The organism is Halomonas sp. SpR1, from assembly GCF_031010175.1.
Taxonomy (GTDB): domain Bacteria; phylum Pseudomonadota; class Gammaproteobacteria; order Pseudomonadales; family Halomonadaceae; genus Vreelandella.
Genome location: NZ_JAUAMB010000004.1, coordinates 1 through 57,671, shown reverse-complemented (window position 1 = coordinate 57,671; position 57,671 = coordinate 1). Strand labels below are relative to the sequence as shown.

Sequence of the window (57,671 nt, the reverse complement as noted above, 5' to 3'; positions counted from 1 at the left end):
GCGCTTTTCAACCAGCGTGTGCCCAGCGCTGGTCAAGCGCTCGACTAATGCTTGGCCACTGCGATCCGTCTCTTCAGTGCGGGTATCGGAGACCGTGAGGACAGCTATGTTGAGGGGCACCATTGGCTCACTCATCGATATCACCCCTTTTTGGCCGCTTTCTTTTTAGCGTGGTGAGCTTCCCAAGCGGCCATCTGCTCCGGCGTGGCGGGGGGCTGATAAAGCTCCTTCCATTCGCTGTACGGCATACCGTAAACGTACTCTCGGGCCTCTTCGTAGTTGAGGCTTTCATCCCGCGCTTCCGCGGCACTGACCAGCCATTTGGATAAGCAGTTGCGGCAAAAGTCCGCCAGAATCATCAGGTCGATATTCTGGACATCTTTGTTGTCGTCCAGATGCTGTAGCAGGCGCCGAAACGCGGCGGCTTCAAGCTCGGTGCGCGTAGCTGGGTCTAAATCATCAAACGCTGACATAACCTTCCTCTCATAAATGACGTTTGGTTATTGAGTAATTTAAGGTGAAGCATAACAAAAGACACCGCCAAAAGGCGGTGTCTTCGCGACCATTACGAACGTATCAACTGGTTCGCGTCGCGGACGGATCAGCACTGCCGCCCGATGATTTGCGAGCCGCCACTTCTTGTTCCGATAGCGTTTGGTCTTTGACCTCTTCGTACCACAAATTGTGATGCTCTTTGGCCCAGGTCTCGTCCACGTAGCCCGTGGTCATACCCTCTAGCGCGCCTTCGGTGCCCAGCGTGCCGATATAGATATGCCCTAAGGAAACCGCGGTAAGGCCCAGTGCACCCACTGCGTGGATAATATTCGCCCACTGCATGGTGTCACGGCTCTGGTCGAAGTTGGGGAAGTCGAGTACAAAGCCACTGGCAACCACGAGAATACCGACCGTCGCCAGTATCCAGTACCAGGCTTTCTCACCACCGTTGGCAAAACCCGCGTCGACATGCTTTTTACCAATCATGCCGCCGCCCTTCTTAAACCACACCCAGTCGTGCTTTTTGGGAATATTTTCTTTGATCAAACTCACTAGCAGTATGACCAGCAAGACACCAAAGATCGGCCCCAGGTAGTTATGCAGCACTTTTGTGGCCGCAATCATCCAAGCCCAAACCCCATCGCCAAACAGTGGGCGGAACACAAACTTGCCAAATAGCAGTGTCATCCCGGTCAGCGCCAGAACGATAAATAGCGTCGCTACCGTCCAGTGCAGCGCACGTTTCATTAGCGTCCAACGCAAGAGCAGGCGACCGGTACGCGGCGCCTCAAGCTCCTTACGCCCAACGATGAAGTAGAACAGCGCGATCAGCGCCGCCATGCCAAATACCGCAATCAAACCAAACGGCGACACCCAGCGGTTGCGAATCTGCCGCCAGGTTTCACCGCTTGCATTGATCAGGCTGTAGTTACTATCAGCACGTGAATCACGGTAGTTAGGCCCGGTCTCTCCACTGCGTACCTGGCGCCACTGGTCAGCGGTAATGCCGGGGGCAGCAGTGGTCATTTCGCGATCAGGATCCGCCTGCGCAACAGCCACTTGTGTGAAGCCGAGGCTTAGCACTAGAGCAAGCGCCACCAGCATAAAGCGCCAAATCAGGGCGAGCCCTTTACCTGAATACGGCGCCCCACCGGGCGCCTGTGCAGTCAACAGGTTCATGACACGCCTCCTTACCCTTTATGGGCAGCATCATAGGCTAGGTTGTCGGCACTGGCCTGTGGGTTATTCGACCAGGCGCCATCTTTGTGGCCACGATGGACGACGCGCTGGCGGAAGATGTCCGCAACGTCTTGGGCATCACCGGCGAGCAGCGCTTTGGTGGAGCACATCTCGGCACATAGCGGCAGCTTACCTTCGGCGATACGGTTGGAGCCGTACTTCTGGTACTCCTCTTCTTTGCTTTCGGCCGGGCCGCCCGCGCAGAAGGTGCATTTGTCCATCTTGCCGCGCTCACCGAACGCATCCTGCTGGGGAAACTGCGGAGCGCCAAACGGGCAGGCGTAGAGGCAGTAGCCGCAGCCGATGCAGAGGTCTTTGTCGTGCAGCACGATGCCGTCATCGGTTTTGTAGAAGCAGTCGGTCGGGCAAACGGCCATACACGGCGCGTCGTCGCAGTGCATACAGGCGACGGAAATGGACATTTCACTCGCTTCACCGTCGTTGAGCGTGACCACGCGGCGGCGCTGAATGCCCCACTCAACATCGTTGGCATTCTTACACGCGGTGACGCAGCCGTTGCATTCGATGCAGCGTTCGGCGTCACACATAAATTTCATTTGAGCCATGGTGTTCTCCTCATGCCGGTGCGGGATGGCTCCCGCACCGTCGTGCTGTCAGGTCGGTCGGGGCTTTCTTATTAAACTTAAGCCCGCTCAATGCGGCAGATGGTGCACTTGGTCTCTTGCATCAGTGTCACCGGGTCGTAACCGTAGGTGGTCGCGGTGTTGGCCGCTTCACCGATGATGTACGGATCCGATCCATCTGGATAACGATCACGCAGGCTTTCGCCCTGGAACATGCCGCCAAAGTGGAACGGCATAAACGCCACGTTGCGGTCGACCCGAGGTGTAACCAACGCTTTGACTTTCACGCGGCCACCCTCTGCCCCTTCAACCCAGACATCGTCGCCATCCTTGATACTCAGATCGTTGGCGTTCGCCGGGTTAATTTCGACAAACATCTCCTGCTGTAACTCGGCCAGCCACGACATGGAGCGCGTCTCCTCCCCGCCACCTTCGTACTCAACCAGACGCCCAGAGGTGAGAATGATTGGGTAATCGCCGCTGTTATCGCGATCCTGGATGGTTTTGTACATGGTTGGCAGGCGCATGATGGAGTCGAAATCGTCCCAAGTTGGGAAGCGTTCAACCAAATCACGGCGCGTGGTGTAGAGCGGCTCGCGGTGCTTCGGCACCTGGTCGGGGAACGTCCAGACCACGGCGCGTGCCTTGGCGTTGCCGTAGGGCGCACAACCATGCTCAATGGTGACCCGCTGGATACCGCCAGAGAGGTCGGTTTTCCAGTTTTTGCCTTCCGCCGCCTGCTTTTCTTCCGCGGTAAGGTCGTCCCACCAGCCTAAATCTTTAAGCAGTTGGTCGTTGAACTCTGGATAGCCGTCATCGATATCGCCGCCTACCGGCGCTGAACCTTCCGCCAGAAGGTTAACGCCATCGCGTTCGATACCGAAACGGGCACGGAAGCCCATGCCACCTTCCATCACCGGCACGCTGGTATCGTAAAGATTGGGCGAGCCCGGGTGGTTAAACTCAGGCGTACCCCAGCAGGGCCACGGCAAGCCGTAGTAATCACCGTCCGCCGGGCCACCCTCTGCGCGCAGATTCTCGAAGCTGAAGGTGTGCCAGTTTTGCTGGTGCTCTTTGAGACGCTCTGGGCTTTGTCCGGTGTAGCCTACCGTCCACATACCGCTGTTGATTTCGCGCAGAATATCTTCGATCAGCGGCTCATCGCCGTTCATCTGATAGTTCTTGACCAGCTCATTACCAAAGCCCAGTTTACGGGCAAACAGGTACATGATTTCGTGGTCAGGCTTGGACTCAAATAGTGGCTCAATGACGCGATCACGCCACTGAATCGAACGGTTAGTCGCCGTGACACTTCCAGTGGTTTCGAACTGGGTCGCCGCTGGCAGCAGGTAAACGCCGTCGCTACGGTCATGCATAACAGCAGCTACGGTGGGATAAGGGTCAACGATGACCATCATCTCCAGCTTCTGCATGGCTTTTTGCATCTCGACGCCGCGAGTCTGGGAGTTAACCGCGTGGCCCCAGTAGAACATCGCTTTCAGCGCGGTACGCTGGGAGATGTTTTCGTCCTCTTCGAGCACGCCATCGACCCAGCGCGATACGGTAATACCGGCGGTGTACATCGGCTTGCCGTCGGCGTACTCGGTATCGTCATAGCGGCCTTTTAGCCACTCGTAGTCGAGATCCCACACCTGCGCCCAGTGCTGCCAGGCACCTTCCGCCAAACCGTAGTAACCCGGCAGTGAGTCGCAGCCAAGGCCAAGGTCGGTCGCCCCCTGCACGTTATCGTGGCCACGCAGGATATTAGCGCCGCCGCCTGCCACACCGATATTCCCCAGCGCCAGTTCAAGAATGCAGTAAGCGCGGGTATTGTTGTTACCGGTGGTGTGCTGGGTGCCGCCCATACACCAGACCACACAGCCAGGCCGATTGTCGGAGAGGCGTTTGGCGACATCGTACATCTCGGCTTCGGGGACGCCGGTGACTTCTTCTACAACGTTGGGCGGGAAGTTGGCGACTTCAGCGCGCACTTCATCCATACCGTAAACGCGTTGATTGATGTACTCGTTGTCTTCCCAGCCGTTATCAAAGATGTGCCACAGCAAGCCCCAAATATAGGCGACGTCCGAACCGGGACGTAGACGCACGTATTTGTTGGCCTTGGCGGCGGTGCGGGTAAAGCGCGGGTCGGCCACGATAATGTCGCAATTATTGCGCTCTTTGGCGATCAGAATGTGCTGCATCGCCACCGGATGCGCTTCACTGGGGTTAGAGCCAATGAACAGAATCGCCTTGCTGTTATGCATATCGTTGAGCGAGTTAGTCATCGCTCCATAACCCCAGGTATTCGCCACGCCCGCCACGGTGGTGGAGTGGCAAATACGCGCCTGGTGGTCGGTATTGTTGGTGCCCCACAGCGAGGCAAGCTTGCGCATTAAATACGCCTGCTCGTTGCTGAACTTCGCCGAACCCAGCCAGTAAACGCTGTCCGGGCCGTGCTCTTCGCGCAGTTCAAGCAGCTTGTCGCCAATCTCGTTAATGGCGTCATCCCAGCTCATGCGTTCCCACTCACCCGCGACCAGCTTCATCGGGTACTTGAGGCGCCGCGTGGAGTGACCGTGCTGGCGCAGCGAAGCGCCCTTCGCGCAGTGCGCACCACGGTTGATGGGGTGATCGAACGCCGGCTCCTGCTTCGTCCAAATGCCCTCTTGAACTTCGGCATACACGCCACAACCCACTGAACAGTGGGAGCAGATGGTGCGTTTGGTCTCGACCGGCGAGTCCAGCACGGGTGTTTTGTCAGCGGCTTCTGAGCGCCGCATCATGGGCGCACCCATAAAACCAACGGCAGCCACACCGCCGGTGGCAGCACCGCTGCGTTTGAGGAACTGGCGACGGGAAATACCCAGCCCGGAGGCCTTGGGGGTGTCTGTTTTGCGAGTTAAGCGCATGGCAAATCTCCTGGTATTCCGCCGTCAGTCACGCAGCGAGGCGTAATAAGCACGGACGTGATCAGTCTCACGGTAGTTAACCGATGGTTTTTCGTTTTTCACCGGGGCAGTCTCGGCCTGGGCCAGAGTGACATGGCCGACCGCCGCTGCAGCGCCAGCAGCGGCGGTTCCCAACCCGATGGTTTTCATAAACCGGCGGCGCTCAGGGTTATGTAATGGTTGCTGTGACGGCTGCATGGGTTTCTCCTCTTGCATGCTTTTTATACGGGTCTTTTTATGCTTTTTTTGCTTTTGCTGATTTTTGCTTTTACTAATTTTTTTATGGAGCCTCCGCTAAGGTTCAACGATCCGCACCGGTGTGTGGCCCACATCAACGCTTAAGCGAGCCTGCTCACTCTGCATAAAAGCGCTACCTAACTGCCCCAGCGCTGCATAGAAAGCGGTGTCTACCTGTCCCAGATCGGCAAAACAGTCGGCCGCCCAGGGCGCTAAATGTTGGCTAAAGAAATAGCCCTGCTCTGCGCTTTCGGCGTCAATCAACATCGCCATGACTTCACACAGAGCCGCCAAGTGATCTTCAGGGTCACGGGTGTGCTCACTGCGTTCAAAGCCGAGTACTTTCAGGTCTTTACGTAACGCGACCAGCGCAGCTTCCATTAATTCGCCATTGCGGTACCAGGAGGCGTAGGGCACCACTTCACCTTGAATCACGCCCACCAGGAGGCGAAAGTGGGCTCTCTGCAGTTGCTCTACGTTGGCATTCTGGGCGGCGATGGCCAGCGCTTGCCAGCATTCCGCCAAACGGCTGCCATCTTGCTCGATAGCCAACTCAGCCAGCCAATCCAGCAATTCCGTGTCCGGCGCTTGGCGCAATAGCGTGGCTAATAGCCGGTAGATATCGGCGCGTAGCGCATCCGCTTCTTTAAGCGTGGGCAGTGCATCCGTCATCGGCTTATACCTTCAGTTGCGCGTCAGGGTCGCGAATCATGGTTTTCCACACATCTTTTACCCGGCAGTCTTCACACATTTCCAGACGGATCATTGCCTCACCGGCAAAGTAAGGGTGGTTAGCAAGTTTCTGTTTAATCGTCGCTACCGTGCTGACAGTGGCAAACGGCTTACCACAGCTGATGCACTCAAACGCCGCCTCTTCATGGCAAATCTGGCGCGTCTCGCGGGCATTGGAGGCGAGGAAGCCGGGCATCAGAGTGATCGCATTCTCTGGGCAAGCCTGTTCACACAGGCCGCACTGCACGCAGTCCGCTTCAAGGAAGCTCAGCGCGGGCGTTTTCCCACCCGACTTCAGCGCCGGGGTTGGGCAGTTACTGACACAGGCGTGGCACAGCGTGCAGGCATCGCTATCGACCTGAATCGCACCGTAGGCAGCGCCAACCGGCACTTCAGCCCGTTCGCCGCTGGGGTTTCCCAGCTCGGCCAGCCGCGCCAAAACGTGGTTCAAACGCGCACGCTTTTCTGGCTCGGGTAGGCTCAACGGCGCTTCTGTCAACGGCGTTAGCGTCGGTAACGCATCACGGGCGGCGCCATCGGCTATCTCGATCAGTTTTACGCGCGCGCTGTCATGGCCCAAGGCGTCCAGCAATGCATGAGCTTGGGCAACCTGATCGAGCAAAAAAGCGCTCAAGCGGGCGGGCATATTGGGGTGAAGCTGGATACGCACTTCGGCGGCACCGGCGGCCAGGGCGGTTAGCCATTGGTCGTGACCCGCTGCTCCCAGCTCTTCTAACGGGGCGTCAATCACATGGCCTGCGGGCACGATACCAGCAGCCCGTTCGGCGTCCTGCGAATCATGGGTAATAAAACGCAGCACCGGCACCTGGCCGCCTGCTTCACGGTAGGCGCTCAACCAAGCGGAGAGCGTATCCTGCTGGCGGCGCGTTTCCGGAAGGCGGAATTCGATAGCACCGGTGGGGCAGGCGCTGGTGCAACTGCCGACGCCTTGGCAAAGAAAGGGATCAATCTCAATGTGAGACTCAATCCGCCCCTTAATGCTGGAAATAGCATCCGCCGGGCAGACGTCCAAACAGCGGGTGCAGCCAATATTGCCGCTGGTGGAGTGGGCGCATAAGTCGCTATTGACCTGGAAGTAGCGCGGCTTGTCGAATTCGCCCACCAGCCCTACAAAATCGTCGAGAGTGTCGCTGCGCTGCTCAACATTCTGCCACTGCATCACCACATAGCCAGGTGGCGGCAACTCCCAGCGCTGGGTGTGGGTAGTCGCAGCAAGGTCAAGGATTAGGTCAAAGCCGTCGCGCTGAATCAATGCACGGGCAAGATTCAGCGGTGAATCGCCGTCGTCAAGCTGGACGCTAAAAGCCCCCAGATAACCGTTGATACGCAGGTGGCTGAGCTGTTCCTGGGTCAATGTCTGGGTGATCAGCGGCTCGCTAGCTCCGAGAGTGTCATCTCCCGGACTGTTCGACTCAGTAACTAACAGCGTCAGCGATGCTAGGCCGCGCCCTTGAAGCGCGCGAGCGGCTGGATAAACGTCATCGGCCGACCCTATTAACAGCGCATGACCGCGGCTGTGATAGGTCACATTGGCAGGCGTCAGGTTAGCGGGCCAAGAGATACGCTGGCGTACCGTCTCCCGAGCCTCGGCATTGCGCTGGTCGTCTACCGACGCCAGTTGGATTCGTTGGTTCATGCGTTCTCACGGTCAGGTGAATAATTCTTATTATAATTTTGAGTTATATTATTTAACTATTGTGGCATAACAATGCGTTGACGCTAAGTTCAGCCTATGGCGAAATCCATAATTTGCCAACCTGATTACCGTCAACGCTGCCAACGCTAGGGATCTATTGCATTGCTAAGCTTTTGAATTTCATCGACTTATTGTCAATCTCATGTTTTCGTCTTAGTACCTGATAAATAATCAGACTGGTCGTCTAGCGGCGCTTTTTTTACAGTGTTGTCACTGTCAGCGCAAGACTTTGAGGACTCTTCCTCTAACGTCACCGCTTGCTCATTTGTCTGCTCGTCAGCTGTCAGCTCTTTGTGAGGCTCGGGTTCGGCGTCCTCTAGCGACTTATCAACGACCTCTTCCACTTTATGTGTCCAGCGGCGTAGTTGGCTGGCGAGCTCGGAGCCCATGGGCTTCAACAGTTTATTATAGTCGGCGTCATAGTCATCCAGACCGTCGCGGACGTTGTAGTTGCCGGTCGCCCATAGCCGTTTCAATGCTTGCCTGCGTAAAGGGCCGCTTACTCCCGGTGCCATAAAAGCGCTGAAGTCGCTGCCCGCTGCCAATGTATTTGGATCAGGCAATGTATGGTCGAGACTGCCGGGTTCTGGTTCTCGTTCTGGGTCTGGCGGTGTTTCAGGTGCCTGTTGCGGCTGCTCGGTCTCGTTATAAGCCGCAGCATTCGGCTCCTCGGACGTTTCATCACTGGGTGCGCCCGCGGGTGGCTCGTCATTTTGCGTTGGCAGATTACGCTTAAGCCGCGACCAGCGTTCCAAACGACTCATTTTGGTTGCTCCTTGGTGGGCGTCTCTTTCGCCCGCCCTGCCCCTTTGCGTTTCTTCTTACGCATTTCCAGCGGTGCTTCGCCGTGGCGCGCGAGGTAGCTCTCAATCCAGATCTGAATAGCCATGGGCATGGGCGCTTCGAGCACCTGCTGTTCGCCATCCATCCAACCCGCCGCCACATCCTGGCTGGCGGTGATAGCGTCAGGTTTGGGGGGTTGGCCAGTGAATCCAGCCCGCACAAATAAACGCGAGGTAGCGGAGGTTAAGTTAAAACGGTAGGCAGCACGCTCGGTCATCGACAGTTGTAGGTTAAGCACATGCTCACCCTGATCAGACAGCGCAAGCTCAGCAATGCGCCACTGGGTTAGGCTAAAGCGCCCCACCTGCTTGGCTTCGGCAATCAAGGTAATACTGACTGGGCGTAGGTTATCACTCATTACATCAGACCTTTTGCCATAAACGGATAGCGCTTGAATAGGTAGACAAGTAAGCCTCCCCGGCGCCATCATCGTCAACCCTGTCGTTTTGCGAGAACCGTTTTGCGAGGATTCGCCATGCCCGCCCTTCAGCCCGCTCTTCAGATAAGCCGAGCCCGCTTGCCAGCCACCACCGAGATCAGCATCGTCGATGAGTATGGCGATGCCCGCCAGCAGGCGATTGCCGCTGAAAGAGCGTTGACGGTCTACCTCAATAAACGTGAAATTGTCACGCTGATGACACTGGGCGACGATCCGGAAGCCTTAGTCGTTGGCTATCTGCGCAATCAGGGGCTGCTGCGCGCTGCAGACGATTTGCAGGCAGTCCAGGTCGACTGGGAGGTCGAAGCGGCGGTGGTGGTTACCCGGCATCTGCCCGAAGATCTGGAAGCACGGTTGAGTACCCGCACGGTGACCACCGGCTGCGGCCAAGGCACGGTATTTGGTAAACTGCTTGATCAAACCGCGCTCACGAAGCTGCCTGCTACCCAGTTGGCCCAATCCACGCTCTATCAACTACTACAAAATCTTAACGCCTATAATGAGACGTATCGCAGCGCGGGCGCCGTTCACGGCTGTGCGTTGTGCCAGCAAACCGAGGTGCTTGATTTTGTAGAGGATGTGGGGCGGCATAACGCAGTGGATACCCTGGCGGGGCGCCAATGGTTGCAGCAGGCAGATAGTGCCAATGCGGATATCTTCTACACCACCGGGCGGCTAACGTCTGAGATGGTACTTAAAGTGGCCCAAATGGGCATAAGCGTGCTGGTATCGCGCTCGGGCGTCACCCAAAAAGGCGTCGAACTGGCCGAACGCTTTGGAGTGATGCTGATCGCCCGCGCCAAAGGCCGCCACTTTCAGGCGATCAATACCCAAAACCGTTTAGCGCTGGACGCGATCCCGTCGCGACCATCCCATGCCCGTTCTTCACAAGAATATCGCTCATCAACAAAGGCAAGCTCATGATCCCCTCTCACGACCTCACTGGCATGATTCTCGCTGGCGGCGAAGGGCGCCGAATGGGCGGCCGAGACAAAGGGCTTGAACCTTTTGCAGGCCTGCCGCTAGTCGGCCATGTGGTCAAGCGCCTTGAAGGCCAGGTGGCCGAGCTAGTGATTAACGCCAACCGCAATGCCGACGCTTACCGCTTTTTCGCTGATCGGGTAATTGCAGATGCTGAAGGCGGCTTTAAAGGTCCGCTGATGGGCATCTATAGCGGTCTGCGCGCGGCAAACACCCCCTGGTTACTGGTAGTCCCCTGCGACTCCCCTGCGCTGCCCGACGATTTAGTAGCGCGGATGGTGGCCGGCATCGCCTCAGAGAACGGCGAGCATGACATCGCCGTGGCCTTTGACGGTGAACGGCTGCACCCGGTGGTTGCGCTATTGCGCACTTCGCTTGCCGATGATTTGGCCGCTACCTTGGCCGAAGGGGAGCGTAAGATCGACCGCTGGTACGCCCGCCACGACTGGTGCAAAGTCGATATGTCGGACTGCCCCGACGCTTTTGCCAATCTCAATACCGAAGAGGAGAAGCTGCGTCTGGAAAAGGTACTCATGGGATCTTCCAGCAAGGAGGTAAAATGACCCTCTCCTGCTTTGACCTGGGCGAACAGATGCTTAGCGTTGACGAAGCGCGTCAGTCGCTTGCCACTCTTATTGAGCGCCCGCTGGGAATTGAGCAGATCCCATTGGCGCAGGCCCACGGCCGCCGCTTGGCGGCAACTGTTCATGCTCCCATTAACGTGCCGCAAAACACCAATGCAGCCATGGACGGCGTGGCGTTAGCCTTGCCGAGAGAAGGGGTCGGGGCCAAGCAAACCCATTGGCCGCTGGCAGGTGAGGTGTTGGCCGGGCAGTATCGCCGCGAGCTGGTGCCTGCCGGGCACTGTGTACGCATCACCACCGGCGCCCCATTGCCGCCCGGCACCGATACAGTGGTGATGAGTGAACAGCTGCGTGCCCCCCATGAAGAGCAGCCAGCGCATGTCATCATTGAGTCGCCGGAGCTCCTCAAACACGGCCAACACGTTCGCCAGGCCGGTGAAGATATTGCCATTGGTGATACCGCTATGCCTGAGGGGGCACGGCTTGATGCGGCCTCCCTCGGGCTTTTAGCCTCCTTGGGCTATGCCGAAATAACGGTTTACCGACGCCCGAAGGTCGCAATCTTCTCCACCGGCAATGAAGTCACTGCGCCTGGCGAGCCGCTACCCAAGGCAGGCATTTACGACGCCAACCGATTTACGCTGATGGGCCTGCTGACCGAACAGGGCGCCGAGGTGATTGACCTGGGCATTCTGCCGGATGATTTAACAGCGACTAAAACAGCCCTTGAAAACGCCGCCAAGCAGAGCGACCTGGTGATTACCAGCGGCGGCGTATCGGTGGGCCAAGCTGACTTTACCCGCGATGCCCTTGAACAACTGGGTCGTTTGGCCTTCTGGCGGGTAGCGCTGCGCCCTGGGCGCCCTATGGTCTGCGGTTGGCTAGGTGCTGCGCGCACACCGTTTGTTGGCTTACCCGGCAATCCGGTGGCGGTCATGGTAACCTTTCTACAGTTTGTAAAGCCGCTCTTGGATCGGCTTTATGGACTGCCACTGTCGTCACCTCATCGTCTTACTGCGATTGCCGATAACGCTTTAAAAAGCCGCTTCAAACGCACTGACTTTATTCGCGGCATTTACCATACTGATGAGCAAGGGCAGCTACACGTGCGTAGTACCGGCGCCCAGGGTTCGGGCATTTTAACCTCGATGGTGGCAGCTAACTGTTTGATTGAGCTTGCCGATGACCAAGACGGCGCCCAACCAGGCGAGGTAGTCAGCATACAACCACTAACGGGATGGCTATGAGCGAGCAACGAACCGCACATCAACAGTCTCAGCCGCTGGCTAACCAGCAACTGATCGACGACTTTGGTCGGCGCATTAGTTACGTGCGCATCTCGGTCACCGATCGCTGCGATTTTCGCTGCGTGTACTGCATGAGCGAGGAGATGACCTTTCTGCCCCGCGCCCAGGTACTGACGCTGGAAGAGATCGCCATGGTAGCGCGCGCCTTCACCGAGCTTGGGGTTGAGAAGATTCGCCTTACCGGGGGCGAGCCACTGGTACGTCGCGGCATTGAGCAACTTGTCGATGAGATTGGCGCCATGCCAGGCCTTAATGACTTCACCATGACCACCAACGGCGCCAGCCTGCGCAAGCACGCCAAGCAGCTTTACGCCAGCGGCCTACGGCGGCTGAATATCAGCCTGGATTCACTGGATGCGGAGCGCTTTAGGCAACTCACCCGTACCGGTGATCTAGCCAAGGTGATCGACGGCATTCACGCCGCCCAGGAAGCGGGCTTTAAGCGTATCAAGCTTAATGCGGTGATTTTGAAAGGCCGCAACGACGACGAAGTCATCGACCTGGTCACCTTCGCCCGTCAGGAAAATCTCGATATTAGCTTTATCGAAGAGATGCCGCTGGGCGACGTTTCCGACCACTCTCGGGCGGAAACCTTTTACTCCAGCGATGACGTACAGACGCTGATTGAGTCCCGCTACCCGTTGATTCCCACGACCGAAACCACTCCTGGGCCGTCTCGCTACTTCAAAATGGCGGATAGCGACAGTCGGGTAGGCTTTATCTCCCCCCATAGCCACAATTTTTGTGATACCTGCAACCGGGTACGGGTGACCGTGGAAGGCCGTTTGCTGCTCTGTCTAGGCAACGAACACTCGGTGGATTTGCGCGCTGTGCTGCGCCGCCAACCCGGTAATATGCAGGCGCTGAAAGAGGCTATTATCAACGCCCTGCCGCTTAAGCCGGAGCGCCACCACTTCACTACCGATGGCGATGTGCAGGTAGTACGCTTTATGAATATGACAGGGGGCTAGGCGTTGGCTGGGTCAGAAAGAAAGACCACGCGAAAAGTGCCGGTGCATATCATTACCGGTTTTCTTGGTAGCGGTAAAACCACGCTTATCCACAGCCTGATTGAGCAGAAGCCTGTGGATGAAAAGTGGGCCATCCTGGTCAACGAATTTGGTCAAATCGGTATTGACCAAGCTATGTTTGACGCCCGTGACGATGTGGTGGTGAAAGGCCTGCCAGGCGGCTGTCTGTGCTGCCAGCTCGCTTTTGTGCTGCAAGCGGCGCTGGTCAATCTACTCGCCCGCAGCAAACCCGACCGGGTAATTATCGAGCCCTCTGGCCTTGGCCACCCGGCCGGCCTGCTGGATCTCCTGCGCGGCGAAGCCTTTCATGAGGTGGTGGAAGTGCGCGATATTATTGCTACCCTCGACCCACGACGAATGGACGACACCCGCGCCCTGCAGCACGACACCTTCCGCGACCAGCTCGATATGGCAGACGCCGTAGCGCTCACCATGCTCGACCAGAGCACGCCCGAACAGCGCAGCGCTGCCCACGCTTTCGTGGCTGAGCGCTGGCCGCCGCGCAAATGGGTGCAGGAGGCGACTCAAGGCGAACTGCCACTGGCACTATTGATGCACAGTGGAAGCGCTGAAGCGAGGGATATCAGCGTCCCCGTCAGCCATCAACAGTTGGCGGCAACACCCAGCCTGGAGGGCACGTTTTTTGACTTCCCTCCCCCTCCCGGCAAGCCTCAGCGCGAAACCGGCACCTCGCTGGGTTACACCAGTACGGGGTTGCGTTGGCACCCAAGCGAGCGCTTTGACCTGGATCGCCTAGCCAACTGTTTGGGAGAACTGCCCCAGCAAGCGCGCATTAAAGGCGTGTTTCATACTGATAGCGGCTGGAAACGACTTAACCGCGCTGATGGCGCCTTAAGCATCGAAACCAGCGCCTGGCGGCAAGACTCCCGGCTGGAAGTTATCCTTCCCGATACCGCCCCCGCTATCGATATAGAAGGTCGGCTCTGCTCGCTAACACTGGGTTAATCGCCAATAACCAACCTCTCAATGGCCGCTGCGGCGACCGGACGCCCAAACAGATAGCCTTGGTAGGCGTGGCAGTCGTGGGCCAGTAGCCATGCTTGCTGCGCCTTGGTCTCTACTCCTTCCGCTATGACCTCTAGATTGAGGCTCTCTGCCAGGGCAATAGTACTCTCCACAATCGCCGCGTTAGCCTGACTATCAAGCACCTGCTGGACAAAGGATTGGTCGATTTTAAGCTGATCCAGCGGCAGTTGGGCTAAATAAGCCAGTGACGAGTAACCGGTGCCGAAATCATCCAGCGAGAAGCGTACACCCCGCGCTTTAAGGGTGAGCATTTTATCCCGCGCGTCATCCCGCGCTTCCACAAACAGTGACTCGGTCACTTCCAGCTTTAGCTGCTGCAGGGGCGGCTGGGTACGCGCAAAAACCCCCTCGACTCGGGACAGAAATTGCTCATCGCGAAACTGGAGCGGACTGATATTCACCGATATGGTCAATTGACTTAGTCGAGGGTGCTGCGCCCAACGTGCTAATTGATAGCAGGCGTCCTCCAATACCCATTCGCCCACATCGTTTATTAGCCCAGTGTTTTCTAACAACGGAATGAAATCACCCGGCGAGACCATACCGCGTTCGGGATGATGCCAGCGCAGTAGCGCTTCCACGCCGGTAATTCTGCCGTGGTGATCCACCTGGGGCTGATAATAAAGCTGCCACTGCTGGTAAACCTGGGCTTGGCGTAGATCCGCCTCTAATTTTACATGGGCCAGTAGCGCAGCCTGCATTGAGGGATCAAAAAAGCACACGCCATGGCGTCCGTTACTCTTGGCCTGAAAAAGCGCCATATCCACCTGCTGCAGATAATCATCAACGCTGTACTCATTGCTCGCCATAATCGCGATGCCGATACTCCCCGTCACCGTAACACCCTCTTCGGCAAGGGTGATTGGCGTATTTAGGGTTGCCAGCAATTTATGCGCGATACGCTCTGCAAGCCGGGTAGTTTGGGCGTAATTACTATCAACACCTTCAATTAATACCGCAAACTCATCGCTCCCCAGGCGCGCCAAGGTGTCGGTATCGCGCAACATTTGGCCCATCCGTCTTGCAACGCTCTGTAACACCTGGTCTCCCGCATAGTGACCCAGAGTGTCATTGATTTGCTTAAAGTTATCGATATCGATAAACAGTAGAGCGCCACACCGCTGATGGCGTTGGAGCTCCTTGAGAGCAGAGCCCATACGATCCATGAACAGCCGCCGGTTCGCCAACCCGGTTAGGGTGTCATAAAACGCCAACTGATGAATCTCCTGCTCAGCGGCTTTACGCTCGCTGATATCACTCATGGTGGCCACGTAGTGAGTTAAGGTGCCCTCATCACTGTAGACAGCGCTTATGGTTAGCCACTCGGGAAACAGTTCACCATTCTTACGCTGGTTCCATATCTCGCCTTCCCAGTTACCGGTTTTGATAACACGCTTCCATAAACGGCGATAAAAGGCTGAGTTTTGTAAGCCAGAATTGAACATGCGTGGGTTGCTTCCCACTATCTCGGCTTCGCTATAGCCGGTAATACGGCTAAAGGTCTCGTTAACCTTGAGAATGGTGCCCTGTGGATCGGTAATCAGAATACCTAAGTGTGTTTGGAAAGCGGCAGCGGCGATTTGCGCCTCGGCACGTGCCTGTTCCCGCTCCTCGATACGCTGGCGCAGTTGATGTGCTAACGCTAAACGGTTCAGGTAGTGGCGTGCCCCCCAAGCGCCCAGCAGGGCAATCACTGCCGTCACCAGTATTAAAATAAAAGCGCGCTGTCGCCACGCGGAAAGCAACTCATGGAGGTCAACTCCGACCACGGCCAGCATCGGATACTCGCCGACCCTGAGCATACGAAACAGCCGCTTACGGCCATCGATAGGTGAGTCAAAATTGATTGACCAAGTAGTCTCGCCACGGGCGAGCCACGCAGTCGTTTCTGGGCTCTCAATTTGACTGCCGGTGGTAAATTGCGCTTCTGGTATCGGGTAGCGGGCAATCAATTTTAAGCTGGGGTCGACCAGAGCAATACTTTCACCATCGTAGACACTCATCTGCTCAAGCGCGTCGGCAAATACTTCAGGCACAATGCTGGAGATCACCACGCCGGCAAACTCGCCGGTGGAGGTCTCCAATCGTCGGCCATGGTACAAATAGTAGCGTTGGTCGCTGGTAGACCAGTAAAGCGGGGTAATCAATTCCGTCTCCCCCGCGTGCTTAAAGGCATTAAAAAACACGGTATCGCTGATGTCAGTATCTGCTTTCCGGTTACCGCGGCCACTCGCCAGCACGCGTCCATCAGGGCCCAGAACAGCGATCTCATCCACCATGGGAACATAACGGGTCAAATTTTCTAATGAACGCTGAAGCGCCTCGGCGTTGTCCTTATCGGGCATCCCTTGCAGAGCTAGTAGTTCCGCAAGCCCAAACAGCGCTTGGCCGCTTTGTGCGAACACGCCTTTTGCCCACTCAGTGACCACGTTGGCACGGGCGGTAATACGCACCTCGGCGGCCTCAATTTCCTGCTTATGCTGTTCGCTAAGCAGCCAACTAAACAGCACCACCATAACGCACAGTGCTAACAGATATAACGCAATCACATGACGGCGCTGCTGACGGTAGGTCTTCGTCGCCTTCAGCACACCCTCATTGATATTAACGGAAGTAACAGACATCGCGCAGAAGCCTTATTCAGGTAACCCATCGGGACACCTGATACAGTGTAAAAAGTAACCACAAACCATACATAGCGCGCGCTGACACGTCGCTTTGTCCGATAGTGCCGCGGCGCTTTTAGGATGTATATCAGTTTTTATCACCGTTAATACACTGAAAAGCGTGACGTTATGCGTCGATAGACAACTACCAGGGAATTGTTATGGCATCGCTGGGCCAGATGAGTGACTACGAGATACGTCTCATCCGTATTTTTAAGACAGTCGTTGAGTGCGGCGGCTTTACCGCAGCGGAAACCACGCTGGGCATTAGTCGCTCGGCCATTAGTCAGCACATGAACGACCTGGAGGGGCGGCTGGGCTTCTCGCTCTGCCAACGGGGGCGTGGCGGGTTTAGTTTAACCGAGGAGGGTAAAGAGATTTACCAGGCGGGATTAACGCTACTTACCGCGCTGGAAACCTTCAAAAGTGACGTTAACGCCCTGCATCAAACCATCAAGGGCGAGCTGAATATAGGCATTACCGATAACCTGGTGACACTGCCCGCCATGCATGTCACCAATGCATTGACGGAGCTTAGCGCGCCGGAACATGAGGTAACGCTACACATTCATATGGAGCCGTCTGACGCGGTCATCAGGGGTGTTATGGATGGCCACTTGCACGTCGGCGTCGTGCCTGCGGTGAACCTGCCCACCAGTTTAGAAGCGCGGCACCTGTATGATGAGCCATCCTACCTTTACTGCGCGGCAGGCCATCCGCTGTTTAATCAGCATGATGATATGCTCAGTTATGAGGAAATCGCCCAGCACGCAGCTATTTCGCCACGCTATCCGCTACCGGTTGAGGCGCGTCAGGCGCATGATGCGTTAAGCCTGCGCGCTTCGGCATCCGACCGCGAAGGCGCCGCCTTTTTGATTCTGACCGGGCGTTTTATCGGCTTTCTGCCTGAGCACGTCGCAGCACAGTGGGTGGCCGCAGGCAAGATGCGGGCGCTGCATACCAACACGCAACACTACCGCATCCCCTTTGTACTGATTACCCGTCATGACCGCCGCCCCAACCGCGTTGTTGATGCGTTCTTACGTTTCATCAAGAGCAGCTAATCCCAGGAAAATGAAGTCAGGCTGAACATTTAACGCTGCTTCATAGCCTCGCTGGCTATGACCGGTGCAGGCCCCACCTGTGACGAAGAAGACAGCACTTGGCTTGCGACAAAATAAATGATGGCCCCCAGCGCCGATCCGGTAAACCACCCGTAGTCGTAGAACCAGTTCATAGTGCCGGTTAACAGTGATAGCAAGGTAAGCGCCACAGGCACACCGAAGGCGATGAAACCGGCGATATTTACAGCAGGATAGGCATGGCTATCCATGTACAGGCTGGGTATATCCAAACGCTGCTTTTTAATCAGGAAGTAATCCACCGCCATAATGCCCGCAATGGGGCCCAACAGGCTGGAGTAACCCAGTAACCAGTTAGAGTACATCTGCTCAAGAGAAACCCCTGAAGGGATAACACCCGATTTTTGCAACAGGTCGTAGGCCATCAACAGCACACCCACAGCCCCCGTTAAAAGCACGCCGCGGGTCTGATTAATAAATTTGGGGGCTATATTTTGGAAATCGTTGGTGGGAGAGACGATATTAGCGGCCGTATTCGTAGAGAGGGTTGCGATAATAATCAACAGCATCGCTAGCACTACCCAGAAAGGGCTATTAATCATCCCAATCAGATTCACAGGATCAGCGATCGTTTGACCGACCAACGATTCAGAAGCAGCGGTTAGCACCACACCAAGCGCGGCAAAGAAAAACATCGTTAGCGGCAATCCAATCACCTGGCCAACAATCTGATCCTTTTGGCTTTTGGCAAAACGACTAAAATCGGGAATATTCAGCGATAGCGTGGCCCAAAAACCCACCATGGCGGTTAGGCCGGCGAAGAAATAACCGTAAACAGACGCCCCTTCAGGCCGTGATGGCGGCTGCGCCAGCAGCTCGGTCATCGACATATGCGGCCATGCCCACACCATCAGACCAAGCCCCACGGCAAGCAGCAGCGGCGCCGCCAGCGTCTCTAGCCATTTAATCGACTCTGCCCCACGAATCACCACGTAGAGATTCATCGCGCCGAAGACAAAAAAGCCGATCACTTCGCCGACGCCGCCCAGCGTTGCCCAGGCGGGTATCAATTCCAAGAGCAGCAGATGAATCGCCAACCCGCCAAACATGGTTTGAATACCAAACCAGCCGCAGCCCACCAAAGCGCGCACCAGACAGGGTACGTTAGAGCCTAAAATACCGAACGATGAGCGCAGCACGACCGGGAAGGGGATGCCAAACTTGGTTCCAGGAAAGGCGTTTAACGTAAGAGGAATCAACACGATCACATTGGCCAAGAGAATGGCGAATAGAGCCTCCCCCACGCTCAAGCCAAAGTAGGCAGTTAATACCCCACCTAGTGTGTAGGTGGGTACACAGATCGACATGCCTACCCACAGCGCCGCGATATTCCACTTGCTCCAAGTGCGCTCGCTGGCCTGGGTAGGCGCAATATCCTCATTAAAGCGCGCGCTATTGCGTACATCGTCCCCCACATCAAGCTCTATCAGTCCGCCTCGATCCACCATCTGAGAGGTTGTTTCGGTCATTTTATATCTCCTCAGCATTGCGTTGCCCATCACTCCCACGGTCAGTGGAGCTGTTCAAAAAGACGCTTAGAAATCATGGCTCTTAGAAATCATCGCTTTTAAAAACAAAGCAATAAGTGTGCCTGTCTACAAAAGCAGAACCACTAACTCTTTGATTAAAAAGCTGTCTTTATAGACAACAATCTTATTGTTAGCTTGTTACCTTTTCAGCCTATCCACCTCAAACAAAACCCGATTAAACAAAGCTAGATCAAAAAAAATATTTGCACCAATTTTAAACAAAAAAACACGTCACACATCCATTATAAACAAAATAACTATATGATTTTAAAATTAAAAACAGAAAATTCAAAACGGTGCAAGGGTTCACCAAAAAAGTGAATACCACTACCCAAAATAATAAAAACAAACAAACTCAAAGAGTTAAACACGATTTAACAAATCGCTATTAAAGACTTGCTAAAACCACCCTCCCAGCGCTACTTTCAACAAAAGCTGTCTATTTCGTCAGCTTTATAAAACTAGTTAAAAGCACACTACAAACATAGGCCACACACCCACAATAAGAGGGAGCGTCTCATGCAGAAGATGAAAATTGGGCTGATTCAGATGGGCCTGAAAACTAGCACTGATCTTGAACCTGAGGCTATTCGCGACGCCATGAACGAGGCCCACCTGCCGATGATTGAGCAAGCGGCTAAGCAAGGAGTGCAGGTGCTGTGCTTCCAGGAAGTGTTTAATCAGCCCTACTTTTGTCCTAGCCAGGACGGCAAGTGGTACGCCGCCGCTGAACGAGTACCGGAAGGCCCTACCTGTCAGATGATGCAGAAACTCGCCGCCGAGCACCGCATGGTCATTATCGTGCCGGTGTATGAAGAGACCGAAACCGGCGTTTACTACAACACCGCGGCCGTATTCGACGCCGACGGCAGCTACCTGGGTAAGTACCATAAAACCCATATCCCTCAAGTAGCCGGTTTTTGGGAGAAATTTTTCTTCAAGCCGGGCCAATCCAACTGGCCAGTGTTCGACACTGCCTACGGCAAAATAGGTGTATACATCTGCTATGACCGCCACTTCCCCGAAGGTTGGCGGGCGCTGGCACTCAACGGCGCCGAGGTGATCTTTAACCCCTCCGCCACCGTGGCCGGCCTTTCCCAATACCTGTGGGAGCTAGAACAGCCCGCTTCTGCCGCCGCCAACGGCTGCTTTATCGCTGCGATCAACCGCGTAGGCACTGAGGCACCCTGGAATATCGGCGACTTCTACGGCTCCAGCTACATAGTCAACCCCCGCGGCAAAATCGAAGCTCAGGCCAGCGAAACCGAAGACGAGCTGCTGGTTCACGAGATCGATTTGGACATGGTGCGGGAGGTACGCAACAACTGGCAGTTCTTCCGTGACCGCCGCCCGGAAACCTATACCCGCTTAACCGACGGCGAATGATTCTGCTGGCAACATACAGGAGCTAACGATGAGCTTATTAATCAAGGGCGGCACCGTCGTCACCCACGCTGATACCTATCGCGCAGACATACTGTGTGTCGACGGTAAAATCCACGCCATTGGCACCGATTTAGACCTCCCCGAAGGCTGCGAGATTGTTGATGCCAGCGAGCAACTGGTCATGCCCGGCGGTATTGATCCCCATACCCATATGCAGTTGCCGTTCATGGGCACCGTGGCCAGCGAGGATTTCTATACTGGCACCGCCGCAGCCCTGGCCGGGGGCACCACATCAATTATCGACTTCGTGATTCCCCAGCCGGGTCAGTCGCTGCTGGAAGCGTTTGAGACCTGGCAAGGTTGGGCGGAAAAAGCCGCCACCGATTTCGCCTTTCACGTGGCGATCACCTGGTGGGACGAGAGCGTCAGGGAGGAGATGGGCACCCTGGTGCGCGAACACGGCGTTAACAGCTTCAAACATTTTATGGCCTATAAAGGCGCCATCATGGCCACCGACGACATTTTAGTGGAGAGCTTTTCGCGCTGTCTGGAGCTGGGTGCGATCCCCACCGTTCACGCGGAAAATGGCGAGCTTGTGTACCACATGCAGCAGAAACTGCTCGCCCAGGGCATGACAGGGCCGGAAGCGCACCCTCTTTCCCGTCCGCCCCAGGTCGAAGGCGAGGCTGCCAGCCGGGCTATCCGCATTGCCAGCACCTTAGGCGCGCCGATCTACCTGGTACATGTCTCCACCAAGGACGCAGTGGATGAAATCGCCTACGCCCGCCAGCAGGGTCACCCGGTTTACGGCGAATGTTTAGCCGGGCACCTGCTCATCGATGATAGCGTCTACCAAGATACTGACTGGGGCCGTGCCGCCGCCCACGTGATGAGCCCCCCCTTCCGCCCCAAAGGGCATCAAGAAGCCCTCTGGCACGGCCTGCAATCAGGCAATCTGCAAACCACCGCCACCGACCACTGCTGTTTCTGCGCCGATCAGAAAGCCGCAGGCAAAGACGACTTCACCAAAATTCCCAACGGCACCGCCGGGGTCGAGGATCGACTGGCCGTGCTATGGGATGAAGGCGTTAACACCGGCAAACTCTCGCCCCAGGAATTCGTCGCACTGACATCGACCAACACAGCCAAGATTTTCAACCTCTACCCCCGCAAGGGGGCGATTCAGGTGGGATCTGATGCGGATATCGTGGTGTGGGATCCCAACGGCACCCGGACTATTTCTGCCGAAACCCATCACCAGAACGTTGACTTCAATATTTTCGAGGGCAAAACAGTACGCGGCATCGCCCGCCACACCATCAGCCACGGTAAGTGGGTATGGCGGGACGGAGACCTCCGCGCCGAGCGCGGTGCGGGCCGCTATATAGAGCGCCCCGCCTATCCCGGCGTTTTCGAGTTACTGGCTAAGCGCGCCGAGCTGAATGCGCCTGTTGCAGTAACGCGCTAACCCAAAGCCTGCGCCCTAAAAGAATAACAGGAGAAACGACCGTGACTCATTCACTTGATCATCTACTCAGCGCAAAAGAGGTCGGCACCTACGACCCGCAGACGCTGGAAAGCAATTTTAGCGACCTACATCCGCCGCTTACCCCGCGCCAGGCGATGATTGAAAGCCAGCGCTGCCTTTACTGCTTTGATGCGCCCTGTGTCGAGGCGTGCCCCTCGGATATCGACATCCCGAGCTTTATCCGTCAGATCAGCGAAAACAATATCAACGGCGCGGCGGAAACCATTCTGGAAGCCAACATTCTAGGCGGCAGCTGCGCCCGGGTATGCCCCACTGAAATCCTCTGTGAGCGCAGCTGCGTGCGCAACCACGACGCCGAGTGCCAGCCGGTGTTGATTGGTTTGCTACAACGCTACGCCACGGATCATATGCAGTTCGCTAGCCACCCCTTTAAGCGTTCCGCCAGCACAGGCCGTCATATTGCCGTGGTAGGTGCCGGGCCGGCGGGGCTCTCCTGCGCTCACCGCCTCGCGATGTTGGGCCACCAGGTGACGATTTTTGAAGCTGAACAGAAGCCTGGGGGGCTAAACGAATACGGCATCGCCCGCTACAAAATGACCGATGACTTCGCCCGCAAGGAGGTGGAGTTTTTATTAGAGATCGGCGGCATCGACATCCAGTATGGCCAGCGCCTAGGCGATAACCTGGCACTTGCCACGTTGCACCAGCAGTACGACAGCGTGTTTCTTGGTTTAGGCCTGGGCACCAGCCGCGCCTTGGGGCTAACCGGGGAAGCAGCTCCCGGTTTGATGCCTGCCGTGGACTACATCAAGGCCCTGCGCCAAGCCGACGACCTGAGCAGCCTTGCGGTAGCCAAACGCTGCCTTGTAATCGGCGCGGGCAATACCGCTATCGATATGGCCACCCAAATGGCTCGACTGGGGGCCAACGAAGTAACGCTGGTCTACCGTCGCGGCGTTGATGCGATGTCCGCCACCGACCATGAGCAGGAGATCGCCAAGGCCAACGGTGTGCGTATGGTCACCTGGGCGCAGCCCGACGAGATTCTGCTGGATGACCAGGGCCGTGTAGCGGGCATGCGCTTTGCCAAGACCCACGAGCAAGCGGGCGGCTTAACTACCACTGGGGAAACTTTCGAGGTTGCCGCTGACGCCATCTTTAAAGCCATCGGCCAGGGCTTCGATGGTGAAAGCCTTAGCGATGCCACCGCCGCCGAGCTCGCTCGCGACGGCGAACGCATTTACGTGGATGACATGTTACGTACCTCGTTGCCCAATGTGTATGCCGGTGGCGACTGCATAAAACCCGGCCAAGATCTTACCGTTCAGGCCGTGCAGCACGGCAAGCTGGCCGCCCACGCCATTCATCAAGCGCTTGCCGCCAAACAGGAGGCCGCATGAACACAACATCTTTCCCCCCGCTCTCTTTTCCAGGCAAGAAAAATAGCGGCGACAGTGTGGTTAATGGCGTTGATCTATCAGTAAATTTCGCCGGTATCCGAGCCCCCAATCCGTTCTGGTTGGCCTCCGCCCCGCCCACCGATAAAGCCTATAACGTGGTGCGCGCCTATGAAGCGGGCTGGGGCGGCGTAGTATGGAAAACCCTCGGCGAAGAGCCGCCGGCGGTGAACGTCTCTTCGCGGTATTCAGCCCACTACGGCAAAAACCGCGAGGTGATTGGCTTTAATAATATCGAGCTAATTACCGACCGTTCGCTGGAGATCAATCTTAAAGAGATCACCCAGGTGAAGAAGGATTGGCCCGACCGGGCGCTGATCGTCTCCATTATGGTGCCCTGCAACGAGGAGGCCTGGGCGTATATTCTGCCACTGGTGGAAGCCACCGGCGCGGATGGCATCGAGCTCAACCTGGGCTGCCCCCACGGCATGCCGGAACGCGGTATGGGGGCGGCGGTAGGCCAAAACCCTAATCTGATCGAGAAAGTCACCTACTGGTGTAAGAAGCACTACTCCAAGCCGGTGATTGTAAAACTCACCCCTAACATTACCGATATTCGCGTGGGAGCACAGGCAGCGCTGCGCGGCGGTGCCGATGCGGTCTCGCTGATCAACACCATCAACTCAATCACCAGTATCGACCTGGACAATATGGTCGCCAAACCCACCGTGGGCCACCAGAGCACCCACGGCGGCTACTGCGGCAGCGCCGTCAAACCCATTGCCATGAACATGGTGGCGGAAATTGCCCGCGACCCAGCAACGCCAACGCTGCCTATTTCCGGCATCGGAGGTATCTCCACTTGGCGGGATGCGGCGGAATTTATCGCTCTCGGCGCGGGTAGCGTACAGGTGTGCACGGCGGCGATGCTCAACGGCTTCCGCATTGTAGAAGAGATGAAGGACGGCCTTTCCCGTTGGATGGCGGAAAAGGGCTACGACTCCATTGAGGCGTTTTCCCGCAAGGCGATACCGCAAACCACCGATTGGAAACACCTGGATATCAACTTCAAGACCATTGCCAAGATCGATCAGGATCTGTGCATCGAGTGTGGCCGCTGCTATATCGCCTGCGAGGATACCTCGCACCAGTCGATTGCCAAGCTCACTGAACAAGGCGGCGCACGGCGTTATGAGGTGATCGAAGAGGAGTGCGTGGGTTGTAACCTATGCCAGATCACTTGCCCGGTTGAAAACTGCATCACCATGGTGCCCCAGGAAACAGGGCAACCCTTCCTGGCCTGGGATAACGACCCGCGTAATCCTTTCCGCGTAGCCTCATAAACGCATAACGCTTTACCCACCGCCCTCATTGCTTGAGGGCGGTCGCATTTTCCGCAACGTACTGTTCCTTCTATACAGTGGCAACACACCACTCTTTCCTTGAGAATATGAGAAAATATCGCATATAGAATATTTTCTCATGAAAGGAAACCCCATGAAGCTGACTACCCTCCCTAAAACTGCACTTATCTCAGCAACGGTACTTTTGGCAACAGCCAGCGCCGCTAGCGCCGACCACCGTATCGCCACTTTCGACCTGGGCAGTCTGGATACCCTCGATGCACTAGGTTTAAACGAACATGTGGTTGGTGTGCCAAAAGCCAGCCTGCCCACCTATCTAGAGCACTACGCAAGCGATGAGTACACTGATATCGGCGGCCTACGCTCGCCAGATATGGAGGCCATCAGTGCAAGCGAGCCGAGCCTGATTCTCTATACCGGTCGCCAGGGAGAGTGGGAAGCCGAGCTTGGAGACATTGCGCCACTGCTCAACACCAGCCTGCAGGGCGATGACTACTTAGCGGCTTTTGACACTAACGTACGCGAACTAGCTGGCCGCCTAGAAGTGGAAAGCGAGGCTGAAGAAGCGCTTGAAACATTGCACGCTAAGATTAATGCCCAGCGCAAAGCGCTAAGCGATGCCCCTCACACCCTGGTGGTGACCCACAACGGGGGCAACTTGATGTTGAACCAGCATCCAGTGGTACACGAGGTACTGGGAGTAAGCGCACTTGAGATGCCCGACAGCGTAAGTTCAGAAACCCGCGGTACCCGGACGTTTACGCCCCTTTCCGCTGAAGCGATTGGTGAGATTAATCCAGAGATCGTACTTGTGGTTGACCGCAGCGCCGCGATTGGCGATGAGCCTGCCGATGCCGATGCGTTGACGCAAGCGTTGTCAGTCGCCGGAGCTGAAAACGCGCGGGTTGTGATGCTGACACCCGCGCTGTGGTACCTATCCGGCGGTGGTCTGCAGAGCCTGGCGCTGCAGATCAAAGAAGTGTCAGCGGCATTAACATCGACCGCTGACTAAGCGCTGCCTGATAATACTCCTTCGCGCTACCCCCTCGTACAACGGCGTCTGAGGGGGTAACGCCGCCCAAGTAGCGAGAGCCGTCAGCTTAAAAAGCTTCCCAATCGTCTTCGACGCTACTCTTGGCCTGGCTGCTGGCTTGAGTACGCGACGCAGGCCTCAAAAGCGGCTGTTGAGATGAATGCTGTGAAGAGTGCTGTAGCGAATGTCTGGACGAGGTTAGTGGGGCCTGCTGCGTGCGGGTCTCGCCCTCCGCTAAACGGAAGGCCGAGACAACGCTTTCAAGCCGCGCCGCCTGCTCTTCCAGTGAGCTTGCTGCAGAAGAGGCTTCTTGAACCAACGCTGCGTTCTGCTGAGTCACCTCATCCATCTGGGCTACTGCCTGGTTGACCTGCTCAATGCCCGAGCTCTGCTCCTGAGATGCCGCCGAAATTTCATCCATGATATCGGTCACGCGGCGCACAGAGGCCACCACTTCGCGCATGGTTTCTCCTGCGCTTTCGACTAATGCCGACCCCTCTTTCACCTGGGTTGATGAGGCATCAATCAGTGCCTTGATCTCTTTTGCCGCATCGGCGCTGCGACTTGCCAGGTTACGCACTTCGCTGGCCACCACGGCAAAACCACGCCCTTGTTCACCTGCCCGCGCCGCTTCCACCGAGGCATTGAGCGCCAAAATATTGGTCTGAAAGGCGATAGAGTCGATAACGCTGATGATATCGGCCACTTTTTGTGAACTGCTGGAAATACCGTGCATGGTGGTAATGACTTTCTCAACGACTTCGCCACCATTGCTGGCAGTGCTTGAGGCATCATTTGCCAACTGGCTCGCCTGACGGGCGTTATCGGCATTCTGTTTAACAGTAGCGGTTAACTGCTCCATGCTGGCGGCGGTTTCCTGCAGCGAAGCAGCCTGTTGTTCGGTACGCGATGATAGATCCGCGTTGCCACTGGCAATTTCACGCGCGCCGATATGAATCGAGCCGCTGCTATCGCGCACTTCCGAAACCGTTTTGGCCAAGCCGCTCTGCATATGCTGCATAGCGCTAAACAGCTTACCTATCTCGTTACGACCCCGGTCACTGACTTTGCCTGAGAGATCATTTTTAGCGATACGCTCAAAGTGCAACACTGCTTCGTTCAGCGGTTTTACGATAGAGCCCACCATGGCGATGCGAACAAAAAGAACTATTAGCGCGGCAACCAAAAGCACAGCTATGTCGATATAACCAATCAACTGCATATCGCTTTCATACTCGGTAACCATTAAATGGTTTTGTTCAGCTGCGTAGTCATTGTAGGCAATAACTGCCCCTATTAACTGCTCATTTAGATCGCTAACCGTCGACCTAGCAGCACTAAATTGAGCTTCATTTCCAGTCTGGACTATTTCTGATAGCGGTATAATTCCCCGTTGCATCAAGGTCTCAAAATTTGCAATCACCGTTTCAGCGAGCGCTGAGCTTGGGCTGGTTGCTTCAAACTCTGCAAAATAATCTTGAGCAGCCTGTTGGTTAGTTTGCGCCCGCTCTACGTATGCACGAGCAGAACTGGTATCACCTTTCTGTGCCGCATCGAAGCTGTTGATATAAAAAAGCTGCGTATAGGCGGTAGATTGCTGACTGCGGCCCAGCGCCAAGGTGCGATCAGCTGAGACATCTAACTTTTCTAACGAAGCGCTTCCCTCTTCCCCCGCACGGTGACCGAGAAAAGCAATTATTAGTATTAATATTGAAAAAATAGCGAGCATGAGTGTCAAACTCATTTTCACTGAGACATTACTAAGTAGTCGGTTCATGGTAAGAGCCTCGCTTCCTGAGCATTTATGCTCCGGCTTCGTTTAAGTTAAGAGAGGGGACTCATCGACTCCTATGTCATTAGAAGTAATCAAGCCACCTTTTGGTTACTTGATATTACAACCCCCACTCAAACTAAAACATCGAGTTCATACTTTTTAACAATTCACCTATTTGCACGCTAACTACTGTCTAAAGAAATTAATGTCTTATAAAGATTCGCGCGGGAGATTTCTCACCCGCGCGCTAGGTTTTGCTTTCAGTCTATGCCGTTTTTATTTTGCATAACTGCAGCTAAGCTATTGAAAGCTAAATAAAGCCTGAGGCCTAGAAAGCTTCCCAATCCTGGTCAGCGCTATTGGCTTTTTGACTACGCGGTGCTGGCCGCACAAGCGCGGGCTGTCGTTGAGGAGATTGCTGAAGGAATTGCTGGGGCGAGGTGCGCGGAGCGTGTTGCGTAGGGCTCCCGTCTTCCGCTAAACGGAAGGCCGAGACAACGCTTTCAAGCCGCGCCGCCTGCTCTTCCAGTGAGCTTGCCGCAGAAGAGGCCTCTTGAACCAGGGCCGCGTTCTGCTGGGTCACTTCATCCATCTGGGCGACCGCCTGGTTGACCTGCTCAATGCCCGAGCTCTGCTCCTGAGATGCCGCCGAAATTTCATCCATGATATCGGTCACGCGGCGCACAGAGGCAACCACCTCGCGCATGGTTTCCCCGGCGCTCTCGACCAATACGGAGCCCTCTTTCACCTGGGTGGATGACGCTTCGATCAACGTCTTGATCTCCTTGGCCGCATCCGCACTACGGCTAGCCAAGTTACGCACTTCGCTGGCCACAACCGCAAAGCCACGACCCTGTTCGCCCGCCCGCGCTGCCTCTACCGAGGCATTGAGCGCCAAAATATTGGTTTGAAAGGCGATAGAGTCGATAACACTAATAATATCCGACACCTTTTGTGAACTGCCTGAGATGCCATGCATGGTACTAATCACTCGCTCAACCACGTCGCCGCCGTTACTGGCCGTGCTGGAGGCATCGTTAGCTAACTGGCTGGCCTGGCGGGCGTTATCGGCATTCTGTTTAACGGTAGCAGTTAACTGCTCCATGCTGGCGGCGGTTTCTTGCAGCGAGGCGGCCTGCTGCTCGGTGCGGGACGATAGATCCGCATTGCCGCTGGCAATTTCACGCGCGCCGATATGAATCGAGCCGCTGCTATTACGTACTTCCAACACCGTTTTGGCTAAGCCGCTCTGCATATCCTGCATAGCGCTAAACAGCTTGCCGATTTCGTTGCGGCCACGGTCATTTACCTGCCCAGAAAGGTCATTTTGAGCAATACGTTGAAAGTGTGCGACAGCTTCGTTGAGCGGTTTTACAATCGATCCCACCATAGCGATGCGAACAAATAGAACCATTAACGCTGCAAGTATCAACACGGCGATATCGATATAGCCGATCAGTTGCATATCACTTTCATAGTCAGCAATCATTAGCCTATTTTGCTGCGCCATGTAATCGTTGTAGGCCGTTCCCGCTTCTATGAACTGCTGGTTTAAATCACTGGCAGTCTCTCTTGCGCTGCGAAACTGATCTTCATCACCGGCTGCCAACGCCACTTCCTGGGGCAACAACCCCTGTTCCGTCAAGTTCTGGAAATCGGCCAGCAAGGTTTCCACAAGGGGCGTCTGAACAGCGATTGACTCAAATTGCGAAAAGTACTCCTGAGCTGCCCGGTACATTTCCTGTGCTTCAGTCAGGTAATCGCGCGCTGCGCGATTATCTCCCTCATAAGCCGCGACATAGCTGTTCACATAAAAAAGTTGAGCGTTCGCCACTGATAACTGCCCCCGATTAACTGACCGCATTTGGTCTGCTGCACGGTCGACCTCTCTAAGCGACAAGCTACCCTCTTCTCCGCCTCGATAACCGAGAAAAGCAATGATGATTATTAATAGTGAAAAAATGACCAAAACAAGCGTTAAGCTCATTTTAATTGAGATATTACTAAGCATGCGATTCATTATGCGGGACTGCTCCAGGGTTTAGATTAGTTATTGGTAATTTATGTAATCTAGCTAGAGACATTCCAGCGATGTTAGACTAAATTAAATCGACCGTTTTATTTCCATCAAATACCTTATCGGCCCACAGGCTAAAGACTTTAGTCTAATATGAAAAGCATTTTCATTAATGGAAATAGAAACTATTTGCAGGCAGTATTAAATGGCGGACGCATTGAATATCGGCAGATATAGCACCGAGATCATGCAAGACATATCGGTGAAAAGAATATCTTAGCCGTGGATTGTTAAGGCCACGGCTAAGATGAAGGGAGTCATCTCACGTTATTTATCAGGGTGTATGCGAACTTTGTAGAGCACGCAGTAAACCACTGGTAGTACCACAAGGGTTAACAGCGTGGCTACGCCCAGGCCACCAATCAGTGCGACCGCCATGCTGGCGAAGAAGGCGTCGCTGATCAGCGGGATCATCCCCAGCATGGTGGTCAGCGCAGCCATCGCTACCGGCCGAACACGACTAACCGCCGCCCGCACCACTGCATGGTAGCGATCTTGGTGCAGTGGCAACTGCACGTTGATCTCCTCCACCAGAACGATGGCATTTTTGATCACCATACCGATCAGGCTTAGCGTGCCCAGCAGCGCCATAAACGAGAAGGGCAACCCGGTAAGCAACAGCGCCCCCACTACGCCAATAATCGTCAGCGGAACCAGCGACCAAATGGCCAGTGGCTGGCGGAAGTTATTGAACAGCACCACGGTAAGAATAAACATCATCACGATGCCCAGCGGCAGTGAAGCGAATAACCCACTTTGCGCTTCGCCTGCGGTCTCGTATTCACCGCCCCACTCCAACCGATAACCTGAGGGTAGATCCAACGCTTCCACGTGCGGGCGGATCTCGGCCAGTACGCTGGCGGCGGTCACCCCACTTAGCGGATCCGGCTCGCCGTACACCGCCAGCATGCGTTCACGATTGCGGCGCATAATCAGCGGGTCGGCCACCTGGGTGGTGATATCGCTGATCACTTGATCGGCGGTGATATAGCGGCTTTGCTCGTTGCTCCACACGTTAAGTGAGCCAAGGTTATCCACATCGTGACGCTGCTCTGGAATTGCCCGCGCTACTATCGGTATCAGGTCGCTGCCATCGCGATATACACCCACTTGGCTGCCGCTGGTACTTAGGGCAAGGGTGCTGGCCAGGTCTTCACGGGAGACACCCAGCCTGCGTGCGGTATCCTCCAAAAACACCGGCTCGATCGCCTGCACGCGGTTGCGCCAACTGGTGCGCACACTGGTCATGTTCGGTGTCTCGCGGAACATGGCCTCAACCTGATCGCCCAACTGGCGTAGCACCGCTGGGTCGCTGCCATAGAAACGCGCTTCCAGTTTGGCTTTCGGCGCGGGGCCCACTTCCAATGGGGCGATTTTATAGTCGATATCGCTATGGTCGCGCTCAAGTACTTGCTCAACGTCGGCCATGCGGTCGTGCTGGGTCGCTTTTTCATCGGTTTCGACAATCAACTGCGCATAGCTTGCGTAGCGGTCTTCCGGCGAGTAAGTAAGGGTAAAGCGCTGCGCCCCACCGCCCACGGTGGTGGTCAGGTGACGAACGCCCTCCATTGCCATCACGCTCTCTTCCAACTCGCTAACGCGGCGCTGGGTTTCGAGGATATCCGTGCCTTCCGGCGTGCGGTAATCGACAAAAAAGATCGGCGTATTCGAGGCCGGGAAGAAGGCATTTTTAACCGAGCCAAAGCCCACCACCGCACCCGCTAATATCGCCACCATTAACGCCAAGGTTAACCAGCGCCAACGAATACCGGCGATAATCACGCGGCCTACAAACCGATAAACCACGCCTTTGTAGGGATCCTCCTGACCATCGCCGGGGGCCACATTGCGGAAAAACAGCTTGAAATAGAACGGCGTTAACGTCAGCGCCGTGATCCAGCTCAACAGTAGCGAGTAGAGCAGCACGAAAAATAGCGAACCGATAAACTCACCGGTGGTGTCGGGCGACAAACCAATGGGCGCAAAGGCGGCAATCGCGATCAGCGTGGCTGCCAGCAGAGGCCAGGCGTTTTGGCGAATCACCTGGTGCGCCGAATCGCGAATAGTATTACCGCGCTTTAACCCCACCAGCATGCCTTCGGTGACCACAATGGCGTTATCCACCAGCATACCAAGGGCAATGATCAGCGCACCCAGCGAGATTTTCTCCAGCTGCAGCCCGTGAAAGCGCATCAGCATAAAGGTGCCGATAATAGTGATCAGCAGAATAAAGCCCATTAACAGCCCGCTGCGCCACCCCATAAACAGCATCAGCACAACGATCACGATGGCCACCGCCTGGATCAAGCTGACCAGGAAACCGGATACCGCGTCATCGACCACCTGGGGCTGGTTGTAAACGACGTTCAGCTCCATGCCCAGCGGCGTGCGGTTTTGCAGTTCATCCAAACGCTGTTCTAGCCGTTCACCCACCTCGACAACGTTAACGCCGCTTTCAAAGGAGACGCCCAGCGAGATTGCCGGCCTGCCCATATCGCGATAAAGCTGCTGGGGCTGTTCCGCCAGCTCGCGGCTCACATTGGCAATATCGCTCAGCCGCACCAGTTCGCCGTCACCCTCGCTGACAATCAGCGCGCGCAGGTCTTCAATATTCGCGGCACTGCCTATTGGTGTAATACGAAAACGGCGGCCATCCTGTATAAGATGCCCGGCATCGGCCACCGCGTTCTGGGTCTCAAGCAACTGCTGTAGTCGAGAAAGGGGAATATTGAGTGCACGTAGGCGTTCGCGATCAACTTCGATATAGATGCGCTCTTCGTGCTCACCGCTTAGCGACACTTTCGCGACGCCCTCCACCAGAGCGAGCTCACGCTTGAGAAAATCAGCGTGGTCAGCCAAATCCGGCATGCTATAGCCGTCGCCGGTCAGGTTGACCATAAAGCCAAATACATCGCCAAAGTCGTCATTAACGCGGGATTGACTCGCCCCGGGCGGAAGTGCGGCCTGGGCGTCCTGTACTTTACGGCGCAGCGAATCCCACAGTTGCTGCAACTCTTCGTTTTGCACCGTGCTTTCAAGCTCGACGGTAATCTGCGAGAGGCCATCAGAGCTTACCGAACTAATACGCTTAATCGATGACATCTCTTGGATCGACTCTTCCAGGGTCGAGGTGACTTCCTGTTCGACCTCTTCAGGCGTCGCTCCAGGGTACTGCGTGGTGATAAGCGCATTGCGAATGGTAAATTCGGGGAATTCCAGCTGGCCCATGCCTAAAAACGATAGCGCGCCGCCGGCCAGCAGCACCACCGTCATTAAATAGCTGGCCGCGCGGTGGCGTAGAAAGTAGTCGACCATATTATAGCCCCTGCTCTTTTTCCCACGGTGTCACCTGGGTGTCCGCATTTAAACGGTGGGCGCCAGCGGCCACAATGCGATCCCCCGCCGCCAACTCTCCGCTGACTTCAAGGCCGTTTGAGGTTAATCGACCGACCTCCACCGGTACCGCTTCAACGTTTTCCGGCTCGACGAATCGCCATACCTGGGCCTGGTCGGGATCATCACCGGCATAGCTCACCGCCTCAGCGGGCAGGTGCCACAGCGGGGCGCTATTGTCGGTTTGCAGCGAGCTTAAATCCAACCGCACGTTGGCGCTCATGCCATCCAACAGGGTGATATCGTCCGGCTGGGGAAGCGTAAGGGTGACTTCATATGCCAAGCTCTGCGCGCTGGCTTGGGTGGTGTAAGAGGCAAGCTGGGCGAGATAGGGTTTGTCGCTATTGCCAAAGCGCACTTCGAATGCCAACGCATCACCGAAGGGCGTTTCATTGCTTCGTGGTATGCGCTGTACGATCTGCTCGGGCAGATGAAACACCACATCCAACTGTCCTGGCTGCTGGATCACCGCGACCGTTTCCTGTACCTGAACTATCTGGCGGTTATCCACCGGTACTTGGGCAATCACACCGTCGTAAGGGGCGCGTAGTTTTGTATGCTCGACCTGCTCCTGGGCCTGCTCAAAAGTGGCTCGGGCGGCCCGCCACTCACTCTCCGACTCATCAAACCGGGATTGGCTGATCGCCCCGCGCTGCAGGGTATAGCGCATGCGTTCCAGCGTTGCCTCGGCTAGCTCCAAGCGCGAGCGGGCGCTGTCAAGCTCACTTTGCGCATTGCGATCATCAATCCGCGCGATCACCTCCCCCTCGCTCACCCGCTGGCCGGGACTGACATTGAGCGCCAACAGTTCCCCGGCCATACGAAATGATAAATTGCTGCGCGTAGAGGCTTCCACCCGCGCCGGAAACTGCCGCAAGGCGGCGGTACTTGCCGACTGCAATGTCAGCAACTTGACTGGCCGTGTTGGATCAGTTGACTGCGCCTGGGGTTGCTCGCAACCCGTTAGCACGAGCAGGGCCAGTAGGATGGGTAATGAACGGAGAAGTGTAACGGCCACGAGGTGCTCCTTGGGGGTCTATACCGCTTTCCAAAACTGACGTAAAAAACTAAAGTAGGGTAGTATATATTTCACTGACATTCACGAATGTCAGTGAAATATATAATAATCACCAGTTGGCGACTTTGCTATCCATCACTGCCAAAATACCGCTACTTTTATTAATAGGAGCCGCTATGTCCCGACGTAAGGCCGACGCTGAACGTACCCGAGAAACTATTCTGGACGCGGCAGAGACCACTTTTTTAGCCCAAGGCGTTTCACGTACCACCTTGGCGCACATCGCCCAGGCAGCAGGCGTGACACGAGGAGCCATTTATTGGCACTTTGAAGACAAAGCAGCACTTTTTGATGCGCTGCTGGAGCGAGTACGCGTTCCACTTGACGAAATTGTTGGTGATGCCGTTCAACGGCTAGGAGATTCGCCGGTAGACTGCCTTCGCGCTATCGCCCAAGGTCTGCTGGCAACCATTTGCTATAACATACCGCTACAGCGGGCGGCGACAATTGTCCTGCACCGCTGTGAGAAATTGGAAGAGGAACACCCTCGAATCTGCATGATCACGCGCCTTTCTGATCATGTCGAAATGCAGATAGAGCAGTTGTTTGAAGAAGCCCGAATAGCCGGAGCCCTACGCAAAGGCATCACACCAGCTAGCGCCCGCCGCCAGCTTCATGGCTTTTTGATTGGGGTCTGCTTTGACTGGCTACAAGACCCCGAGCAGTATTCCCTGTCCGATGACAGCGAGGGTATCGTCGAAACATTAATGCGTGGTTTATTTAACTCTTAAGCCGTATAACCCTAGTTAAACCTTAACGATTTGTTAAGCAAAGGCACTTAAAATATTGTTTCCAAATTAATGGCGAGGAGTTATTTCCTCTGCAGTTATTGCGCTTACCACGCTTAATCTCCGGCGATGTCGCGAGGGGCGATAAAGTGCTCAGCCAATACGCTGCTCATCGGTACATTAAGCGTAATGTCTTTGCCAGGAATAGGTTGCTGAAACCATCGCTCGTAAAGCAACGGCATTTCCGGACTGGTATAAATATGCTCAAGAGCCTTATTCACCTCAGCTGCAAAGGCATCGTCGCCCAATCGCATCAAAAAACCGAGTGGTTCTGTCGACGTAATGGCTTCTTCGGAAAGCGCATACGCATCAGGATGCTCAGACTCAGCAATCATTGTGCTCAGTAATATATCATCCATCGCGAAGGCCGCTACGCGCCCATCAGCAACTAAGTCAAACGCTTCCTGCAGTGTGTCGACTGGCACGACCGACAAGTTCAGTTGCCGTTCTCGATTGACCTGGTTGATCTGACTGACATTGACGGTGCCCCTAGCTACACTCACGCTTCGCCCGGCCAAGTCCTCCAAGGTGGTAAATCCATTCTCTTTCAGCGCCACATAATGCACCGAGACAAAGAAATGACTCAGTGCAAATTGCGCGCTCTGCCGTCGCTCTTGGGTATTAGTACTGGCATTACACTCAATATCGATATCGCCGTTATTAAGCAGTTGCACCCGGTTACTGGGTGTACGATACACATAGGCTATATCAAGAGAAGGCAGTCCTAACTGCACTTGCAGCTGCTTCACTAAGCGTTGGCAAATATCGATAGAGTAACCGACGACGTTACCCTGATCATCTAAATAAGAGAATGGTGCTGTATCACCATAGCCAACCTTTAACACGCCGGTTGCTTTTATGCGTTCAAGCGAATCGATAGGTGTCGTTGCATGCGCTGCCTCTCCACCAAGCATCATTACCAGCAAACCACACCACCCAAGCAATAAACTTCGGCGCATAACACACCTCCTCTACTCTATGTACTGCTCAGGGTTGGCGAAAATAGCGGCAAGCGCTGGCGTTAGCGGCAAATTCAATACCCGGTTGTCGGGAGGAAGTGGCTGCAAAAACCATTTTTCATAAAGAGTGTGGATAGTGTCACTCTGATAAATGTTACGCAGTTCCTTATTGACCAGCTCAACAAAAATAGGGTCATCAGGCGGCATCATTAAGCCATAGGGCTCGGCACTACTCAGTGTTGCCTGAGAGATATGAAAGGCGGCAGGATCAGTGGCCGATGACACTAACCCTGCCAGCAAAATCTCATCCATCACAAACGCGGATGCCTGCCCCGAAGCTACCATATCGAAGGCTTCTTCATGGTTACGACTGAGCATCACCGATATATTTAGCCCCTCGGTGCGATTAAGCTCGTTAAGCTGGGCAATATTGATTGTGCCCGTGGTTGATACCACGCTGCGACCCGCCAAATCCTGCAAACTGTCCATATGCTGTTCAGCGAGAGATACATAACGCGTTGCGGTCAGAAAATGAGGGTATGTAAAAGCGGCTTGGCGGCGACGTTCAGGGGTATTGGTGGTCACCCCGCACTCGATATCCACTTCGCCATTGCGCACTAATATAAATCGATTGGCAGGCGTTACCGGCACATAAGCTACCTTGAGCTCATCTAGGCTCAATGTTTCTTTCAGACCTTTGATCACGTTTAGGCAAAGGTCGATCGCGTAGCCTGTAGGTTGATCGTTAACCAAGTAAGAGAAGGGGATTTCGCCGGAGCGATGGCCGACAGCAATCTCGCCAGTCGACGCAATACGCGACAAAGTCGGTGAAGAGGCTACCCGCTCATCACTAGCGGCAGCACCTTGCCACATCGCACTACTCAGCAGTACCGCTATCAGCCACTTCATAGGCTTCTTACCTTTGTTCAGTGATCCCGGAATCCATCGTCATCCCTGCAGCATAGAGCATATAGCGATCACGCCCTTTCGCCTTGGCCGCATAGAGTGCCAAGTCAGCGTGACGTAGCAGGTCATGGCTACTACGGCCATCCACTGGCGCGGTTGCAATGCCCACACTCACGCCAATATTAATTTCCTGGTTATTAAACTGATACGGTTCTCGTAGAGTGGACACAATCGCTTCTGCCAGCGCTTTGGCCTCATTGGTGGCACTTCGCACGACGCGTTGAATGATGGCAAACTCATCGCCCCCAAGGCGCGCCACCAAATCATTGTGGGTAAGTAGCCCCTGCACTCGCTGACTGACTTCAACTAACAGAGCATCACCCGCCGCGTGACCAAGGCTATCGTTCACTGCTTTAAAATGGTCAAGATCAAACAGCATGACATTAAATACGTCGCCTTGAAGCAGTGAATTCACCGCAGTTTTTAAAGCATTATTGAGTTGTACGCGATTGGGCAACTTGGTCAGCTCATCATGATGAGCAAGATGCTGAAAGCGGAGCGCTTCGTCTTTAACTTCAAGTAAGTGTTCACGCTCAATGACTTTTTTACGAAGCGCATCTATGGCCTTCGCCATACGACCGATTTCATCGTTTCGATCAGTATAAGGTGTGCTGTCAGCAGTATGATTTTTAGCGATTTCGGTGAGCGACCTAATTAATACCGGCACAGGGGTAAATAACTGACGCATTAAAATAGTGACTAACAGGGCTGTTGCGATCAACACCACCAGCAGCGCTATAAATGCTTTGCTGATCAGATCATTACGCATCTGATACAACCCTTCTTTCTGGCCTATAGTGGCGACTAGAACACCTAACAGTTGGCCATCGGGAGTAACAATGGGCAGCGAACTAATAAAATGCTCTTCACCACCAATGTTGGCAAATCCAACATAAAAATCAGCGGCATCCGCTTTTGTTTGCCATGTATCTACCGTCAAGCTGGCTGATGTGTCTGATGGCGTATTAAGCGCATCTGCCACTACGGTGAGAGCCCCCTCTGATGCCTTCGCGAACAGCCACACATTGTTACGCGTTTGAGCACTTGCCAGCGCCAATACATCAATTGGGCTAAACCCGGTTTCCAGAACCGACTCTTCATCGCCAATCGGGCGCTGGGAAATGATATGCGTGACTTGGCCGGTCTCATCTGTCTTAACTGCCACAGACGTATAAATACGCCTAATAGTCGCACTCACTATCTGAGCGTTCACCTGCGCTTCGCGCAACCACTGCTCCCGAGCCCCACGCTCAACCATAAAAAAACCCGACGCTGCCCCCGTTAGATATGCAAACAGCACGCCTAGCAGCATAAACATCACCACCTTACCCACCAGGGTGTGATGCCAAGGAAGTTTAGCCGCAGGCAGTGAAGCACTCCTATACTGGGGTTCTGGCATCTACTCCGGTTCCTTCATGGCTATAGCTGTAGCAGGCCTATACAGGCTTAATCGCAGTGAGCGATCATTTCATTAGCAAACAAGTTTTTTTGACCACTGTTTTATTCGGCAAACGTACACAAACAATTAGGTTTTATTTACTAAAGTACCATTAAAATGAGTTGATATGTCTTAAAAAAATGACAAGACCAATCATTCTTAACTACCTGCGATTCTGGCATATCTCTTGCTTTATAAATAGCTAACAGGTTCGCTTATTTATGTTAGGAGAGCGTGATGCAGACGTCAGATTATCCTCTTAGTGAAGTCCCTACCAGCGACCGCAAGGGCCTACTTTCTACCTCGGCAGTACTGCTTGGCTTTACGTTTTTCACCGCCACCATGTGGGCGGGCGGCACGCTAGGCCAAGCCTTTCCGATTGGCCAACTGCTATGGGTCATCGTGATTGGCAACTTGCTGCTGGGAATGTATGCGGCGGCACTTGCTTATATCGCTTGTCAAAGCGGGCTCAATTCAGTGCTGATGGGGCGCTTCTGCTTTGGCGAGAAGGGTAGCAAACTCTCTGACTTTATTCTCGGTTTCACCCAAATCGGCTGGTATGCATGGGGCACCGCCACTATTGCGCTAGTGTTAGTGCGCACCACCGGGATGCCTGAATGGCTGGAAATCCCCTTAATGGTGCTATTTGGGTTCGGCTTCTGCGTGACGGCCATGATTGGCTATAAAGGTATGGACTGGCTATCGCGCTTTGCCGTCCCCGCCATGATGCTGTTTATCCTGATCAGTCTGTTTACTGGGCTGGTGGATGTGCGTGGCTTCGCGGGACTGAGCCAGCAAATGCCGACAGAGAGCATGAGCGTGGCGGCAGCGATTACCGTCATTATTGGCACCTTTATCAGCGGCGGCACCCAAGCCACCAACTGGAGCCGCTTCGCCAAGACGCCGAAGATTGCCGTCATCGCGACCATGGCAGCTTTTTTTGTGGGCAATGGTTTAATGGTGCTCACAGGCGCCCTGGGCACCATGATTTACCAGCAGGCGGATATCGTGGATGTATTGATCGCTCAGGGCTTTGTCACCATCGCCGTGCTGATGCTGTTCCTGAATATCTGGACAACCCAGGACAACACCATCTACAACTTCGCCGTGGCGGGCTGTAATTTGCTGCGCACCGAAAAGCGCCGCCTGGTGACCGTGGGCGGCGCAGCGATTGGCACCGTTCTGGCGGTAGGTGGTATGTATAACTTACTCATCCCGTTTCTAGTGTTACTCGGCACCTTTATACCGCCCATGGGCGGGGTGATCATGGCGGACTTTTGGCTCAAGCATAAAGGCCGCTACCCTGCGCTTGCGTCCGCGGCATTACCCGATTTCAATCGTCGCGGATTAGCTGCTTATGCTATCGGTGCAGGCGCTGCCTATTTTTCCCCGTTACTCCCCCCACTGGTGGGTGTGGCGGTGGCCGCAGGAAGCTATGCCGTGCTGCTGCGCCTAAAGCACGCTACGCTGGGTGATAGCCTTCCATCCACTGCCAAATAATAAGTGAGCTGTTTTTTATATGAGCATGCAGATTATTAACGCCCGTTTGCGCCAGCGCCCTGAGCTTTACCGTATTGAGATTGATAACGGCACGTTCACGTCGATTACTGTGCAAGACGCGCCGCAAACAGCGAGCGAAGGGCAGATTGATGCGGGCGCCAAGCTCGTTTGTGCACCCTTTATTGAGCCGCATATTCATCTGGATGCCGCACTCACCGCAGGCGAGCCCAGCTGGAACCAGAGCGGCACGCTATTCGAAGGTATTGAGCGCTGGAGCGAGCGTAAGCCCATGCTCACCGAAGCCGATATTCGCGAGCGGGCACTTAAAACCTTGAACCTGCTGATCAGCAATGGCGTGCAGTTTGTGCGCACCCATGCTGATACCAGTGACCCGAGCCTGATCGGCATCAAAACCCTGTGCGCCTTGCGCGATGAGCTAAAGGATAAAATCGACATTCAAGTGGTCGCCTTTCCGCAGGATGGCCTGCTCTCTTACCCCGGGGGCGACAAGCTGCTGGAAGAGGCGCTGGAAATTGGCGCCGATGTGGTCGGCGGCATTCCCCACTTCGAGTACACCCGTGAGCTGGGCGTGGCCTCCATGAAGCGGGTCATCGAGCTGGCGATCAAGTACGACCGTTTGGTGGATGTGCACTGTGACGAGATTGATGACCCCAACTCGCGCTTTCTCGAAGTACTCGCCTGCGAAGCGCTGTTTAATGGTATGGGAAGCCGCGTGACCGCCAGCCACACCACGGCGATGCACTCCTACGACAACGCCTACTGCTCCAAGCTATTTCTGCTGCTCAAGCGCTCGGGCATTAACTTTGTTTCGTGCCCCACCGAAAGCATCCACCTGCAAGGACGCTTTGACAGCTACCCGAAACGGCGCGGCGTGACCCGCGTTAAGGAGCTAAACGCAGCGGGTATTAATGTCTGTTTTGCCGAGGACTCCATCTTCGACCCCTGGTACTCGCTAGGTAACGGCAAGCTGCTACGCACACTCGATTTTGGCCTGCATATCTGCCAGATGATGGGCTATCAGGATTTCAGTCAGGCGCTTTCGCTGATCACCGATAACAGCGCGCGCACGCTGAATATCGAAGCGCGTTATGGCATTGAGGTAGGCAAACCCGCCAGCTTCAACCTGCTGGAAGGCGAGGACGACTACAGCGTACTGCGCACCCAGGGCGAAGTACTGCTTTCGGTGCGCCATGGCGAAATCATCATGCAGCGCGAGCCAGCCAAGATGACGACACCCCAGTGGCTTGGATAATCTATCGAAGGCACGCTACATTAATGATTTAATCATGTTAGGGGCTATTTATGGGCATAGAGACCGTTCGCCAGTTTTTTGCCGAGCACGCGCCGGATGTAAACATCGAAGTGCTTGAAACCAGCACCGCCACGGTGCAGCTTGCCGCAGACGCTCTCGACGTCGCCCCTGGGCAAATTGCCAAAACCCTGGCATTCAAAGTCGGTGAAAAGCCGCTGCTCATCGTGGCGAGCGGCAATGCGCGAATCGACAACCGCAAAATTCGCGACACCTTCGGCGGTAAGGCTAAAATGCTCGATGCTGAAACCGTAATGGAACTCACCAGCCACCCGGTCGGCGGCGTTTGCCCCTTCGGCCTCGCCACAAACCTGCCGGTTTACTGCGATGAGTCGCTCCACGCCTATGACGAAGTCCTCCCTGCGGCGGGCTCATCCAATAGCGCCGTACGCCTAAGTCCCAAGCGACTGGCCGAGCTAGTCAATGCAGAATGGGTGGATGTGTGTAGGTTGCCAGAGAGTGATTACTTACTCAGCTCTCAAGCCAACGCCAAACATTTAGAGACCTCAATTGAGCAATACCATTCTGGGCAAACAAAACAATGCCCATTAATGGATGAGCAGCAGTTTAAGAATCGGTAGTTCTCAATCCAGTTCTCCGCCTTTAACTGAGCAGCTTACGTTTCAACAAATCGCTTATTATTCATCATGCCTTCAAAACAGAAGCTCGCTTAATTTAAAATACGAAGCGAGCTAACACCCACACGCTACAGGCACTGCATTCAACAAGCTTCCCTGTGGCGTACCTGTTTGGATGGGGTGTTGATCTCGACGCCAAAAATCCAACCCTCCGAGCAACTCTTTTACCTGCAGCCCAGCACTTGCCATCTTCCAAGCACCTTTGGTTGAGCCATTGCAGCCAATGCCATCGCAGTAAGCGATATAGACCAACGTATTATCTAGTTCAGCCAAGCGCTCTGGTGTCATTTCCTTGTGCGGTAGACTTACCGCCCCAGGAATATGTCCGGCACAGTAGTGTTCAAAACTGCGGGTATCGATCACGACAATGTCGCTAATGCCATTAGCCAAGTCCTGCGCCACATCCCAGGCATCGGTGTGATAACAAAGCTTGTCGTACATCGCGGTGGCCATCGAGGCAGGCTTTACAGGAGGAAATGCCAGCACTGCAGATTGATGCTCATTGCTCATCGTTTTCCCCTTATTTCATGTCCAGCAAATAACCATAAAACGCGGTATTGCGTTGCCAGCCCAGTGACTCATAAAGGTATTGGGCACGTTCGTTCTCTACCTGGGTCATGAGTATCAAGCGCGCTACGCCATGATCGTGGGCTAACTGGGTGGCGGCTTCCATTAACGCTCGTCCTGTGCCTTTTTCACGGCAGTCGGGTAGTACGAAAAGATCATTCAGCGTCCAGCGCGCATTTAAACCCACCGTGGAAACACCAGGGTAGAGCTGAACAAAACCGGTAAGTGCACCTTCGCTGTTTTCACTCACCAAAATAAACGAGTCCCCGAGTCCCATGCGCTGGTGTAGAAAGTCACGCGCCGCCTGAATATCACTCTGTTGTTCATAAAACTGGCGATAGCCATCGAGTAATGCACTAAGAGGTTCTAAGTCACTGAGTACTGCCGAACGAATGTTAGTCATAACGGATGCTCCTTGAGTGTGGTGATTAACCCCAGCTTGCCGCTATAGTGGTCTACGATAAAGAGCCACTTATGGCTAAATTGAGGGAACCAGTGAAACGACGAGACGCTGCAAGCGACTGGGTAGTGGAAGCGTTAGCACTCAGGCTAAACACGCATGAAGCTGCCACGCTTGTTCGGAAGCTCTATGGCTCGCTTAAAGAGTGGATTCAACACGGTGAGCTAACGGCAGGGGATGCGCTGCCCTCTTCCCGCCACTTGGCCCGCGCTTTGGGTGTTAGCCGCAATACGGTGCTGGCCGCCATGGATAGGCTACTGGCGGAAGGGTTACTGATTTCCTGCCAAGGGGCGGGGCTCTATGTGGCCGAGCTACCCACGCTGTTAAACAGGGTCGAACTACCAGCGCCTTTGCCTGTTCGCTACTCAACGCGGGGCAATAAGCTGTTAGCGCTGAGTGGAACGTTAAGCCATGGACATCGCGCCTTTGCGCCGGGTGTCCCGGCCCTCGACCTGTTTCCCCGCGAGCCGTGGCAGCGCCTGTTGCGGCGCCACTATTATCACGCCCAGATGGCATGGATGGATTATCAAACCACTGGCGGGCTACCTGAGCTGAAAACGGCCCTTTGTGATTATCTTCGCCTTTCCCGCGCGGTGCGCTGCCAGCCGGAGCAGATCGTGATTACCCAGGGCGCCCAGCAGGCGTTTGAACTGATTGCTCAACTACTCACCGATCATGGTGACTCTGTGTGGATGGAAGAACCGGGTTACGGCGGCGCCCAGGCCTGCTTTTTGGCGTCGGGCTTAACGGTAACGCCGATTCCCGTCGATCAAGAAGGGCTAAACCCATTACTTGCTCCCGAGAATGCGCCAGCGCCTCGGCTTATTTATGTGACACCCTCCCACCAATATCCTAGTGGCGTCACCATGCCAGTCCCCAGACGGCTAGCATTACTTGAGCACGCTTTCCGCACTGGCAGTTGGGTCATTGAAGACGATTACGACAGTGAGTTTCGCTACGATACACCGCCGACGCCTTCGCTACAGGGGCTTTCGGAGCAGGCATCGGTTATTTATGTGGGCACCTTTAGTAAAGTGCTCTACCCCGGCTTACGCTTAGGCTATTTGGTACTCCCCGAGACGCTCGCCGAAGACTTTAGACGCGCCCATGCGCGATTGCACCGCGAAGGTAACTACCCCGTGCAATCAGCGCTGGCTGAATTTATTGCCAACGGGCACTTTACCCGTCACATCGCCCGCATGCGGTCTGCCTATCGTCAGCGACAGGTGTGTTTACGCACTGCATTAGCACCAGCGGTGGCCAAAGGGCTTGAGCTTTCTGATGGTCATGCCGGTATGCATCTGCTGGCCCGGCTCAATACCCGTGCACAAGAAGACCAGCTCATAGAACGCGCCGACAAAGCCGACATTACCCTTTCGCCACTTTCTCGCTATTACCTCTCTGGAAACGAACGTCCTGGTTTAGTACTCGGCTATGCAGGCTCAACGGAAGACGAGCTGATGAAGGCAGGTAAGTGGCTAAGCGACGCTTATTTAGCCATCAGAGACGACACAAGGCCCTCCTTGAGAAGCCAAGGCCCCACCAAGCTATAAAAGGATGTGCTGCTGGCGTATTCTCTGGAAGCATTCTTGTAGTAGTGTATCTTTCTTTAACAGGCTTATTTTATAAATCCAATTGAAAGGGAACGACACGTTCCCAACGGGGTTAATGTGGCTCAATCATTCTCTTCGCACACAGAATCCCGCGCCTCAATATGGAAGGCATGGAGCGTGCATATATTTACCGCCAGTGGCGTGCTGCTGGGTACGATGGCGCTGCTCGCACTGGTCGACAAAAACCCGGTTGCCTGCCTGCTCTGGCTAGGCGCCGCGATGATGATCGATGGTATTGATGGCACCCTGGCGCGCAAATATGAAGTGAAGGCCATACTGCCCCACTTCGATGGCTCAACGCTTGATATGGTGATCGATTACCTGACCTGGGCCTTTATTCCTGCCCTATTCATCTACTATTTCATTGAATTGCCACCCTATTTAGGGCTGCTATCAGTGTTTATTATTCTGCTGTCATCGATGTTCTGTTTCTGCAATGTCGATATGAAAAGCCAGGATAATTACTTTGTTGGCTTTCCTGCCGCCTGGAACATCGCCGCCGCCTATTTCTATATTCTCGATTTCCCGCCGTTTATCACCTTTGCCACTATCGTTCTGCTGGCTGTCCTCACCGTGACCCGAATGAAGTTTCTGCACCCCTTTCGGGTGCGATTGTTCATGCCGCTCAATATCGCTGTCACGCTAGTGTGGTGTGTATGCGCCACATCACTGGTGCTCTCTAGCCCCGTGCATGCCGCCTGGGCACTATGGGGATGGGGTATAACATCGGCTTATTTCATCGGTATGTGCATATGGCGTACCGCCCAAGAGTGGTTTGATTAATAAGCGAGTAGCTGATGACCCGCAACTTCATAGCCCCCGACGGGCACCCTCGCTGCCAATGGTGTGGCGGCGCACCAGAATTTCTGCCCTACCATGATAACGAGTGGGGCTTTCCGGTAGACGACGATCAGCGACTGTTCGAGAAGCTCTGCCTGGAGAGCTTTCAGTCAGGCTTAAGCTGGCGCACCATCCTAAACAAGCGCGAGAACTTTCGCGCTGCTTTTCACCACTTCGATTTCCATCAGGTTGCCCGCTTTGGCGAAGACGATGTGAAGCGGTTACTTCAAGACGCGGGGATTATTCGTCACCGTGGAAAAATCGAAGCAACCATCAACAACGCCCAACGTGCAAAGGAAATGGTCGAGCAGGAAGGCTCATTGGCCGCGTTCTTCTGGCGCTATGAGCCAACCGAGTTAGCGGAGCCACAAACCCAGACTACCTCGCCCGAATCCGTCGCCCTTGCCAAGGAGTTAAAAAAGCGCGGCTGGAAATTTTTTGGCCCCACCACCGCGTTTGCCTTTATGCAGGCCATGGGGCTGCTTAATGATCATGCGCAAGGATGTGTCGTTCGCCAACAAGCAGCTCGCGCCCGAGAAGGATTTGTGCGGCCATCTGATCGACAAAAAACCACCGCCTAGCAAGTCAGGCGGTGGGCAAATGTAACCTCAAAAGAATAAATGACATTATCCGATATGAGCTGAAACTTTAGGGCATTAACACGCTATCAATCACGTGGATAACGCCGTTCGCCTGCGCTACATCGACGACCGTGATATTGGCACTGTTACCCTGAGCATCCATGACCATCAAGTTGTTGCCGTTGCGCATAACGGAGAGATACTCACCTTGCACGGTTTTAAAAGCTACTGTGCCATCATTCTCCATTACCTGTTCTAACAATACTTCTCGGGTCAGATTGCCAGGCACCACGTGGTAAGTTAATACGGTTTGTAATTGCTCCTGGTTTTCAGGCTGTAGCAGCGTATCCACGGTGCCATCTGGCAGTGCGGCAAAAGCGCTATCAATCGGAGCAAATACGGTAAAGGGGCCTTCGCCTTGCAATACATCAACCAGTTCAGCCGCTTGAACGGCGGCGACGAGTGTTTCATGGTCACCCGAATTAACCGCATTTTCGATGATATTGCGCTCAGGAAGCATGCTAGCGCCGCCTACTGTGGTAGGGCCATGAGCAGCAACAGCAACGCCGGTATAGAGGGCAGCGGCGCAAAGGCTAGCAGTAAGAAGTTTGAGTTTCATTGGGGCATCTCCTGGTTGTCGTTAAAAGAGCTCAACAATGCAAGCTCACTAACACTTACGGCGCCAGGGCCTCAGTGGATGCAACTATCTCAACATTATTTATTCACCGCTGAGTGCCCGCCTATTGCCTTCAACGGCTGACTCACCAAGACTGGCGATTCGGTTTACTGTTCAGAGATGCCTGAATGCTAGATGCTACGCAACGCCACCAATATCTTGTTGAGCAACTAAACGGCTGCGCCCAGGGCGACCGCAGCGCATTCGAGCGCCTCTATCGTGTCTCCAGTGCGCATCTATATGCTCAGTTGCTGCGTATAGTAAGAGATGAAGGTGCCGCACAGGATTGTCTGCAACATGTCTTTATCAGAGTCTGGCATGCTGCCGATCAATACGACGCCACGCGAGCCAAGCCAATGACCTGGCTTTCCACACTCGCTCGCAATATTGGTATCGACTGGCTGCGCCGCCAGAAACCTCAGGACACCACCACCGATGAACCTTTATTGGCTACCCTGTTAGGCACTGACGATCCTGAAGATGACAGCATCAGTCATCAGCAAAACGCTAAACTGAACGACTGCCTCGACACGCTCAGTCGACATCAGCGTCAGTTAATGGAAATGGCCTATTTTCAGGGCATGACTCACAGCGAGCTTGCTAACTCTCTGTCCCAGCCGCTGGGCAGCGTCAAAAGCTGGATCCGCCGTGGACTTGAGAGGTTAAAAACATGTCTAACCAATGGGATTTAAGCGACCCTGATGATCGCCACTTAGCGGCTGGCGAGTACGTGCTGGGCGTATTGGATAGCGATCAGAAAGCACGCTTTGAAGCGCTGCTGGCTGTCAGCCATGACCTACGTAATGACGTGGAAGATTGGCGAGAATATCTGCACTTATTCAACGAACAGCTGGATCCTAAGACACCGCCCAAGGAAGTCTGGCAGCGCATTACCCAGGCAACCGGGGCCTCGCCTCTGCGCTGGTGGCAACGCCTGGGCGCATGGCAGGCCATGGCGGCCGGTTTCGGGGTCATTGCGGTAGCGCTGGGCCTTCTTTGGCAACAAGCTGAACTGACCCTATCACCACAGGGAGAGGCGGTCTTCGTGGTTCAGGACGAATCACGCACGCCAGGCTGGATCATTAGCGCAACCCAAGAGGGAGAGCTGATCGTGCAAGCGGTTCAACCGACCCAGGTCGATAGCGAACAGACCGGTGAACTATGGTTGATTGCCGATGGCACGCCCATCTCACTTGGCCTATTACCTGATCAAGGTAGCCATCGCCTGGAACCCAGTGCCGAGTTGCGCGCACAGTTATTCAATGCCGATTTAGCCGTCAGTGTTGAACCCCTGGGAGGCGCTCCAGGAGGCCAGCCAACCGGCCCGATTATCGACCATGGCCGTTTGACGCCAGTGGCGGGCAGCAAGATCATATTTTGATAATATAGTTTCTTTTATTCGTTCCAAATAAGTCACTTATCATGAGGCGCCAAATCAGCGAAATCTAAAATTACTTTCTGGCTACTCGGGCAAAGCGTCATCTCGATAGCTTGGCGCCACTCTTGGCTGGGAAAGACTTGATAATTCGGCAACTCTGTCTGGCCTAAAAGGCTCCAGATAGCCGAGAACTTGTGCTGCCAGGTTTGTGCAGACATCCTGGCCAGACTATCGCGCAGGTGAAACCTTTTATAGTGAGCGCCAAGCTTGGACGCCAACTGAATCGCCTGCCCCGTCAAGAGCCCATAAGCAATAAACCTTGTTCCTGGTGCTATTCGTTGCAATATATTTGCTGCAACTGGCCCTCCTAAAGCGTCAAACACGATGTCCGACTCACGGGCCACAGAGGAGATCTGGGACATATTTTGAATAGATACCGGTTCGATACCAAGCTTTTCCAGGCGGGCAACTCTGCTCTCGGAACGGTATATACCAATAACCTCTTTGGCACCTTGTTGATACGCCCATACCCCAAGGAATTCAGCACAGTTCGAACCGGCTCCAGTCAGAAGCACACGCTTCCCCTTGACGGGCCACGTTTCGAGCATGGTGAGAGCTGCTAAGGGATTAATGTAGGCGCGTGCGGCAACGTCGTCAGAGATGGTATCAGGAACGGGTACTGCAAGAGCGGGGTCACACTCCACAATCGTCTGCCAGGTACCGTCGCCTCGTAATGGAAGCACCCGTTTTCCGATTAGGTTGGAATACTCTTGCGGAGCATCAATAACACACCCCACCCCTTCGTAACCGGCGACAGCGGGAAGCCTTACACGATGCGAATAGGCACCGGTGATGGGAATCAGGTCAGACGGATTAACGGGGGCGTACAACATCCGAACCCTGAGTTTGTCTTCACTGAGGCCTGGGACATCCGATGTTTCCATTTTCAATGTTTCCAGCGGCATTCCGAACGTGCGATAGGTGAGAGCATGACGACGCATGGATACCTCGAAAATGGGAGATTTCGATGATCAAACGATATGAATCAGATTGAAGGGGGCAAGGATGCGGCCCCACCATCGCTTTTGCCTTTATGCAGACCCACGCAACCCGTTTATTAGGTAACCCTTGATGTCGATATTGCAAATAGTAGAAAGGCAACTAAGCTGTTACATGTAACACAACAACCAAGAGCTTTCACCATGACTGCCTCCGACATCAATGATCGTGTGCAGAAGCACCGCGCAACGCTTAGGGCGTCTGGGCTGCGCCCTATTCAAATTTGGGTGCCGGATACGCGTCGTCCCGGCTTTAGCGAAGAGATCAAGCGACAGTGCGAAACAGTGGCAAAAGCAGACAATGCTGACCACGATCTACAAGACCTCATGGATGCTACTTTGCTAGATGTGGATGACGAGTGGGAAGTCTGAGGCAGAAAATCACCGAAAGTATGAGGTGGAAAGCATGAGGCGCGGAGATCTGGTAACGGTTGCCCCACCAGGGGAGTTTGGCAAACCGCGTCCAGCACTGGTCATACAATCCGATCAGTTTATTTCCACCGCGACTGTCACCGTGCTATTGCTTTCAAGCACCCTCATTGATGCGCCCCTGATGCGCATTGAGGTGATGCCTACGTTGGAAAACGGCTTGCACAAGCGATCCCAGGTCATGGTGGATAAACCCATGACGGTAAAACGTGACAAGCTAGGCGAGCCTTTCGGTCACCTCGACGACAGCACCATGGTGATGATTAACCGCTCGCTGGCTCTGTTCCTCGGCTTTGCTTAGAACATCAATTTCCATACCCACAACTCATAAAGGCAGCGCGTATCCCGATTTGACTACGTCCATGGAAACCAGGGTTGTGAACGAGCGCACATTAGGGTGCTCCATCAGTGCCTCGCGGGTGAAGTCTTCGTACTCCTGCAGCGTGCGGGTCACCACCACCAAAACGAAGTCCATACTCCCTGTCACGTAATAACACTGCTGCACATTGGGGTGTTCCCGCATCCGCTGCTTAAACTCGTCGACATGCTGGTTGCGTTCATATTCGAGATCAACACCGACGATGCAGGTAGTCGGCAAGCCGAGTGCTTTGGCATCTAAACGAGCCTCCTCCTGGACAATAACGCCTCGCGCTCTTAACCGCTTGAGCCGCCGCTGAACCGCCGCCGCCGACAAGCCAACCGTTTGCCCGATACTCTCCCCCGTCACGCGCGTATCGTGCTGGTAAATAGCCAAAATCCGACGATCAAAATCATCCAATTGCTCCGCGGGCCGCTCGCCCGCAGTTTGGTCACTCATTATGCAGTCTCCCCGCAATGGCCCGCTAGGATATGCGGCCAGTAAAAAGGTCTTGCCCGTTAAGCTAACGCAACTCAAGCAAAGACTTAACCATATAGACGGAGACAACACCATGAGCCAAATACGCACGATCCTGACCGAGGGCGACCCACGCTTAAGAGCCGTTTCCCAGCCAATAGAAGAAATCACGTCCGATATAGCAAAAGTGATTTCCGAACTGCATGCCACGCTTGCCAATTTCAAAGCGCGAACCAGCTTTGGTCGTGCCCTCTCTGCCCCTCAAATAGGCGAGCCGTTACGCATCGTGGCAGTTCAATTGGGAGGCCGCCCGTTTACATTGATCAATCCCGTTATTGTCTGGCGAAGCGAAGAAACGCAACCGGTATGGGACGACTGCATGAGCGTGCCCAACCATATTGCCAATGTTAGGCGCCACGCCAGCATCAGCCTGACTTACCAGGACGATAGAGGCAAAACCTGCCACTGGCATCACCTTTCAGCGTCACTGGCCGAACTGATCCAGCACGAGGTAGACCATCTTGATGGTGTGCTAATGGTAGATCGGATAGAGCGCCAGGAGGATTTGCAGCCTATCGCACACCACACCGAGCTAATTGCGCCCCAGCGCAGCGGACACCGCATCAAGCTGGAGCATATTGCCTCTGCCTCCAGTCGCATCTCCCCCACCTTCCTGGCAACCCCACAGTATCGTTCACCCTCACTCGATGCAGCGTTAGGGGTCGCCATGACAGTGAAGGTCGAAACGCTCAACCCCCTGCGCAACTTCAAGGGGCGCGGCGCTGACCATTTTGTCTCCCACCATATTCAGCAAGAGATACCTGCACCGTTGGTTTGTGCGAGTGCCGGTAACTGGGGGCTAGCGCTGGCGCATGCCTGCAAGCAGCACGGGCTCCCCCTCAGCGTCTTTGTCGCTGAAAATGCTAACCCACTCAAAATCGCCGGCATTCGCGCACTGGGCGCGGAAGTCATCAGCGTGGGAGAGGACTTTGATCAGGCCAAACAGGCGGCGGCTCGCTTTGCTCAACAGCACGGTGGCTTGTTTGTAGAGGATGGCCGACAAGCCGAGATTACCGAGGGCGCAGGCTCTATTGGGGTCGAAATGCTCGCCCACGGTGACACATTCGATACGCTGCTGGTGCCCCTTGGCAATGGCGCACTGATAAACGGCGTAGGCCGCTGGTTCAAAGCCTCATCACCCGCCACCCGGGTGATCGGCATCTGCCCTCAAGGCGCGGATGCCACCTTGCAAAGCTGGAAGCGCGGTACGCTCGTCACTAATGACCGAGTGGATACCATGGCAGATGGTGTGGCGGTTCGCGCTCCTATTATCGAGGCACTGGAGGATATGCGTGATTTAGTCGATGATATTTGGCTGATGGACGAAGCCAGCATCGAAGAGGGCATGCGCCTTGGCCTGGAACATCTGGGGCTACTACTGGAACCAGCAGGCGCTCTTGGCTTGGCAGCCGCCTATGCCATGCGTGATCAGTGGCCTGAGAATGCCCATGTCGCCACCATTCTGACCGGGGCCAATCCCGCACCAGAACTCACCGACTCGTTACTGACGACCTTCACAGCCAACTGAAAGGAACACTACTTACCCTACACCCACTTGATGTGCCTGCGCCTCCTCCACCATCTCGGTGGCAAGCTCCCCAACTGTCCGCACAGCCGCCTCAATGGTGGGTGTTAGCGTAAATGCGTAGTTAAGACGCAGGCATTGGCGAAACTTGCCCGAGGCTGAAAACAGCGACCCCGGAGCTACGTGGATAGCATGCTGCGCTAAGCGCTGATTAAGCTTCACACAGTCCACCGCGGCGGGCAGCTCTACCCAGAGCAGAAAACTCCCCTGCGGGTAGCTGATGCCAGACCCTTCAGGAAAATAGCGCTGCACCCAGCTAATCATAATATCGCGCTGGCGCTGATACTGGCGGGTGGCGTAACGGACATGGCGCTCGTAGTGGCCTTTAGCAACGAACTCCGCCACTGCCAGCTGTGGCAGCGTGGCCGAGGCGCCGGTTGAGACGTACTTCATATGCAGCGCCTGATCGCGGTAACGGCCCGGCGCCAGCCAGCCCACCCGCAACCCCGGCCCCACCGTTTTGGAAAAACCGCTGCACAGCATGACGCGGCCATCGTCATCGAAGGATTTCACGGTGCGTGGCCTGGGCAGAGAGAATGACAAATCGCCGTAGATATCGTCCTCGATAATCGCTACATCAAAACGCTGGGCAAGCTGAAACAACGTCCGCTTGCGTGCTTCAGGCATGGTGTAGCCCAGCGGGTTATTGTAGGTCGGCGTGACCTATATTGCCCGGATAGGCCACTGCTCCAACGCCAGCTCAAGGGCTTCCAGGCTGATGCCCGTTTGTGGATCGGTGGGGATTTCCAGTGCTTTTAAGCCGTTGGCTTTGAGAATCTGCATGGTGCCGTAAAAGCTGGGTGAGTCCACGGCCACCACATCGCCGGGCTGAGTCAGCGTACGCAGCGAGATACTCAGTGCCTCCTGGCAGCCGGTGGTCACCATGATGTCGTCCGGGTGCAGCAAACAGCCAGAATTAATCGCCAGGCGAGCTACCTGCTGACGCAGCTCAGGGCTACCACTCAGTTTGTCGTAGTTAAACCCATTCAGGTCATTGCCGCGATGCAGTCCAGCGAGGATCTTCGACAGTGGCCGTAGCGTCTCATACTCAAGATTGGGTATGCCACGGCCTAATAGCAGCCGCTCATCATCTCGCTGGGTGGCAACCAACTCTAGGACTTGATCCCATTGGGAAATATCCAGCGGGCGCTGGGCAGGCCGTGAGACCGAAGGCAACACCGAGGGCACCCGGCTTGGCAGCACAAAGTAGCCAGACTTGGGACGCGACTCGATCAATGCCACATCCATCAGTTGGCGATAGGCCTCCTGAGCTGTTGAAATGCTGACGTCCAGCTCCTGGCAGACCGCGCGAATAGAGGGCAGGCGATCGCCCACACGGTAAATGCCGTGCTCGATACGCTCGCGCAAAATGGTGGCGACTTCTTCATAGCGCGTCATAACAACAGCCCTCTTGAAACACAGAAACAATACAGATGCTTATTTATAGCCCATACAGAGAAGTAAAGCACTCCATCTGTATTCAAAAAATATAAAAACCTATATCTGTATTGCACCGACGTCACTGAGTAATCTTGTAAGGCACACAGCACTCAAGGAGAGTCGCCATGCCTCGCATTAGCCTTACTCAGCTTCGCTATCAGTTGCGCTGCCAGTTTCACTCTTATCGCCACTATCGCCGTAGCCGTCGTCAGCTACTGGCGCTGGATGACCGGCTGCTAGAAGATGTTGGTATTACCCGGGAGCAGGCGCAAAAAGAGGGTCATAAAGCGTTTTGGAAACACGCATCTTTTAAAAGGGGCCACCATGAAAACCGCTGAGTATTACCTACTCGATGTCTTTACCGACCAGACGTTTACCGGCAATCCATTGGCCGTGTTTTTAGAGGCTGGAGGGCTTGAGACCAGCACCATGCAGGCGCTTGCCAATGAGTTAAACCTGGCTGAAACGGTGTTTTTAAGTGCCGCTACGGGGCCAAATCACTATTCGATGCGGATTTTCACACCAACGCGCGAGCTGCCTTTTGCAGGCCACCCCACGGTAGGTACCGCGCATTTGCTCGCGGAGCTGAGCCTAGCAAACCGCGCACAAGGCGTTGTACTACAACCCCCTATTGGCGAGCTGGCGGTCAGCTATAACCAAGAAAGGGCAACGTTTACCACCGCCCAGCCCGCTATATTGCAAGACAGCACGATTGATCGCATTACTGCCGTTGAGCTATTGGGACTAGACATTCACCAGGTAATGGGCGATTCAGTCATTGCCTCCTTCGGACTGCCCTATCATTTAATTGAGCTCACTGACGTGGCAGCGTTAGAAAGCGTACACATCTCTACGACCACCTGGGCCAGTGCTGTTGTGCCTAGCAGTGCCGAGCAGGTTTACCTGTATGTGATTGAACAACACGGCGGGACAGAGACGGTTGTTCGCAGTCGCATGTTCTGTATGCACGCCAGTATTTGCGAAGACCCTGCTACGGGTAGCGCCGCAGCCGCCTTAACCGGCTATTTAGCCTCCCTCCAGCCAGACGCCTTGCAGTGCAGGATTCATCAGGGTGTTGAGATGGGGCGGCCCAGCGTTATCCATACCGCCGCCAATGGCGAGATCAAGCCTGGTTATGTGAAGGTTGGCGGTAACGCTGTGGTGGTGGGCAAAGGCACGCTTTACCTCAAGTGATAGCTAAAAAGAAAAAGAGTGCCCACGGTACCGCGGACACTCGGCCTTTTAGTCATCCGTTGCCTACTTTTATGCCGCCTGTACTTCAATACGGCGCGTGCGGTGGCTATCTTTCTTGGGCAGCGTTAGCGTCAGTACACCGTTAACGATAGTGGCGGTAATAGCATCACTGTCCACTTCGTGACTGAGGTTAAAACGCCGCGCAAAACGCTGGCCGCGAACCTCGGCGTGCAGCGCGCTCAACCCTTCGGGCATATTCAGCGCTATCTCGCCCTCCAAGCTCAGCACGTTGTTGTCGAGTTCTACTTTAAGCGTCTCGTGGGTAACGCCGGGCATATCCGCCACCAGCTTGAGCGCGTTGGGCTCTTCAATGATATCCACCGCTGGCAACAGGGTTTCCTTTTCGCGCTGTTGCTCACCACGCTGTTGAAGCGGGGAGTGATTGGATGAACGAACAACGTTATTCATGGTTTATACCTCCTGATCAAGGTTAACAAACATGATTTACGCCGCCTGAACATCAATACGCCGCGGCTTGAGCTCTTCCCGTTTAGGCAGCACGATCTCGAACACACCATGGGCATGACGAGCCTCTGCCCGCTCGGCATCTAAGCCGTCGGGGAGCGCAATCGCCCTTACAAACTCGCCGCTGGCGCGCTCACGGCGAAATATCGGGCGCGAGCTGCCATCCTCATTGTTTCCCGTCACAGCATCACGCTTGCCACGCAGCGTCAGCACATTATCTTGGACATCAATGGTCAGATCCGAAGGTGCCAGCCCCGCCGCAAACACGTAGACACGCACGGTGTCATCGCTACGCGCCACGTTGATCATGGGGAAACTACCTCGCGGCACCGCGCGAATATCCATCGCATTGCCGTCGGGGAAGAAGCCGTCCAGCAGTTGACTAAACCAGTCAAACTGTCGAGGCGAACCGGTTTCAAAACGCTTGAGATCATCGAACATATCGAACACCTCCTACGTTAAGCAGACTGTGAGACTTGCGATAAGAGGCGGCCTCTTATCCACTCCACCGAAGCAGCCTCTACAGTTTGCAAAATAGGAGCGGTCAATCGATTTTCAAGGGTCTGGATGGCAAATTTTTGGAGTTTTTTAAACCGCCATTAGCACCACAGAAGCAGTGACAGAAATCACTACTTACCGATGATGACGGTTCCCGAACCAGTGATGACTTCATTACCGTGGGCACCAATACTGCTCAGAACAGCGGCTGGCTTACTGTTTACGAATACGGTAGACGAAACCTCGTGAGTAATAGGGCTGCCACAAGCAGATTTATCGTCTAACCTTGCGGCAGACAAGCTATCGTAAAAAACATCAGGCGAACCAGTGACCAACGGGTTGGTGCCGTGACCTGGTATAGGGCACGCGGTAAGGTCAGTAATACGTGCTGCGGGCTTTCCACTCATGATATAGCTCCTTAAGCGTATGCCGTTTTAAACATTTCGATACGACAATTATTTAATATTAATTAATATTCATCAAGTTTGCTGGTACTCACTAAGACCTACGGTTAGCCAATAGCCAGTCATCAGGCAACCGTCACATCGGTAGAAAGATAGACATCCTGAATAGCGTGCAGCAGTTCAACGCCCTCCTGCATGGGTTTCTGGAATGCCTTACGCCCCGAGATCAAGCCCATGCCGCCAGCACGTTTATTGATCACCGCCGTGCGAACCGCTTCGCCAAGATCGGAGTGTCCTTTGGAGCCGCCGCCGGAGTTGATCAAACCAGCACGGCCCATAAAGCAGTTAGCGACCTGATAGCGAGCCAGGTCAATGGGGTGATCAGTCGTCAGCTTGCTATAAACATTATCGTGGGTATGCCCGAAACCGACCGCTTTGTAGCCGCCGTTATTCTCAGGCAGTTTCTGTTTGACGATATCCGCTTTAAGGGTTGCAGCCATGTGGTTGGCTTGGCTGGTAAGGTCAGCGGCGGCATGATAATCGGTGCCGTCCTGCTTGAAGGCCGGGTTGCGTAGATAGGCCCACAGCACCGTGACCATGCCCAACTGATGGGCGCGCTCAAAGGCTTCGCTGATCTCCATGATTTGCCGGCGGCTCTCATGGGAGCCAAAGTAAATCGTCGCCCCAACCGCCACACAGCCCATATCGTGAGCCTGCTCCACATCGGCAAATAACGTCTGGTCGTATATCGCTGGGTAGCTCAGGGTCTCGTTATGGTTAAGCTTGAGCATCATCGGGATTTTGTGGGCATAGCGCCGCGCCACGGAAGAGAGAACCCCAAGCGTTGATGCGACGCCGTTGCAGCCCCCTTCAAGGGCCAGCTCAACGATATTGGCCGGGTCGAAATAGCGCGGGTTAGGCGCGAAAGAGGCGCCCGCCGAGTGCTCAATACCCTGATCCACCGGCAGCAGGCTAAGATAACCGGTGCCCGCTAAGCGTCCATGGTTAAAGAAACTCTGCATATTGCGCAATACCGCTGGGCTGCGATCACTATCGGCCATGACACGGTCGATAAAATCCGGGCCCGGCAGATGCAAGTCCTCACGACGAACACCCTGACAAGTATGGTTAAGCAAACTATCGGCGTCACTGCCTAGCAGAGCGGTTATATCAGTCATGATGAACTCCTTTATACTTATCTGTAACAAAAGGTAAGTGTAGGCCAGATACTGCTTCAATAAAGCCTAGCTCTTAAATAAAGCCCTAACCCGAATTTCTCACGAGGCATAAAAGGAAGCGGCTGAAAGTGTTAAAGTTTCAGGGCCTTACACCAAAAACCAACACCAACAGCCGCTTCCAAAATGGTACCTGAAAAACTGACCTTCTCGCCACTC

Annotated in this window: 53 protein-coding genes and 1 pseudogene (1 of these 54 running past the window's edge); 25 read left to right on the top strand and 29 right to left on the bottom strand. The window is 54.7% G+C overall.

Annotated elements, in window-relative coordinates:
• From moaB to QT231_RS04505, 10 genes are all read right to left on the bottom strand, one after another.
• Positions 1–135, bottom strand: the beginning of a protein-coding gene (gene moaB, locus QT231_RS04550; protein ID WP_308335739.1) for a molybdenum cofactor biosynthesis protein B. It extends 387 nt beyond the left edge of the window; the window shows 135 of its 522 coding nt (coding positions 1–135); it begins with the start codon at positions 133–135; the stop codon falls past the left edge of the window.
• 5 nt (positions 136–140) lie between these two features.
• Positions 141–473 carry a DUF1244 domain-containing protein gene (locus QT231_RS04545; protein WP_308335738.1) on the bottom strand — a complete coding sequence of 111 codons (333 nt, stop codon included), beginning with the start codon at positions 471–473 and terminating at the stop codon, positions 141–143.
• A 103-nt stretch (positions 474–576) separates the two neighbouring features.
• Positions 577–1,674 (bottom strand): formate dehydrogenase subunit gamma, encoded by a 1,098-nt coding sequence (locus QT231_RS04540; protein WP_308335737.1) that lies wholly within the window; start codon positions 1,672–1,674, stop codon positions 577–579.
• An 11-nt stretch (positions 1,675–1,685) separates the two neighbouring features.
• The gene (fdh3B, locus tag QT231_RS04535) at positions 1,686–2,300 is read right to left on the bottom strand and encodes a formate dehydrogenase FDH3 subunit beta (RefSeq protein ID WP_007112726.1); all 615 of its coding nucleotides are present in this window, start codon (positions 2,298–2,300) and stop codon (positions 1,686–1,688) included.
• A gap of 77 nt (positions 2,301–2,377) precedes the next feature.
• Complete coding sequence (locus QT231_RS04530) at positions 2,378–5,230, bottom strand: molybdopterin-dependent oxidoreductase (protein WP_308335736.1); 2,853 nt, start codon at positions 5,228–5,230, stop codon at positions 2,378–2,380.
• 24 nt (positions 5,231–5,254) lie between these two features.
• Entirely contained in the window at positions 5,255–5,467 is a 213-nt protein-coding gene (locus QT231_RS04525) for a twin-arginine translocation signal domain-containing protein (RefSeq protein WP_308335735.1), read from the bottom strand.
• Positions 5,468–5,563: 96 nt separating this feature from the next.
• Positions 5,564–6,178 (bottom strand): molecular chaperone TorD family protein, encoded by a 615-nt coding sequence (locus tag QT231_RS04520; RefSeq protein ID WP_308335734.1) that lies wholly within the window; start codon positions 6,176–6,178, stop codon positions 5,564–5,566.
• A 4-nt stretch (positions 6,179–6,182) separates the two neighbouring features.
• Complete coding sequence (locus QT231_RS04515; protein ID WP_308335733.1) at positions 6,183–7,895, bottom strand: 4Fe-4S dicluster domain-containing protein; 1,713 nt, start codon at positions 7,893–7,895, stop codon at positions 6,183–6,185.
• 200 nt (positions 7,896–8,095) lie between these two features.
• On the bottom strand, positions 8,096–8,719 hold the full coding sequence (locus tag QT231_RS04510; protein ID WP_308335732.1) for a DUF3306 domain-containing protein: 624 nt from the start codon (positions 8,717–8,719) through the stop codon (positions 8,096–8,098).
• The gene (locus tag QT231_RS04505) at positions 8,716–9,156 is read right to left on the bottom strand and encodes a DUF3305 domain-containing protein (protein ID WP_308335731.1); all 441 of its coding nucleotides are present in this window, start codon (positions 9,154–9,156) and stop codon (positions 8,716–8,718) included. The genes QT231_RS04510 and QT231_RS04505 overlap by 4 nt, the downstream gene beginning before the upstream one ends.
• Before the next feature lie 117 nt (positions 9,157–9,273).
• Between QT231_RS04505 and QT231_RS04500 the strand changes: the two genes are divergently transcribed.
• The 5 genes from QT231_RS04500 to QT231_RS04480 are packed head-to-tail and all read left to right on the top strand — an operon-like array spanning position 9,274 to position 14,106.
• Positions 9,274–10,161, top strand: coding sequence for a formate dehydrogenase accessory sulfurtransferase FdhD (locus QT231_RS04500; protein ID WP_308335730.1), 888 nt, complete (start codon positions 9,274–9,276; stop codon positions 10,159–10,161).
• Entirely contained in the window at positions 10,158–10,781 is a 624-nt protein-coding gene (gene mobA, locus QT231_RS04495; RefSeq protein ID WP_308335729.1) for a molybdenum cofactor guanylyltransferase MobA, read from the top strand. The genes QT231_RS04500 and mobA overlap by 4 nt, the downstream gene beginning before the upstream one ends.
• Positions 10,778–12,049 carry a gephyrin-like molybdotransferase Glp gene (glp, locus tag QT231_RS04490; RefSeq protein ID WP_308335728.1) on the top strand — a complete coding sequence of 424 codons (1,272 nt, stop codon included), beginning with the start codon at positions 10,778–10,780 and terminating at the stop codon, positions 12,047–12,049. The genes mobA and glp overlap by 4 nt, the downstream gene beginning before the upstream one ends.
• Positions 12,046–13,080, top strand: a complete 1,035-nt coding sequence (gene moaA, locus QT231_RS04485; protein WP_374694376.1) for a GTP 3',8-cyclase MoaA — start codon at positions 12,046–12,048, stop codon at positions 13,078–13,080. Before glp ends, moaA begins: the two co-directional genes overlap by 4 nt.
• 3 nt (positions 13,081–13,083) lie before the next feature.
• On the top strand, positions 13,084–14,106 hold the full coding sequence (locus QT231_RS04480) for a GTP-binding protein (protein WP_308335726.1): 1,023 nt from the start codon (positions 13,084–13,086) through the stop codon (positions 14,104–14,106).
• Here QT231_RS04480 and QT231_RS04475 read toward each other — a convergent pair.
• Positions 14,103–16,811, bottom strand: a complete 2,709-nt coding sequence (locus QT231_RS04475; protein WP_308335725.1) for an EAL domain-containing protein — start codon at positions 16,809–16,811, stop codon at positions 14,103–14,105. The genes QT231_RS04480 and QT231_RS04475 overlap by 4 nt on opposite strands.
• 203 nt (positions 16,812–17,014) lie before the next feature.
• Between QT231_RS04475 and QT231_RS04470 the strand changes: the two genes are divergently transcribed.
• Positions 17,015–17,917, top strand: coding sequence for a LysR family transcriptional regulator (locus QT231_RS04470; RefSeq protein ID WP_308335724.1), 903 nt, complete (start codon positions 17,015–17,017; stop codon positions 17,915–17,917).
• 29 nt (positions 17,918–17,946) lie between these two features.
• Here QT231_RS04470 and QT231_RS04465 read toward each other — a convergent pair whose 3' ends face one another.
• Entirely contained in the window at positions 17,947–19,464 is a 1,518-nt protein-coding gene (locus QT231_RS04465; RefSeq protein WP_308335723.1) for an NCS1 family nucleobase:cation symporter-1, read from the bottom strand.
• 579 nt (positions 19,465–20,043) lie between these two features.
• On the opposite strand from QT231_RS04465, the gene QT231_RS04460 reads away from it, so the two are divergent.
• From QT231_RS04460 to QT231_RS04440, 5 genes are all read left to right on the top strand, one after another.
• A complete protein-coding gene (locus QT231_RS04460) occupies positions 20,044–20,910 on the top strand; it encodes a nitrilase-related carbon-nitrogen hydrolase (protein WP_308335722.1) in 867 nt (288 codons plus the stop codon).
• 28 nt (positions 20,911–20,938) lie between these two features.
• Positions 20,939–22,378 (top strand): dihydropyrimidinase, encoded by a 1,440-nt coding sequence (hydA, locus tag QT231_RS04455; protein ID WP_308335721.1) that lies wholly within the window; start codon positions 20,939–20,941, stop codon positions 22,376–22,378.
• Between the two features lie 41 nt (positions 22,379–22,419).
• A complete protein-coding gene (locus QT231_RS04450; RefSeq protein ID WP_308335720.1) occupies positions 22,420–23,799 on the top strand; it encodes an NAD(P)-dependent oxidoreductase in 1,380 nt (459 codons plus the stop codon).
• Positions 23,796–25,139: an NAD-dependent dihydropyrimidine dehydrogenase subunit PreA gene (gene preA, locus QT231_RS04445; protein ID WP_308335719.1), complete on the top strand. Its 1,344-nt coding sequence runs from the start codon at positions 23,796–23,798 to the stop codon at positions 25,137–25,139. Before QT231_RS04450 ends, preA begins: the two co-directional genes overlap by 4 nt.
• A 154-nt stretch (positions 25,140–25,293) precedes the next feature.
• On the top strand, positions 25,294–26,172 hold the full coding sequence (locus QT231_RS04440) for an ABC transporter substrate-binding protein (protein WP_308335718.1): 879 nt from the start codon (positions 25,294–25,296) through the stop codon (positions 26,170–26,172).
• Positions 26,173–26,260: 88 nt separating this feature from the next.
• Here the strand turns inward: QT231_RS04440 and QT231_RS04435 are convergent, their stop codons facing one another.
• From QT231_RS04435 to QT231_RS04420, 4 genes are all read right to left on the bottom strand, one after another.
• Positions 26,261–27,970, bottom strand: a complete 1,710-nt coding sequence (locus QT231_RS04435; protein ID WP_308335717.1) for a methyl-accepting chemotaxis protein — start codon at positions 27,968–27,970, stop codon at positions 26,261–26,263.
• A gap of 325 nt (positions 27,971–28,295) precedes the next feature.
• The gene (locus QT231_RS04430) at positions 28,296–29,987 is read right to left on the bottom strand and encodes a methyl-accepting chemotaxis protein (protein ID WP_374694375.1); all 1,692 of its coding nucleotides are present in this window, start codon (positions 29,985–29,987) and stop codon (positions 28,296–28,298) included.
• 324 nt (positions 29,988–30,311) lie between these two features.
• Positions 30,312–33,359: an efflux RND transporter permease subunit gene (locus QT231_RS04425; RefSeq protein WP_308335716.1), complete on the bottom strand. Its 3,048-nt coding sequence runs from the start codon at positions 33,357–33,359 to the stop codon at positions 30,312–30,314.
• A 1-nt stretch (position 33,360) separates the two neighbouring features.
• Positions 33,361–34,455, bottom strand: coding sequence for an efflux RND transporter periplasmic adaptor subunit (locus QT231_RS04420; protein WP_308335715.1), 1,095 nt, complete (start codon positions 34,453–34,455; stop codon positions 33,361–33,363).
• A gap of 176 nt (positions 34,456–34,631) precedes the next feature.
• On the opposite strand from QT231_RS04420, the gene QT231_RS04415 reads away from it, so the two are divergent.
• On the top strand, positions 34,632–35,246 hold the full coding sequence (locus tag QT231_RS04415) for a TetR family transcriptional regulator (protein ID WP_308335714.1): 615 nt from the start codon (positions 34,632–34,634) through the stop codon (positions 35,244–35,246).
• 113 nt (positions 35,247–35,359) lie between these two features.
• Here QT231_RS04415 and QT231_RS04410 read toward each other — a convergent pair whose 3' ends face one another.
• From QT231_RS04410 to QT231_RS04400, 3 genes are read right to left on the bottom strand one after another with little or no spacing between them, the layout of a single operon-like run.
• Positions 35,360–36,262, bottom strand: coding sequence for an amino acid ABC transporter substrate-binding protein (locus tag QT231_RS04410; protein ID WP_308335713.1), 903 nt, complete (start codon positions 36,260–36,262; stop codon positions 35,360–35,362).
• A 12-nt stretch (positions 36,263–36,274) separates the two neighbouring features.
• On the bottom strand, positions 36,275–37,171 hold the full coding sequence (locus QT231_RS04405) for an amino acid ABC transporter substrate-binding protein (RefSeq protein ID WP_308335712.1): 897 nt from the start codon (positions 37,169–37,171) through the stop codon (positions 36,275–36,277).
• A gap of 7 nt (positions 37,172–37,178) precedes the next feature.
• Positions 37,179–38,627, bottom strand: a complete 1,449-nt coding sequence (locus QT231_RS04400) for a diguanylate cyclase domain-containing protein (RefSeq protein ID WP_308335711.1) — start codon at positions 38,625–38,627, stop codon at positions 37,179–37,181.
• A 276-nt stretch (positions 38,628–38,903) separates the two neighbouring features.
• Here QT231_RS04400 and codB point away from each other — a divergent pair, with 276 nt between their 5' ends.
• From codB to QT231_RS04385, 3 genes are read left to right on the top strand one after another with little or no spacing between them, the layout of a single operon-like run.
• Positions 38,904–40,166, top strand: a complete 1,263-nt coding sequence (gene codB, locus QT231_RS04395) for a cytosine permease (protein WP_308335710.1) — start codon at positions 38,904–38,906, stop codon at positions 40,164–40,166.
• 19 nt (positions 40,167–40,185) lie between these two features.
• Complete coding sequence (gene codA / locus QT231_RS04390) at positions 40,186–41,439, top strand: cytosine deaminase (protein WP_308335709.1); 1,254 nt, start codon at positions 40,186–40,188, stop codon at positions 41,437–41,439.
• A gap of 50 nt (positions 41,440–41,489) precedes the next feature.
• A complete protein-coding gene (locus QT231_RS04385) occupies positions 41,490–42,077 on the top strand; it encodes a YbaK/EbsC family protein (protein ID WP_308335708.1) in 588 nt (195 codons plus the stop codon).
• 111 nt (positions 42,078–42,188) lie between these two features.
• Here the strand turns inward: QT231_RS04385 and QT231_RS04380 are convergent, their stop codons facing one another.
• Both QT231_RS04380 and QT231_RS04375 read right to left on the bottom strand, forming a co-directional pair.
• The gene (locus tag QT231_RS04380; RefSeq protein WP_308335707.1) at positions 42,189–42,644 is read right to left on the bottom strand and encodes a rhodanese-like domain-containing protein; all 456 of its coding nucleotides are present in this window, start codon (positions 42,642–42,644) and stop codon (positions 42,189–42,191) included.
• Between the two features lie 10 nt (positions 42,645–42,654).
• Entirely contained in the window at positions 42,655–43,104 is a 450-nt protein-coding gene (locus tag QT231_RS04375; protein WP_308335706.1) for a GNAT family N-acetyltransferase, read from the bottom strand.
• A 92-nt stretch (positions 43,105–43,196) separates the two neighbouring features.
• Between QT231_RS04375 and QT231_RS04370 the strand changes: the two genes are divergently transcribed.
• The 3 genes from QT231_RS04370 (at position 43,197) to QT231_RS04360 (ending at position 46,195) form a co-directional block, all read left to right on the top strand.
• Positions 43,197–44,714, top strand: coding sequence for a PLP-dependent aminotransferase family protein (locus QT231_RS04370; protein WP_374694379.1), 1,518 nt, complete (start codon positions 43,197–43,199; stop codon positions 44,712–44,714).
• A 159-nt stretch (positions 44,715–44,873) separates the two neighbouring features.
• Positions 44,874–45,557: a phosphatidylcholine synthase gene (gene pcsA, locus QT231_RS04365; protein WP_374694378.1), complete on the top strand. Its 684-nt coding sequence runs from the start codon at positions 44,874–44,876 to the stop codon at positions 45,555–45,557.
• Positions 45,558–45,571: 14 nt separating this feature from the next.
• On the top strand, positions 45,572–46,195 hold the full coding sequence (locus tag QT231_RS04360) for a DNA-3-methyladenine glycosylase I (protein ID WP_308335703.1): 624 nt from the start codon (positions 45,572–45,574) through the stop codon (positions 46,193–46,195).
• 67 nt (positions 46,196–46,262) lie between these two features.
• On the opposite strand, the gene QT231_RS04355 is transcribed toward QT231_RS04360, so the two are convergent.
• Positions 46,263–46,814 (bottom strand): fasciclin domain-containing protein, encoded by a 552-nt coding sequence (locus QT231_RS04355; protein WP_308335702.1) that lies wholly within the window; start codon positions 46,812–46,814, stop codon positions 46,263–46,265.
• Between the two features lie 185 nt (positions 46,815–46,999).
• On the opposite strand from QT231_RS04355, the gene QT231_RS04350 reads away from it, so the two are divergent.
• Positions 47,000–47,563: a sigma-70 family RNA polymerase sigma factor gene (locus QT231_RS04350; RefSeq protein WP_308335701.1), complete on the top strand. Its 564-nt coding sequence runs from the start codon at positions 47,000–47,002 to the stop codon at positions 47,561–47,563.
• On the top strand, positions 47,542–48,252 hold the full coding sequence (locus tag QT231_RS04345; protein ID WP_308335700.1) for an anti-sigma factor domain-containing protein: 711 nt from the start codon (positions 47,542–47,544) through the stop codon (positions 48,250–48,252). The genes QT231_RS04350 and QT231_RS04345 overlap by 22 nt, the downstream gene beginning before the upstream one ends.
• A 32-nt stretch (positions 48,253–48,284) precedes the next feature.
• Here QT231_RS04345 and QT231_RS04340 read toward each other — a convergent pair whose 3' ends face one another.
• Complete coding sequence (locus tag QT231_RS04340) at positions 48,285–49,250, bottom strand: zinc-dependent alcohol dehydrogenase family protein (protein ID WP_308335699.1); 966 nt, start codon at positions 49,248–49,250, stop codon at positions 48,285–48,287.
• 201 nt (positions 49,251–49,451) lie between these two features.
• On the opposite strand from QT231_RS04340, the gene QT231_RS04335 reads away from it, so the two are divergent.
• The gene (locus tag QT231_RS04335) at positions 49,452–49,679 is read left to right on the top strand and encodes an antitoxin MazE family protein (protein ID WP_215092578.1); all 228 of its coding nucleotides are present in this window, start codon (positions 49,452–49,454) and stop codon (positions 49,677–49,679) included.
• A 34-nt stretch (positions 49,680–49,713) separates the two neighbouring features.
• Complete coding sequence (locus tag QT231_RS04330; protein WP_308335698.1) at positions 49,714–50,037, top strand: type II toxin-antitoxin system PemK/MazF family toxin; 324 nt, start codon at positions 49,714–49,716, stop codon at positions 50,035–50,037.
• A gap of 24 nt (positions 50,038–50,061) precedes the next feature.
• On the opposite strand, the gene QT231_RS04325 is transcribed toward QT231_RS04330, so the two are convergent.
• On the bottom strand, positions 50,062–50,553 hold the full coding sequence (locus QT231_RS04325) for an Lrp/AsnC family transcriptional regulator (protein ID WP_308335697.1): 492 nt from the start codon (positions 50,551–50,553) through the stop codon (positions 50,062–50,064).
• Positions 50,554–50,665: 112 nt separating this feature from the next.
• Here QT231_RS04325 and QT231_RS04320 point away from each other — a divergent pair, with 112 nt between their 5' ends.
• Positions 50,666–52,159, top strand: a complete 1,494-nt coding sequence (locus QT231_RS04320) for a pyridoxal-phosphate dependent enzyme (RefSeq protein WP_308335696.1) — start codon at positions 50,666–50,668, stop codon at positions 52,157–52,159.
• Between the two features lie 12 nt (positions 52,160–52,171).
• On the opposite strand, the pseudogene QT231_RS04315 reads toward QT231_RS04320, so the two are convergent.
• Positions 52,172–53,614: pseudogene (locus QT231_RS04315) on the bottom strand (PLP-dependent aminotransferase family protein).
• Positions 53,615–53,781: 167 nt separating this feature from the next.
• Here QT231_RS04315 and QT231_RS04310 point away from each other — a divergent pair.
• Both QT231_RS04310 and QT231_RS04305 read left to right on the top strand, forming a co-directional pair.
• Positions 53,782–53,994, top strand: a complete 213-nt coding sequence (locus tag QT231_RS04310) for a DUF1127 domain-containing protein (protein ID WP_308335695.1) — start codon at positions 53,782–53,784, stop codon at positions 53,992–53,994.
• The gene (locus QT231_RS04305) at positions 53,981–54,850 is read left to right on the top strand and encodes a PhzF family phenazine biosynthesis protein (RefSeq protein WP_308335694.1); all 870 of its coding nucleotides are present in this window, start codon (positions 53,981–53,983) and stop codon (positions 54,848–54,850) included. Before QT231_RS04310 ends, QT231_RS04305 begins: the two co-directional genes overlap by 14 nt.
• Before the next feature lie 69 nt (positions 54,851–54,919).
• Here QT231_RS04305 and QT231_RS04300 read toward each other — a convergent pair whose 3' ends face one another.
• From QT231_RS04300 to QT231_RS04285, 4 genes are all read right to left on the bottom strand, one after another.
• Positions 54,920–55,318: an Hsp20/alpha crystallin family protein gene (locus QT231_RS04300; RefSeq protein ID WP_308335693.1), complete on the bottom strand. Its 399-nt coding sequence runs from the start codon at positions 55,316–55,318 to the stop codon at positions 54,920–54,922.
• Positions 55,319–55,354: 36 nt separating this feature from the next.
• A complete protein-coding gene (locus QT231_RS04295) occupies positions 55,355–55,816 on the bottom strand; it encodes an Hsp20/alpha crystallin family protein (protein WP_308335692.1) in 462 nt (153 codons plus the stop codon).
• 188 nt (positions 55,817–56,004) lie between these two features.
• Positions 56,005–56,280 (bottom strand): PAAR domain-containing protein, encoded by a 276-nt coding sequence (locus QT231_RS04290; RefSeq protein WP_308335691.1) that lies wholly within the window; start codon positions 56,278–56,280, stop codon positions 56,005–56,007.
• 122 nt (positions 56,281–56,402) lie between these two features.
• On the bottom strand, positions 56,403–57,455 hold the full coding sequence (locus QT231_RS04285) for a class I fructose-bisphosphate aldolase (protein WP_308335690.1): 1,053 nt from the start codon (positions 57,453–57,455) through the stop codon (positions 56,403–56,405).
• Positions 57,456–57,671 lie beyond the last annotated feature (216 nt).

What these genes read in the sequence shown, in the direction of transcription:
- QT231_RS04545 (WP_308335738.1), bottom strand. Translation starts at nt 473, where the DNA reads ATGTCAGCGTTTGATGATTTAGACCCAGCTACGCGCACCGAGCTTGAA.
- QT231_RS04540 (WP_308335737.1), bottom strand. Translation starts at nt 1,674, where the DNA reads ATGAACCTGTTGACTGCACAGGCGCCCGGTGGGGCGCCGTATTCAGGT.
- fdh3B (WP_007112726.1), bottom strand. Translation starts at nt 2,300, where the DNA reads ATGGCTCAAATGAAATTTATGTGTGACGCCGAACGCTGCATCGAATGC.
- QT231_RS04530 (WP_308335736.1), bottom strand. Translation starts at nt 5,230, where the DNA reads ATGCGCTTAACTCGCAAAACAGACACCCCCAAGGCCTCCGGGCTGGGT.
- QT231_RS04525 (WP_308335735.1), bottom strand. Translation starts at nt 5,467, where the DNA reads ATGCAGCCGTCACAGCAACCATTACATAACCCTGAGCGCCGCCGGTTT.
- QT231_RS04520 (WP_308335734.1), bottom strand. Translation starts at nt 6,178, where the DNA reads ATGACGGATGCACTGCCCACGCTTAAAGAAGCGGATGCGCTACGCGCC.
- QT231_RS04515 (WP_308335733.1), bottom strand. Translation starts at nt 7,895, where the DNA reads ATGAACCAACGAATCCAACTGGCGTCGGTAGACGACCAGCGCAATGCC.
- QT231_RS04510 (WP_308335732.1), bottom strand. Translation starts at nt 8,719, where the DNA reads ATGAGTCGTTTGGAACGCTGGTCGCGGCTTAAGCGTAATCTGCCAACG.
- QT231_RS04505 (WP_308335731.1), bottom strand. Translation starts at nt 9,156, where the DNA reads ATGAGTGATAACCTACGCCCAGTCAGTATTACCTTGATTGCCGAAGCC.
- QT231_RS04500 (WP_308335730.1), top strand. Translation starts at nt 9,274, where the DNA reads ATGCCCGCCCTTCAGCCCGCTCTTCAGATAAGCCGAGCCCGCTTGCCA.
- mobA (WP_308335729.1), top strand. Translation starts at nt 10,158, where the DNA reads ATGATCCCCTCTCACGACCTCACTGGCATGATTCTCGCTGGCGGCGAA.
- glp (WP_308335728.1), top strand. Translation starts at nt 10,778, where the DNA reads ATGACCCTCTCCTGCTTTGACCTGGGCGAACAGATGCTTAGCGTTGAC.
- moaA (WP_374694376.1), top strand. Translation starts at nt 12,046, where the DNA reads ATGAGCGAGCAACGAACCGCACATCAACAGTCTCAGCCGCTGGCTAAC.
- QT231_RS04475 (WP_308335725.1), bottom strand. Translation starts at nt 16,811, where the DNA reads ATGTCTGTTACTTCCGTTAATATCAATGAGGGTGTGCTGAAGGCGACG.
- QT231_RS04470 (WP_308335724.1), top strand. Translation starts at nt 17,015, where the DNA reads ATGGCATCGCTGGGCCAGATGAGTGACTACGAGATACGTCTCATCCGT.
- QT231_RS04465 (WP_308335723.1), bottom strand. Translation starts at nt 19,464, where the DNA reads ATGACCGAAACAACCTCTCAGATGGTGGATCGAGGCGGACTGATAGAG.
- QT231_RS04460 (WP_308335722.1), top strand. Translation starts at nt 20,044, where the DNA reads ATGCAGAAGATGAAAATTGGGCTGATTCAGATGGGCCTGAAAACTAGC.
- hydA (WP_308335721.1), top strand. Translation starts at nt 20,939, where the DNA reads ATGAGCTTATTAATCAAGGGCGGCACCGTCGTCACCCACGCTGATACC.
- preA (WP_308335719.1), top strand. Translation starts at nt 23,796, where the DNA reads ATGAACACAACATCTTTCCCCCCGCTCTCTTTTCCAGGCAAGAAAAAT.
- QT231_RS04440 (WP_308335718.1), top strand. Translation starts at nt 25,294, where the DNA reads ATGAAGCTGACTACCCTCCCTAAAACTGCACTTATCTCAGCAACGGTA.
- QT231_RS04435 (WP_308335717.1), bottom strand. Translation starts at nt 27,970, where the DNA reads ATGAACCGACTACTTAGTAATGTCTCAGTGAAAATGAGTTTGACACTC.
- QT231_RS04430 (WP_374694375.1), bottom strand. Translation starts at nt 29,987, where the DNA reads ATGAATCGCATGCTTAGTAATATCTCAATTAAAATGAGCTTAACGCTT.
- QT231_RS04425 (WP_308335716.1), bottom strand. Translation starts at nt 33,359, where the DNA reads ATGGTCGACTACTTTCTACGCCACCGCGCGGCCAGCTATTTAATGACG.
- QT231_RS04415 (WP_308335714.1), top strand. Translation starts at nt 34,632, where the DNA reads ATGTCCCGACGTAAGGCCGACGCTGAACGTACCCGAGAAACTATTCTG.
- QT231_RS04410 (WP_308335713.1), bottom strand. Translation starts at nt 36,262, where the DNA reads ATGCGCCGAAGTTTATTGCTTGGGTGGTGTGGTTTGCTGGTAATGATG.
- QT231_RS04405 (WP_308335712.1), bottom strand. Translation starts at nt 37,171, where the DNA reads ATGAAGTGGCTGATAGCGGTACTGCTGAGTAGTGCGATGTGGCAAGGT.
- QT231_RS04400 (WP_308335711.1), bottom strand. Translation starts at nt 38,627, where the DNA reads ATGCCAGAACCCCAGTATAGGAGTGCTTCACTGCCTGCGGCTAAACTT.
- codB (WP_308335710.1), top strand. Translation starts at nt 38,904, where the DNA reads ATGCAGACGTCAGATTATCCTCTTAGTGAAGTCCCTACCAGCGACCGC.
- codA (WP_308335709.1), top strand. Translation starts at nt 40,186, where the DNA reads ATGAGCATGCAGATTATTAACGCCCGTTTGCGCCAGCGCCCTGAGCTT.
- QT231_RS04385 (WP_308335708.1), top strand. Translation starts at nt 41,490, where the DNA reads ATGGGCATAGAGACCGTTCGCCAGTTTTTTGCCGAGCACGCGCCGGAT.
- QT231_RS04380 (WP_308335707.1), bottom strand. Translation starts at nt 42,644, where the DNA reads ATGAGCAATGAGCATCAATCTGCAGTGCTGGCATTTCCTCCTGTAAAG.
- QT231_RS04375 (WP_308335706.1), bottom strand. Translation starts at nt 43,104, where the DNA reads ATGACTAACATTCGTTCGGCAGTACTCAGTGACTTAGAACCTCTTAGT.
- QT231_RS04360 (WP_308335703.1), top strand. Translation starts at nt 45,572, where the DNA reads ATGACCCGCAACTTCATAGCCCCCGACGGGCACCCTCGCTGCCAATGG.
- QT231_RS04355 (WP_308335702.1), bottom strand. Translation starts at nt 46,814, where the DNA reads ATGAAACTCAAACTTCTTACTGCTAGCCTTTGCGCCGCTGCCCTCTAT.
- QT231_RS04350 (WP_308335701.1), top strand. Translation starts at nt 47,000, where the DNA reads ATGCTAGATGCTACGCAACGCCACCAATATCTTGTTGAGCAACTAAAC.
- QT231_RS04345 (WP_308335700.1), top strand. Translation starts at nt 47,542, where the DNA reads ATGTCTAACCAATGGGATTTAAGCGACCCTGATGATCGCCACTTAGCG.
- QT231_RS04340 (WP_308335699.1), bottom strand. Translation starts at nt 49,250, where the DNA reads ATGCGTCGTCATGCTCTCACCTATCGCACGTTCGGAATGCCGCTGGAA.
- QT231_RS04335 (WP_215092578.1), top strand. Translation starts at nt 49,452, where the DNA reads ATGACTGCCTCCGACATCAATGATCGTGTGCAGAAGCACCGCGCAACG.
- QT231_RS04330 (WP_308335698.1), top strand. Translation starts at nt 49,714, where the DNA reads ATGAGGCGCGGAGATCTGGTAACGGTTGCCCCACCAGGGGAGTTTGGC.
- QT231_RS04325 (WP_308335697.1), bottom strand. Translation starts at nt 50,553, where the DNA reads ATGAGTGACCAAACTGCGGGCGAGCGGCCCGCGGAGCAATTGGATGAT.
- QT231_RS04320 (WP_308335696.1), top strand. Translation starts at nt 50,666, where the DNA reads ATGAGCCAAATACGCACGATCCTGACCGAGGGCGACCCACGCTTAAGA.
- QT231_RS04310 (WP_308335695.1), top strand. Translation starts at nt 53,782, where the DNA reads ATGCCTCGCATTAGCCTTACTCAGCTTCGCTATCAGTTGCGCTGCCAG.
- QT231_RS04305 (WP_308335694.1), top strand. Translation starts at nt 53,981, where the DNA reads ATGAAAACCGCTGAGTATTACCTACTCGATGTCTTTACCGACCAGACG.
- QT231_RS04300 (WP_308335693.1), bottom strand. Translation starts at nt 55,318, where the DNA reads ATGAATAACGTTGTTCGTTCATCCAATCACTCCCCGCTTCAACAGCGT.
- QT231_RS04295 (WP_308335692.1), bottom strand. Translation starts at nt 55,816, where the DNA reads ATGTTCGATGATCTCAAGCGTTTTGAAACCGGTTCGCCTCGACAGTTT.
- QT231_RS04290 (WP_308335691.1), bottom strand. Translation starts at nt 56,280, where the DNA reads ATGAGTGGAAAGCCCGCAGCACGTATTACTGACCTTACCGCGTGCCCT.
- QT231_RS04285 (WP_308335690.1), bottom strand. Translation starts at nt 57,455, where the DNA reads ATGACTGATATAACCGCTCTGCTAGGCAGTGACGCCGATAGTTTGCTT.